Raw genomic sequence first — 57,671 nt, forward strand, 5'->3', positions numbered from 1 at the left:
TTAAAGTATTCGATCTGGTATTCTTTTATATTAACTATGGTTATGTCTGATGACAGCATACTTTTTAGAACACCACCAAATTTTTAATATCGCAAACCACTGCATTAACCGTATTTTGAGCTGTCGTAGGCACAATAACACTAAAAGCACAATATTTTCTCGACTCTAACATGTTAAGCCTGTTGGGGCTAAAATTTGTCAATTCTGCACCATCGCCTATTAAGGTCTGAGACTGGAGGCGAAACTGATTAATCTCTTGATTAATAGTCATTAATTGCTTTTAATCAACTTAAGTCTGATAAATAATTGCAAGTAAGATACCAATTATAGTCATTACTATCATAATCTCAATTAAGATAAAACCAGATTGCTCACTAGAATGAGCCCATGATAATGGTGGTTTTCTATGACTATAGTAGCAAACTGAAGGAGCTCTCATAAAAAGACTTTCTTAATTTAATAGTTCTATAGGTGCAGAGGTTGTGCCAAAAAAGTCCTTTATCATTTTATAATCTTACTTTGATTATCCTTCACCCATCCATTGTAATCTTGGCGAATATCCTCAAACTGTTGATAGTTATTTGCAAGCTCATTAACATGCAAACTGACAACCTCACAGCTTTTACTATGATCTAGCAGACAAGCTCCCTGGTACAAATGAAGCGCTTGTTTTGGTTGATTATTCAAGCCAAAATATAGAGCTTGTTTTAATAAAATATCATGTGATAAAAATTTCGTTAATACCCTATTGCCAAGATTGATACGCTCTTCTAACTCTAAATTGTCCTTAGGAAGCAAATGATAAATAAAAAATTCTTTATAAGCCGAAAAACCAAAGATCGAAGGTAATTCTATTAACATCTGCTGCTGAATTTTAGCAACTTCCTGCATTTCATTTACTGTTAATGTATCGCTATCTAAAGAATCATAGTATTTGAAATAAGTATTAACTCGGTGATATTCTTTATAAGACTGATAATAAAAAATACTTCCTACAATGCATAGAGCAGTGATCGCAACAAATAGCTTATTTAAATCAATATTTGTTTTTATAGTTTTACGATTGATAACTGCCAACAGAAATACAGCGATTATTAGATATCGCGTGTACCACAATGGGTATTCACTTAAAGAATAAAGCGCTACGATGACTAATGAAACGAAAATGAAGCTTGATTCTAAACTACGTAACTGCCAATAAGACCGAAAAACTATAAAAGCTACCATAGCCAGTAGTGCTAATCCTAGCAGTCCAAACTCAGCGGCAAACTGCATAATAATATTATGACTATGGATATTGAAAACAAACCACTCAACTTGTTCAATATGTTCTAAGCTATCCGCCAACAAATTGCCAAAACCTACACCCAGTAGCGGATGATGTAAAAATTGCACCCAAGCTTGCTGAATCAGCTCTATTCGAGCATAGTTATCGCCTGTTGCTAGTCTAGTCAAAGCATCTTTAGAACCATATAAGCTATGAATGGTTAATAAATAAGAACCTAGCGAAAACCCTACTATTGACACGCTTGCAGCGGTGAAAAATAGTTTAAAGCTATACCCTCTTTTAACGTTCAATACATATATTAAGAATGAAGCCAGTCCCAATATTAAGCCACCACGACTGCTCGTTAAGGCTAAGCCAATATTTAGAATAGCTAACGCCATGAATATCAATATACCGCGCTTATATTCAGCCTTAATAAGAAGATAATGACAAGCAACAATCCCTAAAGCATAAATAAATGCTAACTGATTGGGTTGACCGACATTACCAAAAAACCGGTTACCTTGCATGGTCATCACAAACCAAAGGTCATCAGACACATTGGCATACTGTAATAGCTGGAAAACAGTGTTAAGTAAGGCAACCGCAGTGAACCCAAAAGCTGAATAATAAATCAGCTTAGACTTATCATCCGTATTATTAACAATAACCGATAGGATAAAACATACCAAAATAGTTGCTAAAGGGAAAATTACACCATCTAAATAAGCATAATCAATAAAAAAAGGCTGAATCAAAACAAGCAGAAACAATAATAGCCAAAACAAGCTATCTATTCCGACTTTATGTATTCTAACTTTTGTGAGTAAGACAATAAGCCCTAAACATAACAGCCCTATAACCGTAATATTAGGAATAAAATCTATTTGACTGGGCAAGTAATGTTGCGTTGTTGCCGTCCCAAATGCATAGACATCAAAAACAATCAGTATCAGCCAAACTTCAAGATTCGAGGTTATATTTTTGAAAGTGAGCATAGTGATTATCTTTATTGAGGTATTTAACGGCATAAAAAAGGAGAGCTTATAAGCTCTCCTCTTCATACTCAAATATTATTTATATTTAAATATTAACGGCACTCTGAAGGTAAGAATTTATCATCTAGAGTGCTGCCTGTACAACTCCACTCTACGCTTCCAGCATTAGCTGATGGCGATAAAACAACTGTATTATTAGTAGTACCTTTCTGTATTTTATCATTCACAACTACGGTAATTTTACCAGTAGCTACTGTGACACTTGTAACAGAATTGCCGCTGATATCAGTGTCAGTAGGCAAACCTGCTGAAGCGTTATTTGCAGGCCATACATTGTTAGATGAATAGAATTCAGTAACGGCAGTTTTAGCACCACCAGCTAAGCTTAATGCTTCGCTAACACGTGCACGCTTAGTATAGTCTTGATAAGCAGGTAGTGCGATCGCAGCTAGAATACCGATGATAGCGATAACGATCATTAGTTCGATTAAGGTAAAACCTTTTTGAGCAGTGTTCATAATCATTCCTTATTAAGATAGTACGAAGACAGAACATCTGATATTCATCAAGATTTATCTGTCCATAATTTAACGAGAAGTCGTCTTATCATAAATGTTGCATATAATATGCCAAATAATAATTAATACTCGTTTTCTTAAAAATTATTCAATTTATATTAAAATTTGCTATTCAAAGCTGTTTATTAAGTTTAATACTATTACATTTGACAATTAATGTTACGCTTAAGCTACTGAAAATTGTCAATTAACCCATTATGGGTAGTAAAAGGTAAACATTATTGACAATTTTTGTCAGTCTATATTTACCTTTTACTACTTTTCGTTCCAATCTTTTCCAGTTCCACAAATACTACCTCGACACTTATTATTTTGAAAGTTGAGACTTAGCGTCCCATCATTAGCCATTTGACCATCCATTTTTGGCGTGGCAATAATGCGCCACTCTGATGTAAGCGGATCAGGGGTAAAACTGATGGTATAGATCGCGTTACCTTGTTTGGGATAATCACCGCCCAAGCCTGTAATGAGAGTATTATTATAAGTGCCTTGCACTAGCTTGCGACTTTGTATTTGTGATGCAATATTATGCATCTCACTCATCATGTCAGTACGTTTGGATTTGATGATGTATTGCTGATAGTTTGGATAGGCTATTGCCGCTAACACACCAATGATAGCAACCACAATCATGACCTCTACAAGCGTAAAGCCATTCTGACGTAGAAACTTATTTATCCCTACTGCATTGTATTTATTAAGGTTTACCGACATTACCAGTTCTCCTGTCCAGTGCCACAGTCAACCGCTGCAATATCGATGCTGTTTATATTTTGACACTGTAGACCAGTGCTGGTTAATACGATGTAATCGGCACCTTTCGTAACTCCTGAACTATTAGGTGTCGCTAGCATTTTCCATTGGCGACCAGTGATGCTATCTACATTCTCAGCTGACGTAGTCGCCACAAGAGATTTACTCGTGTCACCACCGTCAACGAGCTGAATTTTATAACGATAGCTGCTTGCATCACTACCATCTGGTACATAGATAGTCGTATTGTCATTTTCATCATAGCGGTAAGTCACTGTATTATTATTACCAATGACTCGGGGTTGAAAACCTTGGTAGCTTAGCGCTCTTGAACGCCAACGCTCAAGCTCCATCTGTGTCTGCAACATTTTTGCTTGCACATCACGCTCAGCATTTAAAATGACATATTGGCGGTAATTTGGAACAGCGACGGCAGCAAGTATGCTGATAATAAAAACAACAATCATCAGCTCTATAAGCGTAAAGCCTCGCACACCGCTATGCGCTGCCGTACTTACTGTCCTATTGATGCGCGACTTGGTCATACACGGTGTCCTATTATAAGTGCAAGTAGAGTCATTTATTCTTAATTACCCTAAAGGTAGTACCTAGCAAGCTTGTGTATACAACTATTGTTATACCACCGTACTAACGCTGTTATTTTCTTTCATACCATGCTCGCGGCTGTAAGGTATAGCGTTCATTGAATAAGAACTCAGCAGCCGTACCATCGCCATTGGCTTGTGTAGGACGATTCTGTTCTCCTGGATATAAATCCTTCATATTGCTTTCATTCTTACTACCATCCACACCATAGCCCGCACGATTAGCGGCTTTTATACGTTCAACAATGGTCGTTGTACCTATCAATACTTTTATGTCTGTATTGTCTTTGTCATATGCACCAAGAGTCAGCTCCTGAAGACCTTGGCCAGCAGGTATATAGCCACCCGTTCCTGATAATGAACCTGTACCTGTACCTGTACCTGTACCTGTACCTGATGGATCATTCATACAAATACCATAAGGTAGGCAATATAACTGACGCTCTGAACCACCCGATATCTTAGCCGCACAGCTAGCCACTGTACCGTATTGCTTATCAGGATTATAGACAGTGGTATATAACAAGTTGTTGATGACGGCACTATCACCCACACCTTTATTGTACCTAACATTATTATATCCATCGAACCTTGTTAAGGGATAATACCAACCCTGTTTACTTCCCTTAATCATATTTACCTTGGCAGCCTCTTTTTCCGCTTCAGAAGGGGTAGCACCAAGCGTAGTCGCTAAATTAACCAATTCACCTTCTGTTATATTTTGCACAGCAGGCGTAAATCCGTTTTTGTATAAATCAGCATGGGTAATATCGCTATCAATAATGCCATAGACACGGTTGGCATAAGCATTATTGTTACGTAAAGTAGATAAAGGAGCACTACGATTGCCTGAAATAACATTGACTAAAGCAAAGAGCTTGCCGTTGTTGGTAACCGTCTGCCCACTAATACCTTCATTGCGATAAAAACTAATAATAGGGCGTTCATAGAAACGATAAGCATATTTTTTGAATGCTTCAGTACTAGGCGCAGCATTCAGTACTCGCGTAATACGCTTATTAGAGAAACTAGTAACTTCAGTAAAGCCATACTTTTCGGGACGGGCATTTTCAAAGTCGGCACGGAATACTTGTCCACCTAAATCAGCGGCATACAAATGATCCATAAGACCATCGTTGTCTCTATCAAGCACAGTGATACCGCCGACCATACTATTGATCATCTTATCGGTTTTGGTATTTTTGGTACCGCCTGACTCACCACTAGTTGACCATAACAGCTCACCTGTTTGAGCATTGATCATATAAATGGCATTACCTTTCGCAGGAGCACTAGCTGTTGGTACATAGCTATCATCTTCATATTGCATATCATAACCACCACCAAATACTAATACATTGATAGGGTCAGCATCCTTACTCATACGAATTTTGGCTGCTGTTGGTTTATTCCAAACTTGACCTAAACGTTCGAAACCCACGGTGTTAGATTTAGTAGCTGTGCTTGAATTAAGGCCTGCTTTAGTAATGGTAAATAGCATTTTTGGTTCAGATTTTTTACTAATATTCATCCCATAAAAAGCGTCGCCACCCATTCTCAGACCACCATAGGCGAACATACCTTTCTTACCTGCTACTTCCTCTACTCTTACCTGTTTTCCAGGTAAATCAAAACTGTAATCTGTAGTCACTAACCATGGAGCATCAACACCAAAGTAAGGTTCACCCACCCTATCTCTGATAGAACCATCTACTAACGCTTCTGGTTGTGCAGTCAACATATATTTCGGGATGATAGCCACTTCTTCTTTGCCATCATCAGCGTCAACCAGATGTAAAGCGCCATCCATAGAACCAAATAAAACATAGTCATCGCGAGTATCAGTGATACGCCCATTATCATCTAAAGTAGCACTATAAGAGATCGCTTCAGGTTTAGAATGTACAACACCGCCCAACACTTTTGTTTCATTTACCGGACGAGTCAGTACTAAATTTTTTACCTCGGTCGCTGAGGTAGGCTGTCCATCATTGGTTAATACATTATTAAAACCTAAAAAACTCAGTAAGCGGCGTTGGTTCAGCTGACTATAGGCTACGGTATCTACTAACTTGTCAAACCCTTGGGGTTTACCGCTACTATCAACACTCAATTTGCGCAAAATCGTTGTTTTATTACTACTCGAAATAGAGTCCTCAACATAAAGGCTACGGACACTACCAAGATTTGAGCTTGGTGTACGCAATTGCGCATAAACACCACCAGCAGTAATATTATTGTTGGCTATATCGCCCTCTACTTTAAAATCAGAGGTTTGCCATAAATCTTGAGTTTTTTCATCGAGGTTACCAGCAACATCTTTGTAAAGCAGTTTGCTGTTATTACCAAATAACGTACCTTTATCTAGTTCATATTTCTTAAGATTGCCTCCCCAAGTACTTGCTGCTGAAGCAATATTGGGATCAAGCATCGGTAGATAGGCATATGGTAGTTGATTTGCAGCGCGATAAGGATCTTCTGGAATAGTAATAGTACCTGAAGGTGCAGTGCTGATTATCTGTACCAATCCTGAGGCAAAATCAACGATACTCGCAGCAATATCTGCTGACTCTTCGGTATAGTAAAAACCGCCGTCACCAAAGGTTTTAACCTCATCGTCACCTTTACGTTCACCGAGTTTACAGAGGTTTCGGATATTGTCATTAACATTACCACTGTCACAATCCGTCACTTCTTTAGGCTTACCATTAATAATGATACTACGGCTGCCTGTCAAACCATCAAACGCCTTACCGAATCCGACAGTAGCAGTCTTAATGGATAATCCTTTTGGGTTGTTAGCAGTATTACGCAGTAGCGCAGCGTAGTCTGCCATACAACCCCAAGCACCACTATTGCTACCACCAGATAAACCATTACAGCTACCCACCGATAAAGAAGATGAGTAGGACAATGTGTTATTCATGATTTGCTTTGATCTAGAGTCATTACTTCCATTAGGCTCGCCATCTGTCAATAGGTAGATACCATTACCACTACATTCTTTATCGCTTAATGGTGATATATAATTATCACTATTCTTTGTGCTGTCATCTGAATAATCAAAGCCACTCCACCAAGTATTATTTCTATTACCTTTCGTAGTAGTACCCATCATATAAGCACCAGACTCTGCTAGTGCATGCGAAGTCGGCGTACCTCCACCCGCCGTTAAGCCTCCGACTGTTCTAATCAGCTCCACTCGCTGAGCAGCTGTCAATTCACGGGTAGGTGTTAGAATGACGGCTCTTGTACCATCACCATTACGACTATAGTTACCCATACCAATGCTATAATCATCGGGTAGTGAACCTGCATCCTTCAAGCTATTATCTTGTACGTTGTAAACCCTATCAGCTACTAACTCTATAATAGCCATCTTAAGGCGTGTCATCCGATCAGTGGCTATTTTGCTACGATCACCTCTATCAGTACAGCCATATGGTTTATACGTGAGCTGTGCATAAGGTTTAGTAAAATCCAAAACAGTATTGCCATTCTCATCTCTTAGTAATCCATCAGCTTCATTAGCATCTTTTTTTCGCTCATAGATAACTAATCGGATTTCTTTATCATCTCTTTCGCTCTTGCTTCCCCAACAGCTACGATCATAACTACCCATACTACCTGAGGTATCAAGCATCATAAAAATGGATGCCGTACCTGGTTTAGCAGGTGCATAGATTTCCAAGTCACCGATGGGCTTTCTATTTACATTAGCTGCTTGAGTCATGGTACCTGTCAGTCCCATGACTACTGCTACCGCTAGAGCTTTGATAGGCCATGACTGTCGATTAGACCTTTTTCTATATACATGTTGCATGACCTATTCCTTATATGTGTCAATTCAGTTTTCTAACCATCTTTCAATGATCAGCTGCACAGATTTTTGTTTATAAAATAATTGCTAGTATCAAGTAGAGGGAAGCGTACAACGTAGGCCACTGCCTTTACCAAAATCAACACACTGCGTCCGTTCTGATTTATTTTCTACATTAGCTTGTTCATACAAAACTTTACTGGGCACACCAGCTTTTATCATGCAGCCACCAATAGTATTTTCTTTATTACTAACACTATCGATTTTACTGGTTTGCTCAAAACAATCTTTACCATTGACCTTTGGGTCAGCATAAGCAGGTAATATGGAAGTGCTGTTGATGTCAAACATAAATGCTTGGCTTGAGATTGTACCGCTGTCTTGACCAATCGTATAACTACCAAATGATTCGTTGCTAGCACTTGGTGGTGTCAATGATATATTCACCTGAGCCATACTGGCATTACGCTCACTAATATAATCAGCAGACTTAGCAGGGTTACAGTAGCCTTTATCAGCACCTAGTATATTGCCACTACCAGGTACCGTAATCGTTGTCTTATTGATATCAAAGAACAGATTACGAGGACGAAAACAAAAAATATACTCGTGGTTAGTGCTACTGGTATCTAAGATAAAATGCCCGAACGGGCCACTACGTGACAACATATCTTTATAAATACTGGCATTGCTGCTGCCATTGATGCTTTGTTCAATATTCTGATTGGCATTATCTGCTGATTGTAATAGTAAGGTATTAATTTGATCACTGGTAGCTAGTCGCAAGTCAGTCGTACTTTGCTTAACAGCGATGGCGCCAGCTAGTATGATCAACACTAAAAACAGTAATACTACGATCAATACTGCGCCGTGCTGACCAGATAAAGACACTTTTGGATAATGAGATTGCTGAGTATTTGGCATATTATTCTCTTCTTATGATGATGCACAACTATTTACTAGCCGAGACGCCCGTCAAAGCCATTACACGAGCATTGCGTAACAAAACGGTTGACTCATAACCACGACGATAGTATTTTTTACGTGTACTATCAGCCTTTAGTGTTTGCTCTTTACCAAGAAGGGTAAATGTTTCTTTATCAGCATCTGCTATTAAAGGCGTGTCACTACGGACAATAACACCTATTTTAACAGTAGTAATCGCCGGTTTATCTGTCAACTCTAAGTATGTTTTAGCGGGAAGGTAAGTTAATTCATCCACACCAGTCTGAGTGCCTAGTAGTACTTTGAACTGTTCGATCGCAGATACAACAATTTCTCCATTTCCAGTAAAGGCAGAAGTAATAACGCCATTATCCTTAACGCGTCCAGCATCACAAGCTAATGCAAGCTCTCCTGCTGTACTACCAGATAAACGTATGAAATAGCGTTCTACCACCCAATCTTTACTGTTGGCGTCAATTTTGCTCCCTTCACAATCATATAGTATATTTGAAGTAATATTTTTGTATTGGATGGTTAGTTGATCACTGCCAACACCGTCTATATTAGATAACCCTGTCCAATCTGTGCTGCCAGTACTAGCCGTAAAATATTGAGCGTCAGTAGCATTACTGCTACCTAAATTATTTTTCGTCAAAACCACACCACCATGATTAGTTTTATCACTAATACTAGTAATTGGGTTGCCTAAGTTAGTAATGCGAATATGCTCTTCTAGTGATTGCATGGCGAAAATAGCACTATCTTGCACTTCTGAGGCACTCTGTTGTACTGTGATCGTACGTGTATTGATCAAATATACCTGTATTACTGCAGCTGAAATAAGTAGGCCTAATACTAAAGAAATCATAAGCTCAATAAGCGTAAAGCCCGATACCGCTGAGGGATAACCGTTAGGCTGATGATGAATGGTGTTGTTTTGCTCAATCATTAGTAAGCCTCCGATATCAGACAGTGACTGCCAGTTTTATACACCCCATTACTTGTCGCACAAGCATACGTATCACTATCACTCATAACAGCTTTTGTATCGCTCCATGCAGTAATGATACACATCTGCTGCTGAATAGCGGCTGTAGATGTACCTGGGCATGTCGTGATAGCAAGTTTAATCTCTTCATCAGCCGCTATTTTTTTGACCATCAATGTATCTCTAGCGGCAAGTTGATCAATACTACAAGGCTGTTTTGGAATTTTTTTGGCACCGACTGTTTCAACCTCTGTGGAGAGACAGTTGGCACCCGAAGCTAAAATACTAATTGTTTTAGTATCTGTAACAACCGTTCCGTCAGCCTTGATTTTTTTGCTAGAGACAGTAACCGTATCAGTGGCTGGGCTGCTCATGACTGCTTGTATCGTTGGCACTGCACCCGACGCATCTGAAGCAGCACTAGTAAAAGCCGTGCCACTAACAGTGACGTAAGCCTCTGGATAAGCACGCATTACTTCAGCCAAGTTGCGAACCACCGTTAGAGACTTAGTTCGTACAAGACTTTCATCTGTTGCGCTAATGGCTCGTACTTGTAATGCACTAAAACCTAATACTGCAACAGACAATAGTAATACGGCAACTAACACCTCTATCAAACCAACACCGCGCTGATGAGTTAATCTATTTGTTAGCATGAGACTCCCGCCTTAATATTGATATTAGCAAGCTTACTGACATTAACCTGTCTAGGCACAATCGATGTATTTTTATCACACACAGTATAGGTAATTGCTGCATCAACACGCTTGCTAGGCTCAAAATCAATACTGGTTTTGGAAGATTTAATAATGCTTTTACTATCATAACGATAGCTTGCTATTTTTCCTGCATCTGCATCAGTAATGTTTATCATTTTAGGGTTGCTATTATTGTCATAGCTTAAAGTAATAGATTGACGGCGAATCAAACTTTCGTTTTTAGCTTCTTTTAACGCATTCGCAAGAGTGGCTGTTGTGGATTTGACACGCTGATTTGCAAGCTGGCTATTAATACTAGGTGTTGCAATACCTACAATAATAGCAAGCACAGCAATCGTGACCATTAATTCAATCAGGGTAAATCCTGAGCTGGTGGTTCGTAACTTGAGTGGTAGATTATATGTAGATGCGTTCACATCGTATTCCTATTTAAAACTGCAATTATCTATTTTTTGGCTGGATCTGATTAAACGTGGTTAGTAGTATTTTATTTTTGGTTTATTTCCACGATTTTTTTATATTCATTTCTTTAATTATATGCAATTTTCGTTCCATGAAATTTGACAAATGTTTTGCATAAAAATAATAATAGCGGTAGCAATAGTGCAAGCTATTTAGAAAATGTCATTTCTGTGAATGGCTTTATTGAGAAATAGCCATACTATTGCCGCTATTACTAACAAATAAATATATATTATTTTAATAATATAGCGCTAAAGAAACATATTAGCAATATATTAGATACTACTAGGCCGTGTCCTCATTTCAAGAATGCTGATAAAGATGAGACCAATTGCCGTCAAACGGGTAAAGTAGCGCAGATAATATCGAGATATCAACCAACCATCTGGCAAAATTTAGCTATTTTTAGCTCATTTAGCTGATGCTCGATTGAATGGAGGACACGCCCTAGCAAAGATAAACTATATTCACGATTGGCTACCATGTGCTAACGCATAGGCAGAAATCTGATAATTAGTGTCGCTATGAATATTTACGGTTGCGGGTTTTTCAGGTGAAATAAATGCTCGGGCTAATGCCTGTAAGCTCGCACCTGTGGTAGACACATCGTCAAACAACAGTAAACGCTTTACAGGAGGCGTTTCGATGAGAGCAAAAGCATTGTTTAAGTTACTAAGGCGTTCGGCACGTGTGAGTCCTTGCTGACTGACAGTATCATCAACACGTTTGACGCCGTGCCACAATGGTATACGCCAATGCTTAGACAGCTGGGCGGATAAAATACTGACAGGATCAAACCCACGTTTGATCAATCGTTGATTGGTCGTTGGCATAGCAACAATCACACTATTATTATTATGGCAGCCATGTGGACGTGGCAGCTGACGTATTGTATGTAACAATAACGGCAATTTGGTCATATCTTCATGATGTTTAAAAGCTCTGATAGCTTGTCGCATCGGATATTCGTAGTAAGTAGAAGCTTGAATAGGTAGGGATATACCAGCAGCAATATCCACATTGAAGGGTTTAGGTAGCCAATTCATACTATTGTGACAGTGAGCACAAAATAAACCACTACTTAAACGGTTAGTTGTTTGATGACGAAGAATAGTAAGCAATGAGTGTGTCTGTGAAGCGGTCTCTGCAGATACATCATTTAAACTGGATAGTGAATGATGCTTGAGTAGTTGGGATTGGGGCATGCTACGATAGATACGGCATAGCTGGCAACGTATGTCTATATACTCTGCCAGCCACAGTCCTGTTTGATACGGCGCTAAACCGCGCATCGACTATTACTTGTCATAAATCATAGTAAAAATCGCCTATATTAAGCCCTTTCCAAATCAAAGCCCTTTCCAATCATTAAGCACGATACCAAAACCGATCGAAGTACTTTCGTGATTGTAATCAACAATAGACTCACCATACCCTTGGAATAGCTGCACCATACCCTTGACATTCTCCGACAATGGATAGATATAATCGATTTGGGCAGCGCCTTTATTGGTACTTGGATTATAACGCAAGGTGCCACTAATGCTATTTTCATTAGGTAAGTCATACAAGAATTTGATGTCACCATAACCCATGTAGTCTTCGATATCTGGGTTATCATCATCGCTACTATTCTCATTATTCACTCGAGTCCATATACGCGGTATGACTGACAACCTACCCCACTCTGCACCCGCCATTAGATACGCACGGTTCCATGAACGTGATAGTGGATCATCCTGTCCATTCGATTGATGCACAGCACCAGCGCCCAGCATACGCAGACGGCCACCAAAAGGTAAGCTGGCAGTCACGGGTTGCGTCAAAAATATCTCAGGCTGATAATCAGTCGCACGGAATGGTCGTGAGTTGTCTTCGTTATAAACTTGCCAATGCGACTCTTGGGTATAGCCAAACCATAAATCAGCATTGGTATCGAATAAATCTTCTGCAACTTTTGTCTTTAGAGACAGCTGAAATTTTAGTTCGGTCTCACGTATATCATTAGAATCAAGAGGGTCTGTTATCTGCGTTGGTGTCCCTGGATTTAAATTGGGATCCAAGGTATAAAACAATGGCAACAGATAGGTCGGTCGGTAGGGTCTTACCGTCCAAGTACCACGCTCACTGTTTTTATCAAGATCATAAGACAAGCTGAGTGGTGAATATTTTTCGATATCTGTTTGAGTGACGCCTACACTTTCTAAAATCTGCGCCTCACTCTTCGTTTCAGTACTCACCTCTACACTGCTATCCGCTTTCAATTTGCTTTCTGCGAATTGCTGATTGGTCACCAAGATAGTATCTGCATCTTCGACCGTTGTACCACTCATCGTCGTTTCAGCTTCAGCTAATATTACTTTTGGATTACCTGAGATCGTACTTTGAAAGGTTTTTGCCAAATCGACTGGTTGTTTGGTCGAGGTGTAACTCGGCGTTTTTCCTTGTTCAGCGACTTTGTCAAAACAGGCCAGTCGCGCAGCACTGGACTGAACTTGGGTACATTCAGCAAAAAACTTGGCTTGCTGAGCAACAAACTCTTTGCTAATCACTTTGCGATTTGTGGCAGTGCCATTCGAGTCTATTGACGTCTCATCAACACCCAGCGACGTGTCATAATCTTCATATTCAAATGCAGTTTCTGGTACTGGCAATTCATTATAAGTCTGAGACTCATCAGCAGCTTGTACTTGTATCGCGGTACAGCTCAAAGCGATAGCAACTGCAATACGCAGATGCGTGTGCGTACCCTGATAAATTGCCTGTTGGTGACTATTGGCCTGACGACTCATTGCATTGGTACGTGGTAGTTGACGCTGAGTAGTGATGTGGGCAAACATAAGTGTCCTTTATCTAACTGGCATTGGCGCCAGCAGAGTATATGAGATAATTAATATAGCCATTAGCGGTATCGCTAAAATAAAATGAAAATATCAGTAAACCGCAGATACGGGAAACCATAAATATAAGATTTAGCGCCCCTTCTGCATTGTTACTTTATTGTAATGAAAATATAGGCACTATACTAGCTTTATCGATGGTTAAAACAAGCAGCCATTGGCATAATAATTAATAAAACAATTACTTAGATAATATATTATCGAATGAGTCTAGGGCGACTAAAAAAGCCAGCATACCGCACTCTGGTACACTGACTTTCCTTCTGCAATTGGGGCGTATCGAATATTGACGAAATATTTTTTTAAACGTTTAAGTATTAGGGTGTGTCCTCATTTCACAAGTGGAGATAAATTGCCGTCAAACAAGAAAAATAGTGTCGATAATAATATCGGGATATTAGGGTCTGTTGAACATTCAAATATTAGGGCTGCTGATTGCTAAAATTGCACCAAATTAGGCGCAAGCCGACGATAATGTCGAGACCTTAATTAGGATTGCAACAACGTTTGGGGTGATTTTAGCATCAGCCTTTCAGGGCAGTACTATTTTCTGCCAATATATGGCGAAATTGTTTAACCTAGAATGACTAGGCGTCAAAAATTTCACTGCATATTGTCTAAAAAATAGTGACTGCCAGCACCACATTTGAATGTTCAACAGACCCTAACCAACTATTTGACGATGTTTGGCAAGCTTTAGCCCAGTTAGATGACACTCGTTTGAATTGAGGACATGCCCTAGACATCAATTGCTTAGGGCTGTCAAGGTTTGCTCAAATTCTGAACGACCAATTTCACCAACTTGCTGATTCACTAACTGACCATTTTGGTAATACAGTAATGCTGGTGGGCCAAACAGTTTATAGCGTGACAGAACAGCCTTGGAGTCTGCTGTCGTTTCTGTGATATCCAGTCTCACCAATTGCCAATCTTGCATCTGTACGGGGCGATTGTGAAACAGGTTCTTGTCCATAATGCGGCACTCAATACACCACTCTGCTGTCAGATCGACAATGACATTCGGATTGGCTGCGACAATGGCATCTAGCTCTGCAAGCGTGATGATAATCTCATCGGTTGCGCCATTGTTATCTATCCCTTGACCAGCAGCCGACTGTACCATCATCGGCGCGGCACTCAATGAAGCCAATGGATGTAAGCTATCATCATTCCCTAATGCAGCCCCAACTATCAAACAAGCTGCCCAAATACCAGCGATGAGAGCCATTGCTTGAGTCAACATGCGACCTTTACCCAACCAGCTCCACGCCCATGTGGCCACAACCATAAACCATAACGCCCATACCATGAGCATGACAGGTGATATAAAGACGCGTTCAATCAATAATAATGCGACGGCGAACAGTAATAAAGCAAAGCCTTGCTTGACCCAATTCATCCATTCGCCTGCCTTTGGCATGATCTTGCCTTGGGTGGCACCAATGAGAATAAGTGGCGCCGATAAGCCAAAGCCGAGCATAAACAAAGCCGCAAAACCGAGCGATGGACTACCGATGGTAGAGACCGCCAATAATGCACCAAATAGTGGCGCGGACACACAAGGGGACACGACTAACGCTGATAAAAAGCCAGCGATTAAACTACCGCCCGTACTACCAAGCTTGCTGTCACCTGCTTGGCTTAAGCCTTGCATTTTTCGACTAAGCACTTGAGGTAGTCGCACACTGAACAAGCCCAGCATATATAGCGCAAGCAAGATAAAGACGATAGCAAAGCTAATGAGAATAATAGGGTTTTGCAGCCAACCAATAATACCTAATGACTCACCAAATACTGCGATGATTGCGCCCAAAATACCATAAGCAGTCGCCACACCAATCGCGTAACTGGTGGTCAAAATGACACCGCGTTTGACCGTTGGGTTTTGTTCACGTGCCACGATATTGGCCACAATAGGCAACATCGGTAGGACACATGGTGTCAAAGCCAAGCCTAAGCCTGCTAGAAATAATAAAACCAATGCCAGCCAAGGGTGAGAAGCCAAACCAAAAGGATCGCCATCGACAAAGCTATTGGTTGACGGATTGCCACTATTGGTCACCTCGCCCGCGACGTTGCTATCTGCCCCAGAAAGCGAATTTGTCGCAGCACTGCCCTCTAAAGAGTCATACTCGACAGCGCTATCATCAATTAAATCATAATCAATAGCACCATCATCTGTCAGTGCTTGCTCTGCATCTGGCAAAGTATTATCAAGAGCTGTTGAGCTTGCTTCCTCTGGTGTCGCCGTAGCACTATTCTCTGAATCGGTCGAGCTCGCACTACTCTCACTATCTGCTGATACCTGCGTCGATGCAGCTGCAATATCGACAGTCGTATTAATCTTTTCAGGTGGATAGCACAGTCCTGCTTTTGCACAGCCCTGCCAGCCAACGACGATAGCGGCACTATCTATATTCTTGCCACTATTATTCGTCAGTGTGGTGGTAGCGACCATATTTGCTTGGTCAAACACCAGTACTTTGCCAAATGTCGGATCATCTATCGAATATGGTGTCTGGCTAAAGGTAAAAGGTGCAGCCGTCACGCCAGCGGGTAGCGAGAGTTTGATTTGTTTTTTATAAACATAATGCTCAGGCGTGATATCAAAATTAATTGATAACCCTGTGCCAGATTTGGCAGGGGTACTGCTAGCACTGACCTGAAACGCTTGATCTACTGGCAAGAATTTTGACTTTGATGTGCTGTCACTGTTGCCAAAAAGATCACTCAACCCTGCGGCTTGTACCGTTGTTGATGTCGCTGACAAACCTGTAAGCAGCAAACCACTAGCGATAGCAAGTGCTAAGGGATACGACTTTCTTGGACGAGTACTACCAGTGAGCGATAGGGATTTTCGTAATGTCTTGATGGGCATGAATGACTACCTATTATTACCGATAACTGAATCGACCTACTCAATATTTATTTGCGTGTCGCAGCAATGTTTATCTTGGTTTTGACTTTTTCTGGTGGATAGCACAGTCCAGCTTTTGCACACCCTTGCCAACCAATAATAATAGGGGCGTTTTTGGCTCCTTTACCGTTGCTGGTAGTCAGTATCGTGGTTGCGATGACGCTCCTTTGCGTAAATACAGGAACCTGACCAAAGGTCGGATCATCGATTGATACTGGTGCCTGATTAAAGGTAAACGGTGTCGCTTTTATCCCTTTAGGAAAGCTTAAAGTGAGCTGATCTTTGTAGACGTAATGCCCTGGTGTGATATCAAAGTTGATAGATAGTCGTGTGCCTTTGGAAGTCGCTTTGGTACTACTGACGACCTGAAAAGCGTCATCAACTGGTAAGAATTTCGATTTTGACGAGCCATTATTGTTAAATAAGTCGTTTAGTCCTGCCGCTTGCGCACTGACCGATGTCATTGACAAGACAGTTGCTAATGAAGTACTTGCGACGGTTAAAACCAATTTATAAAGGTTTTTAGAAAAGTATTTATTAAACTGTTGGATCGACATAGATGATTACCTTTAATTGCAGTTTGCGATGACTGTGTTACCGAGCGCTTAGATATATTTATAGCACTGACTATCAAACTTGTATTGGACAGTAGGTAGTTTATCTACTGATAAAAAATATCAACCAATAAAAGATTATTGGTTGATATTTATAAGTTATTGGACATGCATCGATGAACGAATGTTTCATTCTACAAAGCGATATCAATATCAGAATTTGTTCTTTATACGTATGTTATTAAGCTTTATAGCTGAGCATAAAGATCAGTATCTTGACCTTCACCGCCTTGTTGACCATCTGCACCTAATGAAAATAAGTCATAAGGTCGCCCTTCACCGCCTGGTGCAACATATTGCATCTCATTTTCCCAACCATCAGTTGGGTAGCCACCTTTAATATAACCACCTTCAGGATAGTTTTTTGCATCCGCAGGTGGTGTTGTAAGCGCCTCTAAACCTTGAGCGGTGGTCGGATAGCGTGAATTATCAACTTTATACATATCCAGCGCGTTTGAGACTGTGGCAAGTGCGGTTTCAGTCGTTTTGATGCGAGCTTTATCGCTTTGCCCGACTACTTTTGGCACCACTAAACCAGCAAGAATGGCGAGGATCACGATGACAACCATAATCTCAATAAGGGTAAACCCTGCTTGGCCTGACTTTTTCGGCAAACCACGATACACAAATGAGGAGTCCTTCTTATGGTCGTTTATTATTGTTGAATGAGATTGGGTATCCTGAATAGCATTTTTTGGGATCGTATTTACTTGGAGTTTGTCAGTCATAGTCATCGCTTTGGTCATCACAGTTATGCAAATAGTAAAAGTGGCGTTTTAGTGGCACTCATTCATGGTGTATCAATGAGCTTTGAAACCATCATCACTATAAACCATGATTTTATTTTTATCCAGCATTGCGATTCGATCACCGTGTCAGTCAATTATAAATGATGGTAGACACCAAATTTATGGCTTTTGATCCGCGTTCACTATAGCGCGGAGCATGTATTTACCATAGCAAAAATGCTGCCCAGTCAACAATATACAACAGTAAGCAAACCTTAAGAAAGCTAACGCAAGATTTAGCAAGCAGGACAATATGAATAAGATAAGGACAATGTCGGGTGGCAGCGTAGAAAATAGCGGTAACTGGCTGTAGGTATTCAATGAACGATCAGCTCGAACCATGCCTTAGCCAGCTAAATCGTTCATATTGACGATTGGCAGCATGACCGCCATCACGATAACCATCACCACCATGCCCATCAGCACCAGCATCAATGGCTCAAGTAATGACAGCAAAGTACTGATAAAATTGGTTGCTTCCGCTTCCTGCATGTTGGCAGCACGGCTGAGCATGTTTTCAAGCTCGCCTGAGTTTTCACCACTTTTAATCATTTGCACCATCATCGGTGGAAAATAAGTAGACTTTTCTAGTTGGCTAGACAAACTAGAGCCTTCCGTGACCCTATCGGCAGCGGTGATAATGGTTTTTTGAATATGTAAATTGGTCGCTACTGCAGCACCAATATGTAGTGCCTCAATCAACGGCACTCCTGAGCGTACTAGTATCGCAAGGGTACTGGCAAAACGTGCAGCATTCAGCCCTTTGGATAATCGGGCTAGTATCGGTAGTCTAAGCACCACGCTATCAATCGCCAATTTACCTGCTTGCGTTTGGGCGAAACGATAGAATAACAGTGCCGTCCCTGCCAATACCAACAGCATCAACCACCACCACTGAGTAATGATATTCGATAGCGTGAGGACGATCTGGGTAATCAGAGGTAGCGCTTGCTCAGACTGCTCAAAGACTTTGACAATTTTGGGCACCACAAAGCTCATTAGCCCCATAATCACACCAATCGCCATCACCATAAGGACAATCGGATAGACCATTGCCCCTTGGATTTTCTTTTGGAGGGCAAATCGGTTTTCGGTATAGTCTGCTAGCTGATTGAGGATAAGGTCAAGATGACCAGATTTTTCGCCTGCCGCAATCGTAGCGATATATAACGGTGGAAAGCTAGCGGCTTGTTGTAGCGCACGCGCTAAGCTCAGTCCTTCTAAGACATGTGAGCGTACCGCAAGCATCAGCGATTTAATATGAGTCTTTGGCGATTGTTTGGCGACCGCTGCCAAGGTTTCTTCGAGTGGGATACCCGCTGCCAGTAATACAGATAACTGACGTGTCAACAATGCCAACTCGTATGCAGACGGTTTTTTGTAGCGGTTTTTGCTCTGACTCTGCCGGTCATTGACAGGATGGACTTCAACGGGTGTCCATTGCTTATCACGCAGCTGCTGGCGAACCTGCCGCGCAGAATCCCCTTCTAGCAAGCCTTTTTGGACACCACCGTGGTCATCAAGCGCTTTAAAATGATAAGCAGGCATAGCAGCAGATATCCTAAGAAACTCACAGATAGATAATTATAGTTTATGGCTTAACAAAAGGGTCAGCACTTAAAAAAGCGGTGTCGAGTCATTACTATCAGGCATCAAGCCTTGTAATAATAAGACATCCAAATGCTGCTGCTGTAGTTTTTTATCAAAATCATTAACTTCCGCAATCAGCATTCTCTCAATACGTTTATCACTGGCAAAAACGCTCAATCGCGCACAGATAACGGCCAGCTGATAGATGCGTTTTTTGCAATAACCATCTAAACCCTGTAATAGCCGGACCATATGCGGGGTTTCAAGGCTAGCATAATCATAGTCAGCGACTACTTGCTGCCCAAGTGCTGTGACGCCATAGCTTATCGACAGGTGCGCACAATAATAACAACTGAATAAATAGCCAACCACATGGCCGATGTAATAGCCTCGATCATAGGTAAAACTACTCACACCAAAGTGACCAAGTACGTAGCTGTTGAGACTGCCTTGATCACGAATTGGCTTGCCGTGTTTTAGCTTACCCACTGTAGCAAAGCATAGCGGGTTTCGCCCATCTTGAGTAGTAAGCTGCCAACCAGCTGGCTGCTGCGCTGGCATATGACGCACGATATCTGCAATAACATCATCAACCACATGCAGCTGATGCCAGAGTCTTTCAAGCGTATCAACATCCATCAGCCCGCGCTTATCGAGCTGCTGAGCGAGTAAGTATTGCTGATATTCTGCGAATTGCAGCTTGAGGGTTTGTACTAAATAAGTGGGACGCGTATTGGCCGACGCCATGTATAACAATCGAGTGCGTTCATGTTGAGTATGATAAAGCGCAACACGCTGTGCAGCAATACTTGATTCTTGCGCCGCAGTTTTTGCAGTGGCTGTAAGTGTATCAGACGACTCCGCTGCGATGGCTTCCGTGGCGGTTTCATTGGCATCTGACAAGGTAAACATCGTCAGTAATGCCGCTTTGTCAGGTGTCGCTACTATAGTATCTTTCGGCGCAGTTTTGCCGACATGCGAGTGATCTATAGCAGTGTTTTTATTAACATTACTTTCTTTTTTAGCAGTGGCAGTAGCGTCTTGTCGGCTATTGCTTCCCGCACTTAGCTTTGCGGTCGGTTCAGTCATAACATACCATCAGCAGCGAAAATAAACATCGTCTAGATCCTTTTATATATCTATCATACAAGGACGTATCACGCGCTAAAAAACAAACGCTTCTACCTCGACGACTCATCAACCCATAGTACCTGAACACAGACTCGTTGTCAGCTGTACTTAACTAAAATAGCGTGAGCAGAGAGTTTGACATCTTGCTCCTATAGATAATGGTTATTCACAAAGCAAAAAAAGCGCTAAGGATACATGGGTAACCTTAACGCTTTTCGTTTCATAAGAATAATGCAAACAATGAAAATCAAACAGGCATAAAAAAACGCCATCAAGGGCGAGTGCTATTACTTATATAAGTTTTACATTAAGAAAGGATATATGCAGAGGTCATACAGAAAAAATATGGGGCGACTGATGGGACTCGAACCCACGACAACCGAGATCACAACCCGGGGCTCTACCAACTGAGCTACAACCGCCATAACTATTGCCAAAGAATAGGCAAGATTTGCAGGCTAAATGGTGCGCCTGGCAGGATTCGAACCTGCGGCCACCTCCTTAGAAGGGAGATGCTCTATCCAGCTGAGCTACAGGCGCTCTTAGAGGACTTTTATATATTAAAACCAGTTTACAATATAATTTTTATTATATCAAAAACCAAACTATTATACATAAAAAAAAGCCTGTAAGGCTCTTAAAAATAGATGGTCGGAGTGATAGGATTCGAACCTACGACCCTCTGGTCCCAAACCAGATGCGCTACCAAACTGCGCCACACTCCGAAAATTTCTATTATCACGATAGTTTGTTGCTTAACTTGTTATCAGAAATACTGCTAACTCGTTAATGTTCCTCGCTATCGAGGTGCACATATTAAGCGGAAACGGTGGTAGTGTCAACACTTATTTTTGATTAATTTAAAAAATTTCTAAATTATTTCAAAAACACCTACTTTTCATCAAAACAGCTTAAACAAAAAGTCTTTCCTACGACGGCGCTAACCATCGATAGCGCCATTATACTCGATTCAAGGCCGAACACAAGCGCTCGTTTATCGTTCCAGTAAAGACATTAAATGGTATGAGCCATAACTGAGCAGAATTCATATTATTATCAATATCTTGACCATTCAGAGACCGTTGACTAAGTGCTATCGGTTGTCTCTCATCACCTTGTACAGGATAAACCAACCAGACTTGCTCTGCTTGGTAAGCCTGTGCATAGCTGGTCAATTGATAAGCGTCGCTTGCACTAATAGCAGCGGCATGCGGTAAATATTTCCATTTAATATCGATGACATGGCTGTAGCGACCTTTTGCTTTGGTTTCAATAACCACAGTATCTTTCTGATTTTGGCCACTATCATCAGCAGCAGTTTTATATATCAGCAAGTCAGGTCGTATAGATAAGCATGCTTGTCCTGCGGCATCGTTTAGCCAGACACGTTGGGTCTGATAAAAAGGACGGTAATTGTCGCTTAATTGCTGAAACATCGACGCGATACGCTGACTTGCCCATTGCTCAAAAGCTTGATTCATATCAATCAGCAAACACAGTCTCAGCTGAGAGGGCGTTTGGTTGGCTGGAGCAATGCCATTACCTGTCGCAGTGTCTGTCTGTTTTAATAACCAGTATGCCAAATCTACTAACTGCTGCGCGGCATGTAATTTTTGCTTTTGAAGCGGCTGAGCATCTAGCTGGCGTTTTGCTTGAGCATAGATGAGCTCTAGCTGCGGCAGCTCACGATGAGTCAGCATAGATAGCGGCTGCCATGGCTGAAATAGGTGCGAAAACGTCGATTTGGACAATAAAGGCGTCAAGTACACCAATGCACTTTTAATCAACCGATTGGCCAACATGTCATGACTCAACAAACTGCTTTCACAGACGAATTTATGCGGTTGCGTATTGTTCTGGCGTAGCTGCTCTTTAATGAGCAATCGCCCCTGTAAGGCTGTCTGGTTGTTGATTTGCGTCTGATAGTGTTTGGTTGGTTGATAATACATCAAGCGCTGTAAAAACTGTGTGATGAGCCAGTCTGATAGAGGCAGCACTTCTAGCGGTAAAGGCACTGACTTCGAGCTGAATTGACCGACGTTTTTTGTATTGGGCAGTTTATTTTTTTTAGGTGTATCAAGGCGCGCCAAATCCAATAGCATGCCTTGCACCCAGTAACGGGTTTGGACGATATCGTTATTCTGAGTAGATTTATTCAGCTTTGGCAATAGCTCAAGCGTCGTGCCACTAGGCAGTAGAATAATCCCGATATAATGGCCGACCTTAAGTTGCCACTGGCCTTGCTTACGCTTGATCGTAAATACGGCAAGCTCTTGTGCCAGCAGCCAATCGAAGTCAGACGCATGCAAAAAATCATGCACGGTCAGACGCTGATGCTCAAACACTGTGATGACATTTGCCATGGCGATATTACCGTCAGGTCTACGATTCTGAAGGCTATCTGCACTAATACACTGAGCGTTAGTGTAATGTCGATTATTGGTGATCACTAATCAGCCACCTTGCTAATATAAACGCTGGTAGAGCACGGCGTTATTAAACTCACCGCTATTGGCAATAAGATCTGCATTGATAGTATAACTGCCCATGTTCATGGATTGGCTGAGAAAAGAACCCTGCCCTGCAAACATTGAATGTTGAGCAGAGCCATTGTTTTGATTATCCATCGAATGAGGCAAGCCGTCATTTATCAGCGCTTGACTGTCCTGTATAAACTGCTTGTTTGTCGGCTGCTGGTCATCCCCAAAAATATACTGTAAGACAGCAACTTGGCCGCCCGCTGCCTGAGCCAACTGCGGGATGATTTGTTCGATGAGCGCTGTTTGCAATTGCTCTAATCGACTGACTGTGAACAAAAACGCATGGCCTAACTGCGCTTCTACTCCGAGCGTCTGTGCGATACGCCTGTTCAGGCCACTTAGCAATTTACTCAAGTCTATCGTAGCAGCTTCTGAACGGTCAGTCGCGCTGGTGTTATCATCGCTGCTGTCACTACTGGCATCAACAATAATTGACAATAAATCAGGCTGTGGCGGACAATCAATAAAGCGAAAACGTCGACGTAACGCCATATCAAGTGGCGCTAAAGAGTGATCTTGGGTATTCATAGTGGCATAGATATCAACGTTGGCGGGAACACTAAAAGCACGCCCAGAATACGCCAAATTTACTGTCATAGCATTCGGCTTGCCCGCACGTTTATCAGGCTCAATCAAACTAAGAAGCTCACCAAACACCCGTGAGACATTGGCACGGTTAATTTCATCAATCAGCATGGCATAACGCTGCTGAGGGTCACGGGCGGCACGTTGGCATAGCTTTAAAAACGCTCCATCTTGCACCGCGTAACTCATTTGAGTTTGATTAGAAGGGCTGTTATTTGCTTGTGCAGCACCACTCATGACAGGCCGTATACCTTCTACAAACTCTTCATAACCATAGGCTTGATGGAAGCTCACCATACTAAAACGCTGTTGACCAAGCATTTGATTGTGATGGTGTTGGTTGTCATGCTGCGCCTGCTGAAACTCTGCTAATTCCTGCGACAAGTCTTGTAGTAGCCCCATACTCTCAGGCAATAAATACCATGCCCCACTATTGTCTTTATCAAAATAAGCTTGGCTAGCGCGGTTTTTATAGCTGACTGTTTCTGATGTGATGGAACAATGCATTTGCAGTACAGACCAAGCCGTATTGCTTAAGTTTTTTTCTCGATCATTTTGCGTTGCTTTTTTGGTAAAAAACTCATGGTTAACTAGCTCTGGCACTTTGACCAAGTCTTGCTTTTTTGATTGAAAATCTAAAAATATCAAGCATACAACCTCACGCCAACTCAAACCTTGCAACAGCTGTCCTAATAAATCTTCATCGTCCATTTTGGGCAGATGATCGGTATATTGCTTCGCGATTTGTAGCAAGCGATAGGTTTTACCCGTACCAGCAACGCCTGTATAAATAAGATTGGTCGGTTCGTGAGTAGACATATCAGGCATAGCGTCATCCAGCATCAAAAAATTTATAAAATAAAACGTATAGGGTCTGTTGGTAATAGCAGTTCATACTTGTTAATGAAATCATGTAATGACATAGCCCAGCAACATAATTACGCTACTATTGTTTTGTAAGCGCAGCAGTTCATGCTAATAATACTAGGAAGGCGATGGTTAATGTACCATAGTGTTGATGGCAACTTTCATCATACACAACTTTTGTCGCTATCATAAAATCATGCCAAGAATGTCTTTCAACCCATATACATTAAGGAACTTTGTATGTCAGGATTATTAAAAAAACTACCCGCCAAGCTGACCAATAAGCTGCCAGCCAAAGTATCTGACAGTACAAGATCACCCGTTGAAAAGCCCAGTAGTACCCTAAAACCCATCAGCAATCAATTTACTAAATTACTATCAGTCACCAAGTATCTACCAGCGGGCGCACGCTCAAGTATTCTGTCCAAAGCCTTTGGCAAGGTCGTCCCATATGTCGGCACAACGGGCATCTATTATGAAACGGTAGAACCAAATCAAGTCGTCGTCAGTCTCAACAATAATAAAGCCGTCCAAAACCACATTGGTTCTATTCATGCGGTTGCCATCACCTTGCTGGCCGAAACGGCAACTGGTTTTATTTTGGGTTTGAACCTGCCTTCTGATCGCATTCTACTGATTAAGTCTTACTCGGTGAATTTCCATCGCCCCATCAAAAAAGGTCAAATTGCCGCTGTGGCAAGCCTGTCTGATGAGCAACGTTTAGATATCTTAAACACCCCAAAAGGTGAAATGATTATCCCTTGTGTCATCAATGATCGTGAATCTGACAGTGATCGCGACCCAATTGTGGTTGAAATGACATGGGCATGGATACCAAAAGCGGAGCTAGAAGCACGCCGCCAAGGTAAAGCGACTGAAAAAATGGCAGAAATTGAAACCGAAAATGAGACAGAAGCCGAAGCAACCGTCGCAGAAAGTGATGAGCCATCTACTCAAAATAATAGTGATGATAAGTAGGGCGCGTTGAACATTCGACCATGGCACTGACAGGGACTATTTGTGAAGATTCAACACGCCCCAGTTAATAAAAAATTGATAACAAACAAATCCAATGAGGAAACAGCATGTCCAAACTCAGTACCGGCCTGTCTACCTTTGCGCTCGTTGCTTTGTGCTCATTAGGTTTTGCTAATAGCGCTAATGCCAATACGACGACGGCTGTCAGTATTGCTAAATCTGGACCTGTTTTCTTGGGTGATGGCGGTACTTATCCTTTTTCAGAAGCCGTACGTGTGGGCAATATATTGTATATGTCAGGGCAAATTGGCTTTAAAGAGGGCAAATTAGTCAAAGGCGGCATCAAAGCGGAAACCAAGCAAGTGCTAGATAATATCCATAGCACGCTATTAAAGTACGGCTACCGACAGGCTGATATCGTCAAATGTATGGTCATGCTGACTGATATGGATGATTTCGATGATTTTAATACCGTCTACAAAGCAGAGCTGACGAAGCCTTACCCTGCACGATCCGCTTTTGGCGTATCAGAACTGGCCGCTGGAGCCAGCGTTGAGATTGAATGTATGGCTGCCAAATAATAGCGGCTGAAAGCTCTAAAGCTTCAAAATCAGAAAATAACTGGCAGCTCACGCCAGTTATTTTTTGTCTGTTATACCGATATTTTTTTCAAGTCTTTATACCAGTATCGTGTCGTCAGTTAAGGCGCTTTCCTTCGTCACTCGTAGCACCTCCTCTAATGTCGTCCGTCCTTCTATCACCTTACGCAAACCATCCGCGCGTATCGATGGTGTCTGTTGGCGTGCATATTCTTCTAGTTCATACTCTGCGGTATTGCTATGAATCATACGGCGCAACGTGTCATCGACTGGTACGACTTCATAGATGGCGGTACGGCCTTTAAAACCCGACTGATTACACTTATCACAGCCCACTGGCTTGGGCAGACGAATCGAATCATTTACTATAGGTTCAGCATTATTTTTTAACCCTGACCCAATCCCAATTTCGGTAAACAGCTTTGCTTGCTCAGTATCGGCAGCCTGCCAAGCATGACAATGTGAACACAAGGTACGCACCAAGCGCTGCGCTACCACGCCAATGAGCGACGACGATAACAGAAAAGGCTCAACACCCATATCCTGCAAGCGAGTGACCGCGCCAATGGCGGTGTTGGTATGCAGTGTTGATAATACCAAATGCCCTGTCAAAGATGCCTGTACAGCAATCTCGGCCGTCTCTAAATCACGAATTTCACCAACCATCACCACGTCAGGATCTTGGCGCAACATCGCTCGCAAGCTTTTAGCAAACGTCATATCTACCTTATTATTGACCTGCGTCTGCCCGATACCATCAAGCTGAAACTCAATCGGATCTTCAGCAGTCAAAATGTTGCGGGTTTGGTCATTCAAGTCGGTCAATGCAGAATATAGCGTGGTGGTTTTACCCGAGCCAGTCGGCCCTGTCACCAAAATAATGCCATGCGGACGATGGATTAAGCGCTTTAGCTCAGTATAGTCATTATCAGACAGCCCCAAATACGTCATATTAAGGCGACCAGCTTGCTTATCTAGTAGACGCATCACCACGCGCTCACCAAAGCTCGATGGTAAAGTAGATACGCGCACATCAACTTCTCGCCCTGCCAGTCTTAAGCTGATACGACCATCTTGCGGCACCCGCTTTTCGGCGATGTCTAATTTAGCCATTACCTTAATACGTGAGACTAATAATGGCGCCAGTTGGCGTTTTGGCGTGATGATTTCCTTTAGCTCACCATCAACTCGGAAACGGACAACCAAGCGCTTTTCAAAGGTTTCAATATGAATATCTGAGGCACTTAAGCGAATGGCTTCGGACAATAATGCGTTGATCAGGCGAATAATAGGCGCATCGTCTTGTTGATCCATCAAATCTTCAGTTTCAGGGACGCTATCTGCCAAACTATCCAGATCAGGGTGGTCTTCCAGTCCAGCAGCGATATGCTGTGACTCTCCTGTATTGCCCGCATAGGCGGCGTTCATTCGTCGTTCGAACTCATCCGAGCTGATACTTTCGTAAGTGGGTACACCGCGGCTGCCCTGCTGCTGTAAAAACCGTACCGCCTCATTAATCGCTGACAATGGTGTCGCTTTTGTTAGCACCAACGTCGGAGGCAATTCAGGATCAATGGCAGGTATGGCCAAAATCTGATGGCGTTTCGCAAAGCTGTATGGCAACTGCATCATAAAGACGACCTGATAAGTGAGGGAAAGATAATAAAATATGCATATCAAGACATAATAAATGCCTTATCCTTAACAGATCGAATCAAAAAAGACTGCCAGTAAGGTTGCATGAGTTTGTTATAATAGCATTTTGTTTTAGACGGGTATTATTTTATGTGACTGGCGCTTTGTACCTATCGCCCAGCACTTATAATGGCTGTATTCAATCAGCTTATCATGTGATTTTTTATTTTGCTGACAGTACGCTATTATTGTCTATTACCCCTTTTTATATGGCTTAGGCCGTGTCATTATATTTTGTCTGTCCCCTTCTCCCGCTCGATATTAGGATTTTCCGTTATGTCAGAGAACGTTAGCATTGCTACTAGCCCGACACCACTTTTACAAGATACCTTTACTGTAGGTAGTCGTACTTTTTCTTCTCGTCTGCTGGTCGGTACGGGAAAGTACAAAGACATGACGGAAACTGGAGAAGCCATTGCCGCTTCAGCAGCCGAGATCGTGACCGTCGCTATTCGTCGTGTGAATATTGGACAAAATAGTGATGAACCCAACTTATTAGATGTCATCTCTCCTGACAAATACACGATATTGCCCAACACTGCTGGCTGCTTTGATGCCGAGACAGCCATTCGCACTTGCAAGCTTGCTCGCGAGCTATTGGGTGGGCATAATTTGGTTAAGCTGGAAGTATTGGGCGACGAAAAAACTCTATATCCAAACGTCATGGAAACTTTAAAAGCAGCCAAAGTCTTGATCGATGATGGCTTTGAAGTGATGGTTTATACCTCAGATGACCCTATCGTCGCACAAGAATTAGAAAGCATGGGCTGTGTCGCTATTATGCCGCTCGGCAGCCTGATTGGTTCAGGACTTGGTTTACTCAATCGTCACACCCTCAGTCTCATTATCGAAAATGCCAAAGTACCAGTATTGGTTGATGCAGGCGTCGGCACTGCCTCTGATGCTGCACTTGCGATGGAGCTTGGTTGTGATGGCGTACTGATGAACTCAGCCATTGCCAATGCACAAAATCCTGTGATGATGGCGCATGCAATGAAACATGCTATGTGGGCAGGTCGTGCGGCATTTTTGGCAGGTCGTATGCCGATGCGCAAGATAGCCACGGCCAGCTCGCCACAAACAGGCTATTTCTTTCAATAAGCTGAAGCATTGATGACATGCCTTACAGCGTGTCATCAATCTGAACTCGAAACAGTACTCACGGTCATCATGTTCTACTGATATCAATTGTCCTGACTGGCTGTTCTCTAACGTGACAGAGGCTTCGAAACATTCATCCCAGTAGAACCACACTCTTTTTAAAATGGATCGATTATAGGCCAATGATAAAATAATAAAATTATTTCTGTGAACAGCTATTAGGGCGTGTCTTCAACTCACTCGATAGCCATATAAATGGGCTAAATCTTGCCAAAAATCGTCAAATAGCTGGCTAATATCCCGATATTACCTGCGCTATTTTTCTTGTTTGACGGCAATTGATCTCATATTTATCACCATTTTTAAAATGAAGACACGGCCTAATTATATTTTTCGTATGTCACTTATCGTCATAAAAGGATTTATTATGCGACTTCTCACAGCAGTCGACCAGTTGTTCCTATTTCTTGAGTCGCGTAAACAGCCCATGCATGTTGGCGGATTGTTTTTATTTGAATTACCAGAAAATGCTGATAGTAATTTTGTCTACCAATTAATAAAACAAATGCAAGAATCTGATGTGCCGCCAAGCTTTCCTTTTAATCAGGTGCTTGAGCACTTGGCTTTTTGGCAAAAAGACAAAGACTTTGATGTTGAGCATCATTTGCACCATGTCGCGCTACCCAGTCCTGGGCGTGTTCGTGAGCTATTGATGTATGTCTCAAGGGAGCATGGACGGTTGCTAGATCGTGCCATGCCGCTATGGGAATGCCACGTTATTGAGGGTATACAGCCAGAAATTGAAGGTGGACCTGAACGTTTTGCTTGGTATTTTAAGATCCATCATTCTTTGGTGGATGGTATCGCAGCTATGCGCTTGGTACAAAAATCACTATCACAATCGCCGACCGAATCAGTGACCCTACCCGTTTGGTCACTGATGGCCCGCCATCGCAACCAAATAAATGCCAACCTACCTGCCGAAAGGTCTATCAGACGCATCATAAAAGAACAGATATCTACCATCAAACCTGTATTTACAGAATTGCTAGATAATCTAAAAAACCATGGTGATGAAGGGTATGTTGGTACTTTTGATGCACCGATGAGTGTGTTGAACAAACGTATATCCGCTTCACGGCGCATAGCGGCTCAATCCTATGATATACAACGTTTTAATGATATCGCTGAAAGACTCAAAATCAGTAAAAATGATGTGGTACTGGCAGTGTGTGCTGGCGCTATTCGTCGTTATCTAATCTCGATGGATGCTTTACCAAGTAAACCTTTGATTGCCTTTGTGCCGATGTCGCTACGAACAGATGACAGTGTGGCAGGCAATCAACTATCATTTGTATTGGCTAATTTGGGCACGCATTTAGACAATCCACTACGCAGGATAGAGTTGATCCATCGCAGTATGAATAATGGCAAGCGTCGCTTTCGTCGCCTGAATCCGGCACAAGTCATCAACTACAGTGTTATTGCATACGCATGGCAAGGGATTAATCTAGCGACAGGACTGTTTCCTAGAAAACAGGCATTTAACCTGATTATCTCTAACGTTCCTGGCTCTGAAAAGCCTTTGTACTGGAATGGTGCACGTTTGCAGTCTTTGTACCCCGCTTCTATCGTCTTTAATGGTCAAGCTTTGAATATCACTTTGGCCAGCTATTTGGATAAGATTGAGTTCGGTATTACCGCCTGTAGCAAAGTATTACCACGTGTGCAAGACATGATCACGCTCATAGAAGAAGAGCTACAACTATTAGAAACGACCAGTAAAGAATTGGCATTTAAAGGCATCACCGTTGAAGACAAAGGTGGCTACAAGGGTAATGATAAAACAAAAAAGCTGGCTCCATAATGGAACCAGCTTTTTCTGTTCAACACTAAATCTGAATGCTAGATCTGAACAATAAGCGCGCTAAATGCTAGGGTGTGCCCTAATACCAAAAGCAGTAACGATTAAATCGCGTCACCCCAGATTGGTACAACAGTTTGCATCAACGGTTTTAGCAATTTAACATTACAAGCAAAAATAGAGCCTGAGGTCATAGAGTTGTGCGCGCCAGTATGATCGACCACGACGCCGCGTGCTTCAGTCACGATAAGCTCACCCGCTGCGATGTCCCAAGGCTTAATAGACATCTCAAAATAACCGTCAAAACGACCAGCAGCAACATAACACAAATCAAGCGCAGCTGAACCTAGACGACGTACCTGACCACCTGCCTCAGATATTTTTTGTAGGCTCTCAAAATGCTGTTTAGCGTAAGAGATGACTTCACCATTGCGCTTACGCTCAAGAGGATGGCCCGTCGTAAAGAAACCGCCGTCAATCGTTTTGCGTTCGCTGACATTGATACGGCGTTGGTTTAAACGTGCGCCTTTACCACGGCTCGCAGAGAACATCTCATCACGTACTGGATCATAAATCACACCGTGCTGGGTAACGCCTTTATGCTGTACAGCGATAGATACGCAGAACTGCGGCACACCATGAACGAAGTTTTTGGTGCCATCTAGCGGATCGATAATCCAGCACCAGTCAGCATCTTCGCCGCGGCCTTCTTGCATACCAAACTCTTCACCCAAAAATGAATGATTGGGATAGCTGGCTTTTAGCGTCTCAATCGTGAGCTCTTCGCTAAAGCGATCGATGCGCGTAACCAAACCATCAAGTCCTTTCGACTCGATATCCAACTCGATTTTGTGGCGGTTTTGATGCGCATATAAAATCTCTTTACCAACTTTTTCAGCAGTACGCGCTGCGATGACGACCATGGGTTCCATAAATAACCTATTTGCTTGATGAATGAATATAAAAAATGAGACTAACTTTGTGCCCACAACATGCCAAACAGCCGCCGCATCACACCACATCTATGCGATTTAAAAAACGTGTCTTTTATAAATGAAAACTTATAAACGACAATCGCATTATACTAAAATTGTTCGATAAAAACGAAAAAACCGTCACGCTGACCAAGCCAATATTTTGGTGATCACCTAAACTGCGCAAGTTGTAAAAAAGTCAGCACCTACGGCTAGCAGGCGTTTGCTCTGTTTAAAGAGCTTATATCTGTTTTAATTAGGGCATTAATTTTTTAAAATAATATTGTAACGCTACAAACAATGCTTACGATAAGAGGGTTTTGAGCTGTTTAATCACGCCTTCGACATCCAGACCACAGTCAGCCAACTGCTCTGCTTGTGAGCCATGTGCAATAAAGCGATCAGAGATGCCTATATTGCATATGGCTGGACGGTTTTGTTTAAAGGCAGCCGACTCATTAAGTAAGTATTCATTCACTGCGCTACCTGCACCGCCCATAATCATGTGCTCTTCCAAGGTCGCAATATGAGTCACCCCTTGCGCCAGTAACGTCTCAAGCATGGCTGTATCTAGCGGTTTTACCCAGCGCATATTGACCACATGTACTTGACACTCTAGCACTGCATCATCATTCGTTAGAATTTCTGCTGCTTGCTGAGCGTTCGCCACCATCGTACCAAAGGCCAATAATGCCAATTTATAAGGCGCATTATCTTTACCTAATACCGACTCAATAACAGCTTCGCCAATTTTATAATTTTGTGCTGGCTGCTCGATAGTTGCGCCTGTACCAGCGCCGCGCGGATAACGTACAGCCGTGCACCCTGAATACTCATAGCAGGTATTGAGCAAATGGTAGCATTCGTTTTCATCTTTTGGCGCTGCAATCACCATATTAGGGATACAACGTAAAAATCCAAAATCAAACACGCCAGCATGCGTGGCACCGTCTTCACCGACTAGGCCCGCTCGATCAATGGCAAACATCACGTCTAAATTCTGCAACGCAACATCATGAATCAGCTGATCATAGCCACGCTGCAAAAACGTTGAGTAAATCGCGACAATCGGTTTGATACCTTGGGTCGCCATCCCAGCCGCTAGCGTGACGGCGTGTTGCTCGGCAATCGCCACATCAAAAAAACGTTCTGGAAAATGACGAGCAAAGTCGATCATTCCAGAGCCTTCTTCCATGGCAGGTGTGACGGCTAACAGCTTATCGTCTGCGGCTGCTTTGTCACACAAAAACTGGCCAAACACTTGCGAGTACTTTAACGCTGGCTTATCTTTTGAAGCCTTTGCTATTGAAGTATTAGCTGCGTTGGTTTTTGCTTCGTTATCTTCGACAGGCAACTTACTAATTGCGTGATAACCCACTGGATCCAATTCTGCGGGTGCAAACCCTTTACCCTTAGTGGTATAAATATGCACCAATACGGGACCTGATACTTGCTTTGCCAATGACAATACGCGCAGTAGCTCAGGAATATTATGCCCATCAAATGGACCAAAATAGGTAAAACCAATCGCTTTGAATAAGTTGTCTTCTAGCTGCGGAACATCACGCATCTCTTTGTGACGTTTGCGGCGATCGAACGCTTGCATATCAGGACGGTGGCAGAGTACAGGCTCACCTGACTCAGAGATATCAACTTGATAACCTGATTCCCAAAGCATGGCCAAATGTCGTGAAAATCCACCAATAGAGCAAGATATCGACATATCATTATCGTTTAGAACGACTAACAAATCAGCATCTTGCTGTACTGCGTCATTCATGGCCTCAAATGCCATACCACCTGTCATCGCACCATCACCAATGATGCAAGCAACCGTCTGCGCGCGGCCTTGATAACGCAGCGCCAAACTCATGCCCAGACCCGCTGAAATGGAAGTCGATGAATGCCCAACACCAAACGTATCATAGACAGATTCTGCACGCTCAGGGAATGCGGTCAGACCATCTTTGGATCTGATAGTACCCAACTGTTCACGGCGACCTGTCAGTACTTTATGAGCGTAGGCTTGATGGCCCACGTCCCATACGATTTGGTCTTGCGGTGTGTCTAACAGATAATGCAGTACAATGGTCAGCTCAACCACGCCCAAATTGGCACCAAAATGCCCACCACTTTGACCGGCTGAATACAACAAAAAAAGGCGTAGCTCATCAGCCAACGTAATCAGTTGGGCAGTTGAGAAGGTACTAAGGTCTGTTGGCGTATCAATTGCATCAAGCAATGGTGTGTGAGGACGCACCCGTGGAATCATAGTATAGGTCTGCTGTAAGCTCGATAGCTGAGCAGCAGAGTCTAATGCTGATGTAGATAGGGACTGAGACTTTGGAGAATGAGGTGATTGCTGCATAAACCGTACGATACCTACCAATCTGCTGACAAGACGTGTCTTTAATATATAGCGATAACTATAACCAAACGACGTCAATAATATCTACATCATTATTGATGTAATCGACCATATAATTATTCATGCAACTTTTGTGTCTATATAGCTGCGCTACTTATGATAGTAGATACGCTGTCGTGATAGACCGCGCGTCAATACTAACGTTTTAATATTAAAACATTGATGCTTTAATACTATTAAATACTGGGGGATAACATTATGCCCTATTATTTTGCATCAATAGCGAATGTTAGTGACGACATAGTAATGTAAGGGTAAAGACTTGTCACTGTATCCGTCAAAATAGTATGGCATAATAGCATTTTTTTTTAATTGTCGCTTTAATCATCGTGCGTCGTCTGTGAATTTTGTGTGTTTTTATAATAAATACAATGAACACGCTGTCTTTATGAACAGGTTATACTGGCACCCTCATAGTCGTCTTATTCAAGCTATGAGGATACCAGTATTTTAAACAGCGATAACAAACTATTCACCGCCACGACTATAGGCTTTATAGGACAGTAATGTCATATCAATTTATCACTAGTGCCAAATTACCCACTCGTCACGGCGAGTTTGATATTCATATCTTTGAAAATAGCGAGGGTCAGGAGCATGTCATGCTGACCGCTGGCCTGACTGTGGTCGATCAAAAGACAGGCGCGGTGGCTAGTCAACCTTCAAATGACACGGTATTAAGCCAACAAGACGAGACAGTAGCGAAGCAAGTGCCATTGGTTCGTATTCATTCTGAATGTCTAACAGGCGATGCATTTAGCTCACTAAAATGTGACTGCGGACCGCAGCTCAATACTGCCATGCAAGCCATTCAAGAGTCAGGTTGCGGTGCAATTTTGTATTTGCGTCAAGAAGGTCGTGGTATTGGTCTGACCAATAAGATTCGTGCGTACGCCCTCCAAGATCAAGGCCATGATACGTTGGATGCAAACCTCATGCTAGGACTGCCTGCGGATGCACGTGTTTATGACATGTGTGGGCCGATGCTTGCCCATATCGGTGTCGATGCCGTGAGACTCATCACCAACAATCCAAACAAGGTCGCTTATCTGACTGAGCATGGGATTGATGTTGTTGAACGCGTGCCATTATTAGTAGGGGTAAATGATATGAATGCTGAATACCTCGCGACCAAGCGTGACCGTATGGGACACTTGTTTGATAAGGATATTAATATTGATAAAGATCTCCATCTCGACACAGACATCAACACAGCCATACACCTGAATAAATAAATAAATAATAAATAGATATCTTATGAGTATTGCAAATACGGATAACCAAACAGACTTGTCAACAGTAGCGTCAGTGACCATACCAACCAATAACGACATCATGCGAGTGCGTGCGTTTTTGGTTGATTTGCAGGCACGCATTTGTAAATCGCTAGAAGCGCAAGAGCGTGATGGTGGCGGCATGGCAACCTTCGTCCCTGATGATTGGGAACGTCCTGAAGGCGGTGGCGGTCGGTCGTGTGTATTGGCAGATGGCGACGTGATTGAGAAAGCAGGTGTCATGTTTAGCCATATTCATGTACATAATCTACCGGCCTCTGCGACTGCGCGTCACCCTAATATCGCTGGGCGCAAAGCTCAAGCCATGGGCGTGTCACTGGTCGTGCATCCCAAAAACCCTAACGTCCCTACGAGCCATGCCAATGTGCGTTTATTTGTAGCAGAAGCGGAAGGCGAAGCGCCTATCTGGTGGTTTGGTGGAGGTTTTGACTTGACACCATTCTATCCAGTGCTCGCTGATTGCGTACACTGGCATCAAGTTTGTCATGACCTGTGCGCGCCTTTTGGAGACAATATCTACGCTGATTTTAAACAGTGGTGCGATGAGTATTTCCATCTGCGCCATCGTGATGAGCAGCGCGGTATTGGCGGTCTATTTTATGATGATGTCAGTACCGAGAGTCGCGGCTGGGATTTTGAGACTTGCTTTGACTTTATGAAGGCAGTGGGCAACGGTTACCTTGACGGTATTATGCCGATTTTTGAGCAACGCAAAAACACCCCTTATACCGAAGCACAGCGCGAGTTTCAGCTCTATCGCCGTGGCCGCTATGTCGAATACAATCTGGTCTACGATCGCGGCACTCTATTTGGGCTACAAAGCAACGGACGTATCGAATCTATCCTAGTCAGTATGCCGCCACTTGCCAGCTGGCATTATCGTTTTGAGCCTACTGAAGGAATGCCTGAGTTTGAGCTAACGGATTATTATCTAAAACCACGTGATTGGTTAGCGCTATAAGTTTTGTAAATAACGCAATATTCATATCTTTGGAAAAGTTAAAAAGGTCAGCTACGATAGCTGGCCTTTTTTATACTAATTGCCCCGTCCTGAAATATTACGAGGATATAACAACTATATAATTACCATCGCGCAGATAACCGTTACAATAGAAGACGTTCTTTGGCAGCGACTGTGCTCAAAAGAATTTTTGATAGTGTATTGCATAACAACATTTTAATATAAGGTGAGCGTCTGTAAGCGCGCTTATTATTAGCCAAGTTTAAAGGAGTAAGTCATATGGCACAGGTTTATACCAACAAATCATTGAAATCCATCTTTGGCATCGCATTGATGACAGCCGCCCTAGGTTTAACGGCGTGTAGCACTTCAACTGAATCGAACCCTGACGTGGAAGCCCGTCAGAACAACATGAAAAACTGGGGTGACGCGATGGGCGTCATGGGTGATATGGCAAAGGCACCTGACACATTTGATGCGGCTGTATTCAAAGAACAAGCAGCATTCTTGGCAGAAGATGCCGCCAATCCTTGGGGTCATTTCGCAGACAAAGCAGCAGTGGGTAATGCCACTGAAGCGGTTTGGTCTAATGCGGATGGTTTCCGTGCCGAAGCCGATAATTTCCAAAAGGTGACCGCTGAATTGAACGCTGCAGCGCAGACCGCCACGAGTATGGATGATGTAAAACCTGCCTTTGGTCAAGTTGGTGCAAGCTGTAAATCATGCCATACCGATTTTAAAGCCAAAACTGACTAGGGCGTGTCCTCATTTTAAAAATGGTGATAAAAATGAGATAAATTGCTGTCAAACGAGGAAAATAGTGCAGATAATATCGAGATATTGACCAACTATTTGACGATATTTGGCAAAATTTAGCTGTTTCTAGCCCATTTAGAGGACACTCGTTTGAATTGAGGACACGCCCTAAGGCGTACCCTCAATCTGAATATGAAATTTTCAAAATGAGAACACACCTTAAGCTTCTATACTTATAGCAAGTAGACAAAAACCGCCACATCAAATGACATGGCGGTTTTTCATTTCTAAAAATGTGGTTGAAGGCTATTTTCTAAAAACGATTTCTAAAAGCAATTTTTTGAAATCAGCTTTCTAAAACTAACTTGTTAAAAGTGGCTCATGGAGCCCACTACTCTGCCACTGTCTTATTCGCATCAATAACTTGCTGTTCATTAATTTTTTTGACGATAGAAGTCACTGAAGGATCACTCAAGTCGATCGTGCGTATTGGGAACGGAATGTTCACACCTGCCGCATCCAATGAGTTTTTGATGCCCACAATCACTTGATGAATCGAGGCAACCTTGTTGGCTTGCGTACCATCTTCGATAAACCAACGTACCATTAAATCAATGGACGAACCACCAAAACCAGTGGCAATCACACTTGGCGTAGCCTTCTTTGACACGCTATCTATCTTATCTAAGGCCTTTATGATTTCAGCTTTGGCGGCTTCGATATCATCTTCATAGCCGATACCGACCGCCACTTGCAGACGGCGCTGCTTATAGGCGGTATTGACCGTCAATGCTGACGTGTATAAATCTGAATTTGGAATCACTACTTGCCGACCGTCATACGTTTTGATGGTAGTAGCACGGATTTTAATGTCTTCGACTGTTCCTTCATATTCACCAGACACTATCTGATCACCGATACGAAATGGCTCTGAAATCAGTAGCAAAATACCAGAGAGTAGATTTTGAAAGATATCTTTAAAAGCAAAACCGATAGCGACTGAACCAATACCAAGTGCGCCTATTAATTTAGCGGGTGTAAATCCTGGCACCGCGATGACCATCGCTATCATAAAGCCAATAAAGAAAATGAGCGCCCCGCCTACCCGCTGAAACACTTTGACCAAGTTCTGATGCCGACTGCGACTGCCCAATAGTTTATGGACGACTTTTTTGAAAACGATCGATAAAAACCAAAAAATTAGGACAACAATAATAGACGCCACAAAATATGGAATACGTTCAACAAAGCCAGTCAAAATATCATTTGCTGAATCAATAATGCTTTGATACGTTAATACATCCGTCGTTGTCGTTTCTGTAGCGGTCTCAGCACTCAGTGCAGTGTCTGCCTCAGAGGTTGGCATCTAGGTGTCACTCCTTTGGTTGGTCATATCGATCATTGTTTTTATTGATAAGTATTAGGGCATGTCCTCAATTCAAACAATAGTTATCTAACTGGGCTAAAAATGGCTAAATTTTGCCAAACATCGTCAAATAGCTGGTCAATATCTCGATATTATCGACGCTATTTTTCTCGTTTGACGGCAATTTATCTCATTTTTATCACCACTTGTGAAATGAGGACACACCCTAGCAACGAATACTTATCACACATTTAAAGCTTTCAAACGCTTGAAACTTAGCCCATCAAATCGGCTTGCACGATTTCAATCCAGTAGCCATCTACATCTTTGATAAAGGCAATGTTTTTCATGCTGCCATCTTCTGGACGTTTTTTGAATTCGACATCGTTTTTGTCAAACCAAGCAACGGCTTCGTCTAAATTTGGTACGCTAAAACAAATGTGACCAAAACCTTGTGGATCTTGGTTACCATCATGATAGCTAAAGTCAGCTTTCGTTTCGGTACCATAGTTATGCGTCAACTCTAAGATACCGCGTTGTCGAAAGGCAAAGATTTCCAAATCATCGCCAGTTGGCAAGTTTTCGCGCTCGCTCTCGGTCAACTTGGCCAAGAAATATAAGTCGAATCCCATGTCAGGGAATTTTTTGACGGCAAGCAACGTCATACCCAAGACACCCGTATAAAATGCCAACGATTTGGCAGGATCTTTGACCCGTAGCATGGTGTGATTAAAGGTGAACCCTGTCGTCTGTGATGAGATGGCCTGAACACCATCAGTGCTGACGCTACTAGCAGGCTGGGCTATGATGGAATCGCTATTGTTAGCGTTAGATGAAGTAGACATAATTATCCTAATATAGTTCAAAAAATAAATGCATGAATACGCGAATCACGATGGTCGTGATTCGTGTGGCTCTCTCATCATAATAAAAAATGGCAAAATAATTGATAAGGTTTTGTAAGAATGTGAACGAGGTATGTTCATTTCTAAACGTTGTTTAGCTAGCTAGCTGACTAACTGTCTAAAAAACGCACCTTTCCTGTCTCTAGGTCATATTCAGCACCGACTACAAGCAACTGACCACTATTGGTCAAGTCCTCTAATGCCCGCGAGCCATGTTTGAGCTGGCTGACTGACATACGTACGTTGGCACGGATAGAGCGATCGACCAATTCATCTGCATCGACGTCTTGACCATTGGCGGTTGCCAGTTCGTGCAAGTTGTAAACGCTTGGACGAATGCGATCAACAATAGATTGCAAGTTCGGTGAGTAGTTTTGCTCAGGATTAATCAATGTCTCAACGCAAGCAGTGACCGCACCGCAATGTGAGTGACCAAGCACCACTACCAGTTTAGTACCAAATTTTTCGGCGGCGAACTCAATCGAACCAATCTGTGACGGCGCAACCACGTTGCCTGCGACTCGAATGACAAATAAATCTCCCAAACCTTGATCAAATACAATCTCCACAGGCACACGAGCATCCGAACAGCCCAAAATAATGGCGAGAGGGTCTTGATCACGGACCAACTCTGGGCGGCGCTGCATACATTGATCTATATTAGTGAGGCTATCAACGTAGCGCTCGTTACCTTGTTTTAAAAGTTCGAGAGCTTCTTGACCTGTTTTTGGGCGTATATCAGTAGGCATGAGAGATCCTTTATCATCAATAATATTAGAGTTATAAACGGCTTTACATACGTGTCATCAAACATGGCGTGTTTAGAGCTATTTATGTTTGTCAGCCATAGTATGATTGTATAGGAATAAAAACCAAAAAACGGTAAAAAAATTTGTCTAAATATCGCTAAGTGAATGTAGTTATACCTAAAAACATAAAGGCATATGTCACGACCGACGCCGTACAACTCGCGTAATTTATAACGAACTTGCACTAATTTATATCAAGGGTTTGTTATAATACGCAACATTCAGACCGCGCTTACGCTCATGCCAATCCCTTTGAATACAGCGAGCTACCTTGAGTACTGTATCGATATATTGGACGCTTAGGAACAAATATTATGACAGACCCATCTCCAAACACGCATAACACCTCTGCGTCACCTCATGATGGTCAGGTACTGCTGCAACTGACTGGTCTAAAAAAAACCTATGATCAAACCGAAGTGCTCAAAAACATCAACCTCGATATCAAACATGGTGAATTTTTGACGCTGCTTGGCCCGTCCGGCTGTGGTAAGACAACATTGCTGCGCTTGATTGCAGGTTTTGAGCAACCAAACGCTGGAGCAATATATTTAGATGGCATGCAGATGGCAGGCTTGCCCGCTGATAAACGCCCAGTCAACACAGTATTTCAGCAGTATGCATTGTTCCCTCACATGACGGTTGCCCAAAACGTGGCTTATGGGCTAAAGCTAAAAAAAGTCCCCAAAGATGAGATTCAAACACGTGTACGTGAGATGCTCGCCATGGTACAGCTAGAGCACTTGGCCAACCGCAAACCGCAAGATTTGTCTGGTGGTCAGCAGCAGCGAGTTGCGATTGCGCGTGCTGTGATTAACCGACCTAAGCTCCTATTACTCGATGAGCCATTATCCGCGCTCGATCACAAACTACGTTTGCAAATGCAGTCTGAGCTCAAGCGCCTGCAACGTGAGCTTGGCATTACCTTTGTCTTTGTCACTCATGACCAAGAAGAAGCGCTGTCGATGTCAGACCGTATTGCCGTGATGAAAGACGGCACGTTCCAGCAGATCGGTACGCCTATCGAGATTTATGAAACCCCTGCCAATTTATTCACGGCCAGATTTATCGGTGAGACCAATTTATTTAGAGCCGAAGTCAAAGGTGTCTATCCAGACCAGCCAGATCGTAATGGCAAAGTGACCAATGGCCGCATCGAAGTTGAAGTTTGTGAAGCCCAAGTACAAGATGGGCCGACCACATTACGCAATTTACGCCGCCCCAATTTTGCCAATGACGTGCAGGTAGGCGATATTGTTAATTTATTGCTGCGCCCTGAAGACTTACGAATTTATGACCCAAAAGATAGTGAGCATACTGGGCTATTGGGCCGCGTCATCGAGAGTAATTATAAAGGCAGCACGTTGGATTCAATTATTGAATTGGCCAATGGTCATATCATCAAGGCATCTGAGTTTTTTGACGAGGACGACCCAAGCTTTGACTACAAATTAAATGAAGCGGTTAAAGTCTCATGGGTAGATGGTTGGGAATGGGTCTTGCCAGAAGATCCTGCAACCGTATCAGATGTGACCATACAAAAGGATGGTAGCTGATGGCACGCAACCACTTAGGCAGCAAAAGTCCATTTCGCACCGCCACGCTTTGGCTCATCTGGGGTTGGCTACTGATATTTGCGTTATTACCAAATATCTTGGTCATCGCGGTCAGCTTTTTGACCCGCGATAGCAGCGCCTTTATTAGCTTACCTGTCAGCATCGACAGCTATGTACGTATGATTGATCCGTTATATTTTGAGGTGTTTGTCCATTCGCTGTGGATGGCTGGTATCACAACGGTTATCTGCTTGCTGCTTGGCTATCCTTTTGCATGGCTGGTTTCCAAGGCAAAAGTGCGTTGGCAGCCGCTGCTCATGATGTTACTGATACTGCCCTTTTGGACCAATTCTCTGGTGCGGACTTATGCATTAAAACTGCTCTTTGCTAACAATGGCTTGATCAATAAATCATTGCTTGCCATCGGCGTGATTGATACGCCAATCGATATGTTATACACGCAAGGTGCGGTGATTGCAGGTCTCACCTATCTATTGTTTCCGTTTATGGTACTGCCACTATATGCAGTATTTACTGACTTACGCAATGATATGCTATTGGCTTCGCAGGATTTGGGTGCATCCAAAACACAAACCTTTTGGCATGTGGTATTACCTTTAACGACACCAGGGATTATCTCTGGTGTACTGCTCGTGCTATTGCCTGCGATGGGCATGTTTTATGTGGCAGATATCTTGGGTGGTTCACGCAACTTACTGGTCGGTAACATCATCAAAAACCAGTTTTTGGATGCACGTGACTGGCCCTTTGGCGCGGCAGCTAGCGTGTTATTGACATTGGCAATGGCGGTATTATTGCTCGCCTACCGCGCCAGTAGCCGCCGCATTGGCAAAACCGATTTTAGTGAGGTGGCCTAATGTCTCATTCTCGTACGCTTAAGATTGGCAGTATCGCCGCCAAAGGCTATCTCAGCCTCATTTATACCCTGTTGTATTTGCCTATCCTTGTTTTGGTGGTGATGTCCTTTAATAAGTCAAAAATTGGCTATAACTGGGGCGGCTTTAGCCTAAAGTGGTATGAGTCGCTATTTAATAACCAAGCGATGCTAGATGCCTTTTGGCACTCGATTGTCTTAGGGTTGGTGGCAGCCACCGTCTCAACGTTGATAGGCACGCTTACAGCGCTGGCGTTACACCGTTATAATTTTCGTGGTAAAGGCTTATTAAATGGATTGCTATTTGTCCTGATGATGTCGCCTGAAATTGTATTGGCTATTTCATTGCTAACACTGTTTTTATTGATTGGTTTGCAATTGGGCTTTGTCTCACTGCTGTTGGCGCACATTACTTTTTGCTTACCCTTCGTCGTTATTACGGTCTTTGCGCGATTGAGTAGTTTAGATGAGCGCTTGATGGAAGCGGCACGTGATTTGGGTGCCAACGAATCCACCATGGTGCGCACGGTACTAATTCCAGTTATATTGCCCGCTGTCATGGCAGGTTGGTTGCTCGCCTTTACCTTATCGCTAGACGATGTGGTGGTTTCAACCTTTGTCACGGGGCCCAGCTATGAGATTTTACCGCTGCGTATTTATTCTATGGTGCGAGTAGGCCTCAAACCAGAGGTTAACGCTATTGGCACATTATTGCTGGTGGCTTCTTTGATATTGGTCATCATCTCACAGCTACTGTTACGCAAGCGCTAGCTGTGGAGGGCTCATTAGGGCGTGTTTGATATTCGACCATGGCACTGACAGAGACTATTTGTGAATATCAAACATGCTTTAATCATACGCTATGAATGAAAATCAGCAACATATGTACTATAATGAATTTTTCTCACCTTAGCGGTTTGGTTATATTATGCTTGAGCTCCGTCATCTTAATACATTAACCGCGCTACGAGCGCATGGTTCACTTGCAGCAGCGGCAGATGAGCTACACGTTACTGCTTCTGCCGTTTCGCATCAGTTAAAGGAGCTTGAGAATTATTACGATATCAGCTTGGTCAATCGTCGGACTCGCCCGCTTAGCTTTACGCCAGCAGGCAAAGCAGTATTGGCATTGGCCGACAGTATCTTGCCGCAAGTTACCCGTACCAAATCCAACCTTAAACGCTTAGCGCATGGTCAAGCAGGCAGGTTACGCCTAGCGTCTGAGTGCCATAGTTGCTTTGATTGGCTCATGCCGATACTGAACCACTATCGCCGTGAATGGTCGGATGTCGAGCTAGATTTTGCCACAGGGTTTGAACCTGAGCCGCATCATTTATTGATGGAAGGTGATATTGATCTGCTTATTACTACCAGTGATTTGCCGCTTGACGGTATCAGCTATCAGCCATTGTTTGAATATGAGAGCCGTTTGGTGCTCTCACCAACGCATGATTTGGCAACCCAAAATTTTATTGAACCAAATGATTTGACCAACGAGACTCTGATTGCTTATCCAGTAGAGGCCAAACGTCTCGATATTATTGCCAATTTTATGACACCCGCACAGATGAGCTTTAAAAGCGTTCGTACGACAGAGCTGACAGCGATGCTAATCCAGCTGGTCGCTAGTGAGCGCGGTGTGGCAGCATTACCTGATTGGGTCGTGGCTGAATATGAGAAAAAAGGCTGGGTCGTTTCGCGGAAGTTAGGTGCAGGTGTGCATTGTCAGCTTTATGCAGCAACGCGCATATCAAGCCAAGACACAGCGTACATGCAAGGGTTTGCGAATTTACTAGAAGGGATAGTGAAGCCGTTGTAGTTTCATTACTAATTACTTTCTTATAGTTATAAAATATTAGCCACTTTTTCATATCGTAACGAATGTTATGGTAAATAATGGTTCCCTTGTGAGGACTTGAATATTCGGCTGTAAGCTACGAATACAAGCGGTTTTGCTCACTGAAATAGTCCCAGTGTACTTCGTTGTGTACATGCAGTGAGCTTTTAAATCATTATTCTTGTTTACTATAAGAGCTTTTATGCGGAGTATTGTGTAAAGATGTTTGCTTATAAACAAACACCAGTTTTCTCTGCTGCATAAGTAGCTTCATCCTTTGTGTATTCTTGAACTTCACAAAGTTGGTTTATTAGACCCTTATATGAGTAAGCATAATATTCAAGATGGTCTTTAGCTGATCTTACCGCTTGTTCTACCTAATCTATATCCAAACTATCTACTGCCGTTTTGGCCTCATCTTTTGTATACTCTTGAATCTCATAAAGCTGCTCTATCAAACCCTTACGTGAATAGCTTGAATATCTAAGGTCATCCTTAGCTGATTTTACCGCTTGTTCTACCCAATCTATATCCAAACTATCTACTGCCGTTTTGGCCTCATCTTTCGTATACTCTTGAATCTCATAAAGCTGCTCTATCAAACCCTTACGTGAATAGCTTGAATATCTAAGGTCTTCCTTAGCCGACCTAGAAGCGTTGGTTTCTGCCTTAGTCATATCAAACTTAGATGTACCGCTCGAAGGTTGTGGTTTAGCTTTTGGCCTAGTCATATCAAGCTTAGATGCACCACTCGAAGGTTGTGGTTTAGCTTTTGGCCTAGTCATGTCAAGCTTAGACGGGCTGTTTAAAACTTTAGACTCAGAAGATCTTTGGTCATTCATAGTAGGTAGTGGGGGTGGTGTTTCAGGTACTGGCAGCGCCTGTTTAAGTGATGTACGTTCAGGTGCACTATGATTTAAAATCTTCGAGCCTTTTGAACGATTACACTTCCAGCATAATGTCTGTAAATTATCCTTAGATGTAACCCCCCCTTTAGAAAGAGGAATAATATGATCAATTTCTAACAATAAATTAGGTTCATCTTTTGTTGAAAGACCACAAGCTTGACAAGTATAACCATCTCTAGTTTTTATTTCTTCTCTTAGCTTGGTAGTCATCAATGCCCTCTGCCCAGCAACACTATCTCTAAAACTTACTAAGTCAGCTAGATATACTATAAATTCTTCAAGTTTAGTGATATTAAATTCTATAGAAGTACTAAACCTACTATTGCCACCAGCAGAGACATATTGAAAAGTATAAACAGGAAAATATAATTTAGCTAAGCTGACTCGCTTTAAACCTAGCTCTTCATTAATTCTATCTTGATGATGACGCTGCAAAAAGGAGGGAATAGAGTTACGTATTTCAAATAAGATAGCGTCCCTTTCATTAGCTAAGAGATACTTACCTTGCTCTGCAGCAGCAAAGTTATTCAAAGCTTGTTCAAACTTATCTAAAGAGTCTTTATTTGGACTAACATTAAAATACTTACAGAAGTACTTAAAAGGTTGATCATCAGCACTCTTTGCAACAGACGAGGAACAGCGATAAGTTCTGCTATCTTTCATTGCACCAGCCCATTTAGGTCTATTCATATTGTAACGACTACTATCGGTTAAGTCTGCTTCGCCATAGTTTGTAGAGGCTACATCAGAATAACTATACTTCAAATCTTCAATATGATCGTTTAGATCATTACACTCAGCAACATGCTGCTGAACAGTATTCTTAATCGCAGTAAAGCTATCACTTTTAAAATAAGCATTTAACAATAGAGGGTAAATATAATGATATAAAAATGCTACTAAAAGACCAAATAGGCAGAAATACGTAAGCAACTCAAAAGCAGACAAGTTTAACAAAGCATCCAAAGTATTCCCCTAACATGCATACACAAAACACGATATGATAACCTAGCCAAATAGCAACCCTTATAAAAAGCTGTTGCCTAATCTAAGCTTACCCAGTAAAAGTTTAAATTTTATACGATTCTTTATAATTATTGTAGTGGTTTGATGAACAGTAAACAGATTAACCAAACTAGACCACTAAACGATTAATATCTACCAACGGCTACAAAACCAACTTAAAGAAATAAAACCCCAGCGCGGTTGCTAGCAATGTGAGTCCCACATGTAAACCGATAAGCGCCAATCCTGCCAGCAAACGGCCATCATTGACGAAGGTAAAAACCTCCGCGCTAAAAGTGCTAAATGTCGTCAGTCCGCCCAAAAATCCAGTAATGACAAACAGTCTCACGTTGTCAGATAAGCCAGTACCCATCCGCCCGAACCATACTAGCGCGAGCCCTATCAGCAGTCCACCCAAGACATTCGCACCCAATGTACCTAGCGGTATCCAATGATGGAGCGGATTAAAGCGTGCAAGCCATCCTCGCAAACACGCGCCAAATGCGGCGCCCAAACCAATCGCAATCCACTGCATAGCTCATCCTTACTTTAGATAATTTTCATGAGCATCAACATGGACATGAGGCCCCATCAATACCTTTATACCGCAGGCAATTCGGTCATCGGCCAACGTGGCACACAGCTAACAGCCAAATCATCTGACTGCCCTGCTTGCAAGCGCTCATAGCCAGCATAAGCAATCATTGCCCCATTATCAGTACACAATGCAGGCGGTGCATAGTGCACCGTTGCATTTATTTTGGCCAGCTCCGCTTCTAACGTTTCACGCAGATGAGTGTTGGCACTGACGCCGCCTGCAATCACTAGGCGACTCATATCTGCTTGCTTGAGTGCTTTGACACATTTTTTTACCAGCGTATCGACCACCGCATGTTGAAAACTGGCGGCGATATCAGCGCGTACTTGTGGATTACTCTCGGCACTATTTCCTGAACCCCCTGAGTGTGGAGTGTCTTTGATAAGATTATGCACGGCTGTTTTCATACCGCTAAAGGAGAAGTCCAAACCACGATGTAGCATCGGTCTTGGCAAGCTATACGCGTTTTGATTGCCTGTCTCAGCCAGTTTAGCGATATTGGGACCACCAGGATATGGCAAGCCCAGCATCTTAGCGGCTTTATCAAAGCACTCACCAGCCGCATCGTCTATCGACTCACCCAATATCTCATATTGCCCAACCCCACGTGCAGCAATGAGTAAGGTATGTCCACCAGAAACGAGCAATGACACAAAAGGAAATACGGGAGGGTTTGCACCCATCAGCGGTGCCAACAGATGTCCTTCCATATGATGAATGCCAATCGCTGGGATCTCTAAGCCATACGCCAAGCTGCGCCCAAATAATGCGCCTGTCATCAATGCACCAATGAGTCCCGGCCCTTTAGTATAAGCAATCGCGTCAATCTCGCTTTTTTTCATATCACACTGATCTAACAGCTCGTTGAGCAAAGGCACGAGCTTTCGAATATGGTCGCGACTGGCAAGCTCAGGCACGACGCCGCCATAAAGTGCGTGCAGCTCAATCTGAGAGTACAGTACTTGCCCGACCAAGCCTTGGTTGTCGCTATTTATTTGCTCACTATCAAAAATCGCCAGCCCCGTCTCATCACAAGAGGTCTCTAAGCCCAATACTTTCATACTTTTGCCTTAATACTTTCGTTTTCGTGCTATTTTTGTCGCACTTTTATCTTACATCATTTTGAGAAATTGGATAACGAATACAACCAACCAAACACTATCTCAAATTCGCTTGATACAGCTGTATATTCTGAGACTGGCATGACAAAAAACGTGCATAAAAAAACCGTCATTGTCAGTCACAATGACGGCCAGTTTAGCAAATTTCAATAGCTAACATATTCCAATATACCGTATTAGCTTACCGACGCTAGCATATAATCAACAGCCGCTTTGACCTGTGCTTCGGTGACGCCGTTTACCGCTTGCGCTGGCATTTTATTAAAGCCTTTCACAGAGTGCATATACAGCGTCTCTTTATCTTTGGTCAGGCGAGCTGCCCAAGCTGCCGTATCACCATATTTTGGTGCATTGAGCAAACCAGCAGCATGACAGACCTGACAGTTTGATTCATATAGTTTAGCACCTGCATCCGCCGCCAACACTTCAGGTTCAGCAGCAATGTCAGAATCAACAGCAACCTCAGGCACTACTTCCTCTTCGACTACCCTATCGGTAGACTCTGTTTCTGTTTCTGTTTTTGGTTCTGACTCAATAACAGGCTCAGGCGTCGTGACCTCAGGTTCTGCTACAGTTATTTCTTCCACAGCGGTAGCAGGTTCGTTGGCTGCCGTAGGCGCTTCAGTGGTTGTGTTATCACCACTACAAGCACTCAATGCCAGTATTGCACTCATACTGATCACAGACAATCTCAGCTTGTTCATATACGGTCGTATATCAATCATGGTTTTACCCTTACTTAGTCAGTCTGTAATCATTTAATAGTGCAATATAATAAGCTTAAAATACTTATGTATGCTACTGATGACTGTTTAATAGTCCACTCAGCACTAGCTTATTCGGCAGTGGTTGCCGCTGCGTCTTCAGTCGCCATATCCGCGCTATCAGTAGCTGTTACTTCTACCGCAGCCTCTGTACCAGCTGCATCAGCCGCTGGCATCGGTGCTGTTTCTGGAAACTTCATATCTTCAGCGGGTGGCGCATTTTTTATAGCAAGCTCAGCAGCTTCGTCAACGCGATCGATTGCTAATACTTCATGCTCTTCACCACCGCCACAAGCGCTCACGCTCACACCTAAAGCGACGATAAGTGCCGTGCTCAACGCTGTATTCAATACTGTTTTTTTCATTCCAACATCCTCAATAAAATACACACAAAACGGTTCATAGGCTTACTATAATATGTAAATTATCATAGCATAAACTCCACCTAAACCGTTATAGACGGTAAGGACTTTTTATTGATAAAGCGTTTTATATGTATTGAATATAGCGCAGAATCGCTACATTCGAATAGTTACTTAATTCAATGACATCTAGGCAATAAATCATTAAAATCATTGACTTTGTTGGTATTTTTTATTAAAATACCTGCCCTTGTGCTACTGTACAAGAATTGTCCTAGTTTGAGCTGATGCCGGTAATCTTGAGATATTACGGCTAAATACTAATACACAGCCAAACTAATGCCCTTATATCTCATCCTAATCGAGGAGTCTTCATGCCTGCAGTTAAGGTTAAAGAAAACGAACCAGTTGATATCGCTATCCGTCGTTTTAAACGTGCTTGTGAAAAAGCTGGTGTATTATCAGACGTACGTAAGCGCGAGTTTTATGAAAAACCAACGCAAGTACGCAAGCGTAAAAAAGCTGCTGCCGTAAAGCGTTATAAAAAGAAATTACAACGCGAAACTATTCGTACTACTCGTATGTACTAATCAATACTCTGATTAGTTAAGTACAAGTACTACACTAACGCCACTGTTATCCATCGATATCAGTGGCGTTTTTTATGCTACAATTTTTGTTATTACTGCTGACACAATGTTTTATTACAGCCCCAATCAGCAGGTTTTGCTCTAGAAATCTAACAAACAACATCTAACGAATAGCATTTAACAGATAAATAAGGATAATAACAATGAGCCAACTTAAACAGACTTTATTAGACAGCATCAAAGTATCCATGAAAGCTCGTGAGCTTGAGCGCGTTAAAGTATTGCGTAACGTACAAGCAGTCATCAAGCAAATTGAGATTGACCGCCGGATAGAGCTAGATGATGCACAAGTATTAGACGTACTACAAAAGCAGTTGAAACAGCGCCAAGAATCACTCACTATTTTTACAGAAAACAATCGTGATGACTTGGCGACCAAAGAACAGTTTGAGATTAATATTATTAATGAGTTTATGCCACAGCAAATGAATGATGACGAAATTGCTGCTTTAGTCAACGCTGAAATCGCAGAACAAGGCGCCACCTCTATGCGTGATATGGGCAGCGTGATGGGTGTCCTAAAGAACAAAACGGCTGGTCGTGCGGATCCTGCCTTGATTTCTAAAATGGTTAAAGACGCGCTACAAGGCTAGCACCTACTATTGGTTGGCAGGTCTTTTTGCCCAAACAACCGCTTATTTTATAAAAGAACCGCCTAAGGCTCAAAGTCTTTGGCGGTTTTTATGGCTTTGATTTCTGCATTGATATTGGCCAATAATGGGCGCGCACTATTGGCTTGCGCTGTGGTTTGCAAGCTTTCGGTCAATTGCTTGGCTTGTGTTAAGGACGTCAGCGCACTCTCATAGCGCCCATTCCACAACTGATCATAACTGCGATAGCGTAATGCATTGATGGTGGCAATATTGGCCAGCTGCGGTGAAGTCGTGGTTTTTGCCAGCTTTTCATTGGCCAGTTGCAGACTTTGCCAAGCATAACGATCGCTTGGCTGCTGCTCTGTCAGTGGCTTTAACAACGCTTGAGCTTTTATCGGCTGATTGCTATTGGTCAGTGCTTCGGCCAAATAAAGACGCAAATCACGGCGCTCAGGATAGATGCGCTGCTGGCTTTCTAGAATTTGTGCAGCTTCTGACCACTTACCTTGCTCCGTTAGCATATAGCTGTGGGTGATTGACAATAAAGGCTCTAACAGTTGACGCTGTGTGATTGGCAGTGCATTTATCTCAGCCAGTAGCTTGTTAGCATCTGTAAAACGTTGCTGTTCACTATACCAGTACATCAATGCGAGTTTGGCACCCAGACTGTTTTTAGCAGCTGTTGTCAGCGTCACTTCAGACGCATGTTTACCAGTAATTTGTACGCGCCAATACAGCAAATCAAACAGCGATTGGTGGCGCTGCTGCTTATTAAGTGACAATGGTGGGTAATACTGTGCGCGACTTTGTGCTTCACTTAAGCGCTCATTGCTCAGGGGATGCGAACGTACGAAGCTTGGCAAAAACCGATTTTCAATCTGGTTCAGCTGGCTTCGTTGATTCATCGTGGCAAAAAACCGTGGCATCGCCCTAGGATCATAGCCTGCTTGGGTCATAATCTGCATGCCTACTCGGTCGGCCTCACGTTCATTATTACGGCTGAACGCCATGCTGCTATTCATCGTCGCAGTTTGACTTCCCATCATCACAGCCGCCGCTGCGTCACCATCGACAGCGGAGGCAGCAATTGCCGCTAGCATACCGCCTATCTGCATCAGCAAGGCTTTTTTACGTTCGTCAGCACCGCTTTCATAGTGCCGTTGACTGATATGCGCGACTTCGTGCGCAACGACGCTTGCCAGCTCATCCATACTACTCGCAGCCAATATTGTCCCAGTATTTAGCCCGATGACACCGCCTGGTGCCGCAAAAGCATTGATACTAGGATTATCAATAATAACCAAACCAAGTGGTGCTTGCTGACGCGCTTGGGCATTGAGACGCCACGTCATGTCTTTGACCGTTTCTTGCACCCAAGGATCATGCTCCATTCTGACACGGCCATTGATATTTTGTAGCGACCACTCTCCAAGCATTTTATTTTGATACTGCTCAGCGAAGCTCAATCCTTGCCCGCGCAAATTCGGTAAATCCAATGTTTGTGAATCTGGCGTTTGCCACCCATTATCAGCTAGTGGCGACGCTTGACTATTACTCCCATGAGCACTGGTAGCCATCACCACTATCAATAGTGTCGTTGATAATCCTAACTTTATGCTATTTGACAAAGATAATTCCTTAGAATAATGGCTATTTTTTTGCCTAAAAGAATCAGATAAAGTACCTACCGATAGCTTAGCCATCGAAGGAATAATAGCTTCATCAAATTGCGACGGTTTATTATCGTGGTACAAGTGCGTATCCTATAAGATGATTGACGACGTCTTTTCGACTATACGAGCTTGTTTGCATAAGGTCAATTCTACGATGAACTTAACTACCAATAACGCAGCCATGCGTCACGATTGCGCAACATGACTGTGTAATTATTTATTAGGTAGTTCTTAGTGGAGCAATTCTTAATCATCTAAGTATTGGTTATATTAAGTATTGGCTATATGTAGTTGATCCAATTTGAAAGTAGTACAAAGCAACCGAGTGCAGATTTATATGTAATATTTCAAGCGAGGTTAACGCTGTCACTTTTTTATAGTGGGTCAACGATGGTTCTAATGAACCGAACACGGCGTTGACTATATTCAACTGCAACTATACATTGTCTATTTGGTATAATGATGCACTATGATAGTAGGCTTAGATTAGAGCGTGTTGAACATTGTGTGATATGTATTTGGTGGTTCATAGTCGTATCTAAGATCAAAGCCTATTGCTAATAATACACACTAAAATACTGACATCCATAAGGGTTAAGTTATGTCCGCTGATAGTAAACCAGTCATCGAACGCGCATCGCATGTTATCCGTTTATCAGCGAATCTAACTGACGTACAGCAGCAAGATATTAATAACTTACTAGAGCTGCTACCGACTGAAAGTCATAATTCAGATGATGTAGCTACAGCGCAACCTGAACTGAACATAAAAAGCTTCGTTGATGGACGCGGTCTTGCTTGCCCGATGCCATTGTTAAAAACTAAGGTCGCATTACGTGACGTAACAGTTGGCGAATCACTGTACGTGGTTGCAACCGACCCTAACTCACAAGCTGATATCACAGCGTTTTGCAGGCAAAGCCAGCAATCACAGGCGACTGACTATTTAGATCTAGTCGTCAATGAAGTTACTGACCACTCGTCAGTCGATGGCACATCATTACAGCGTTTCGCTACAATATATCACTTCATCATTACCAAAACTGATAGCAACTAAGCGCTGCTATCCTTTACAATCAAATCATAAAGATTTTTATCTGACTATTTGCTTAACTATTTAACCAAGGTCAAGAATATGGCTAATACTTCTACTGATGCTGAAAAAACGAGTAAAAAAGACGATGCAGCACCTGTAAAAAACGAAGCACGTGATGCAGCATTGAAAGCTGCGGCACAGCGACCACCTTATGATGCGGATGCCCTAGGTGATACCAGTACTCGTGACTTAGTACCAGCTATGCCAACCCATTTATCAGCGCCAGGGGTCAATCTGGGTGCGTATATCAATACCGTCCATCAAATCCCAATCCTAACGCCAATACAAGAGCAAGAGTTGGCGCATCGCTATTATGACGAAGGCGATGTTGAGGCAGCACGGTTGCTCGTGATGTCGCATCTGCGTTTTGTGATTCACATTGCACGTAGCTACTCGGGCTATGGACTGCCACAAGCCGATTTAATTCAAGAAGGTAATTTAGGACTCATGAAGGCTGTAAAACGCTTTGATCCCAACAAAGGTGTGCGCTTGGTATCCTTTGCCGTGCATTGGATTAAAGCTGAGATTCACGAGTTTGTGATTCGTAACTGGCGCATTGTGAAGGTCGCAACCACCAAAGCCCATCGTAAGTTGTTCTTTAATTTACGTAGCCTCAAAAAAACCAATAACCAGCTGACACTAGAAGAAGCGGATGCTATCGCTAATGACTTGAATGTCACGCGCAAGCAAGTGTTAGAGATGGAATCACGTTTGACCTCTTATGACGCCTCATTTGAAGCGCAGTCGAGCGACGATGATGATGGTCGCTATGCCCCGCAGCTGTTTTTAGAAGATGGTATCGATCCAGCTGAGCAGTTAGAAGAAGCGGATTGGGAAGAAAACAATTCATCAGCGTTAATCGCCGCGATGGGCACTTTAGATGATCGCTCACGTGACATCGTTGAGCAACGTTGGCTTTCTGAGCAAAAATCAACCTTGCATGAGCTAGCAGCGGTCTACTCTATCTCAGCTGAGCGCGTCCGTCAGATCGAAAAGAATGCCATGGACAAAATCCGTGATGCGATGACCATTGATAGTGTGATTTTGCCAGATGATATTCAGTAGCCTTAAGATGATACGAGTTGTTCAATGTTAAATTGGCTCGGTATTGCAGCGATTAATATGGCTATTGCCGTTGCCTTGGGCGCGTTTGGTGCACATGGTCTAGAAGGTCGTGTCAGCACTCAACAGCTTGAATGGTGGCAGACTGCAACGCTATATTTATTTGTACATGCGCTTGGATTGTTGCTTGTTGGTTTACTGATTCGTCTGAAATACATGACTCAGACGACAGCTTGGCTGCTTCAAATTGGCATTATCATTTTCGCGGGTAGTCTGTACGCCATGACGCTTGGCGCCCCACGCTGGTTTGGTGCGATTACACCTATTGGCGGCATCCTCATGATTGCAGGTTGGTTATGGCTTGCGGTTTCTATGTTTCGATTGAAAGACTCGGCTCTTTAGATTCGCGGTTCCTTCGTAGTTCAATGGCTATTAAAGATTGTTAGCTTATGGTGTGAGTAGCGACATGAGTATTCGTAAATAAAACAAAAAATACGTATCGAACAGCGGGTACAAAGGAATTTTAAACTATTAGGGAGTATTTAATATGAGCACCATTACTGTCAATGGTAAAAGCTTACAAACCACCCATCAGACTGTGCAACTGGTCATCAATGAGCTTGGTCTTAGTCAAGGTCGCTATGCTGTAGAAGTCGACGGTGAGCTGATGCCAAAAAGCGAACTGACTCATTTACGGATCGTAGAAGGTATGAATATCGAAGTGGTACAGGCTGTCGGTGGAGGTTGAGTATACTAGGGCGTGTAGTCAATTCAAACGAGTGTACTCTAAATGGGCTAAAAACAGCTAAATTTTGCCAAACATCGTCAAATAATTGGTCAATATCTCGATATTATCTGCACTATTTTCCTCGTTTGACGGCAATTTATCTCATTTTTATCACCATTTTTAAAATGAGGACACGCCCTAACAGCTCATATAGTCAATCCACTATAAAAGAGCGGCAGCGTTACCCTCACTTGAAGTATTCTATATACATCTACACTCGGTTGCCTTGTACCACTTTCAAATTGGATCAACTATAGCAAGCAAGCTTTTGGCCACTTTAGATTTTTAGCACTAAAAAAGACCTCAACGCATGGTACGTTTGAGGTCTTTTTTTACGTTAATTACAAACTATGCAGCAGCTACTTATAAATTTTTATTCTCTTAGTCTACTTTCACTAGCTTGTAACGTCAATCTTCACCATTTAACACTTCAATTATGCGGCTGGTACCGCTTCTTCAGGGCTGAGATCCTGATAGCGACTATCACGCCCTGCACCCTGAGTCTTTTTGCGCTCTTGACGGGTTTTGTACTTGCGTACTTGTCTATCTAGCTTGTCTGCCATCTCATTAATGGCTTTATACATATCATCTTCATACGCCTGGACAAACATTTCTTGACCTGAGACACGCATAATTGCTTCAGCTTTATGGCTCTTTTTACCGCCGTCACCAGCACCGCTGTTGTCTAACGATAAAATCACTTGAATACTTTGTATCTGATCGAAGTGACGCTCTACTTTTTCAAGCTTCTCGCGTACTGCTGTGTCCATGGCTTCGGTAACGCTGATATGATGACCACTGATAGAAACATTCATATTATTGTCCTTTTATTTATAACTCACAATCAACAGATGAGGTAGCATTCTTGCTTTTATCATCCTGCCTTACCAATAACTACTCCAATGCCTCTAGTATTGTGTCGACGTATCCTTTTATCGTCTCCTTTATTAGTTGTAAATAAATACTATAAATTGGCGCTTGGTTTTTGTTGTTGGTATGACTCTAATTTGTCATGAAAATCGAATAGTAGCAAGACGTTAAATTGTAATTAAGTGTAACAAAAACTGTTGTTTCTATCAGGTTTCTATATAATCAAAAAATTTTATTTTTTATATCTGTATTGCACTATACAGACAGGTAGCCATTAAGCTTATAGAAAGATGAACTTAGATAATTAATATTTCTGTTTGCGCTGAGTAGACGAGCCGATATTCATGGCTTCACGATATTTAGCCACCGTTCGTCTGGCAATATCGATACCATCGGCTAATAGCTCGTTTTTGATACGGCTATCTGATAGGGGTTTTTTGGGATCTTCATCAGCAATAAGTTTTTTAATCATGGCGCTGATGGCGGTTGATGAAATATCTCCATCAGCACTACTCACATGCGATGAAAAGAAATGCTTTAGAGAAAACAGTCCTTGTGGCGTCAAAATGGTTTTGCTGGTGGTGAGGCGCGACACTGTAGACTCATGCAAGTCTACTTCTTCGGCGATTGCTTTTAAGATCAGCGGTTGCATGGCGGTCGCACCATGCTGCAAGAATTCTTGTTGGTAGCGCACAATACTGGTCGCTACTTTGAGTAGATTTTGATTACGCTCTTCGATACTACGAATGAACAATCGAGCATCGGTGAGGTTTTCGCGCAGATATTGATTGTCAGGGCTGTCATCGCCGCGCTTGACTAAATTGGCATATTCTTGGTTTACGCGTAGTTTTGGTAGTGTGTCTGGATTGAGACGCACATACCAACCGTCCTCTTCTATCTCAGAATCACTTGTCGTCTTATGATGTCTGACAGGTGTGACCAACACATCTGGAATATCATAGCTTTCAGGCATCTGAGCATAATCGGGTTGACTGGCCTGAAATAACAATCCTGGCGAGGCGTTTAAGGTACGTAATAAGGTAAGCGCAGGTGTGATATATTCTGGTGCAAGTCCCGTCCGTTCTGTGAGCGCTTT

At 42.7% G+C, this 57,671-nt stretch carries 50 protein-coding genes, 3 tRNA genes and 1 pseudogene (1 of these 54 running past the window's edge); 17 read left to right on the plus strand and 37 right to left on the minus strand.

Translation table 11 applies throughout. From position 1 onward, the window contains the following. Positions 1 to 289: 289 nt before the first annotated feature. The 22 genes from QL982_RS14520 to QL982_RS01500 all read right to left on the minus strand — a co-directional run bounded on the left by QL982_RS14520 (position 290) and on the right by QL982_RS01500 (position 25,028). A complete protein-coding gene (locus tag QL982_RS14520) occupies positions 290 to 439 on the minus strand; it encodes a type II secretion system protein (RefSeq protein ID WP_356644629.1) in 150 nt (49 codons plus the stop codon). A 62-nt stretch (positions 440 to 501) separates the two neighbouring features. After that, a complete protein-coding gene (locus QL982_RS01400; protein WP_290190127.1) occupies positions 502 to 2,265 on the minus strand; it encodes an O-antigen ligase family protein in 1,764 nt (587 codons plus the stop codon). 92 nt (positions 2,266 to 2,357) lie between these two features. Continuing rightward, the gene (locus QL982_RS01405; protein ID WP_290190128.1) at positions 2,358 to 2,783 is read right to left on the minus strand and encodes a pilin; all 426 of its coding nucleotides are present in this window, start codon (positions 2,781 to 2,783) and stop codon (positions 2,358 to 2,360) included. A 315-nt stretch (positions 2,784 to 3,098) separates the two neighbouring features. Further along, complete coding sequence (locus QL982_RS01410) at positions 3,099 to 3,557, minus strand: type IV pilin protein (RefSeq protein ID WP_290165177.1); 459 nt, start codon at positions 3,555 to 3,557, stop codon at positions 3,099 to 3,101. After that, positions 3,557 to 4,141: a prepilin-type N-terminal cleavage/methylation domain-containing protein gene (locus QL982_RS01415; RefSeq protein WP_290165179.1), complete on the minus strand. Its 585-nt coding sequence runs from the start codon at positions 4,139 to 4,141 to the stop codon at positions 3,557 to 3,559. The genes QL982_RS01410 and QL982_RS01415 overlap by 1 nt, the downstream gene beginning before the upstream one ends. 112 nt (positions 4,142 to 4,253) lie before the next feature. After that, positions 4,254 to 8,024, minus strand: a complete 3,771-nt coding sequence (locus QL982_RS01420; protein ID WP_290190129.1) for a PilC/PilY family type IV pilus protein — start codon at positions 8,022 to 8,024, stop codon at positions 4,254 to 4,256. A gap of 90 nt (positions 8,025 to 8,114) precedes the next feature. Continuing rightward, complete coding sequence (locus tag QL982_RS01425; RefSeq protein WP_290165182.1) at positions 8,115 to 8,945, minus strand: pilus assembly protein PilX; 831 nt, start codon at positions 8,943 to 8,945, stop codon at positions 8,115 to 8,117. 28 nt (positions 8,946 to 8,973) lie between these two features. Continuing rightward, positions 8,974 to 9,915, minus strand: coding sequence for a PilW family protein (locus tag QL982_RS01430; RefSeq protein WP_290165184.1), 942 nt, complete (start codon positions 9,913 to 9,915; stop codon positions 8,974 to 8,976). After that, positions 9,915 to 10,610 carry a type IV pilus modification protein PilV gene (gene pilV, locus QL982_RS01435; RefSeq protein ID WP_290165186.1) on the minus strand — a complete coding sequence of 232 codons (696 nt, stop codon included), beginning with the start codon at positions 10,608 to 10,610 and terminating at the stop codon, positions 9,915 to 9,917. The genes QL982_RS01430 and pilV overlap by 1 nt, the downstream gene beginning before the upstream one ends. Continuing rightward, entirely contained in the window at positions 10,604 to 11,089 is a 486-nt protein-coding gene (locus tag QL982_RS01440) for a prepilin-type N-terminal cleavage/methylation domain-containing protein (protein WP_290165189.1), read from the minus strand. Before QL982_RS01440 ends, pilV begins: the two co-directional genes overlap by 7 nt. A 513-nt stretch (positions 11,090 to 11,602) precedes the next feature. Next, on the minus strand, positions 11,603 to 12,427 hold the full coding sequence (locus QL982_RS01445; RefSeq protein ID WP_290165985.1) for a ComF family protein: 825 nt from the start codon (positions 12,425 to 12,427) through the stop codon (positions 11,603 to 11,605). Positions 12,428 to 12,484: 57 nt separating this feature from the next. Beyond that, positions 12,485 to 13,975 carry a phospholipase A gene (locus QL982_RS01450; protein ID WP_290165987.1) on the minus strand — a complete coding sequence of 497 codons (1,491 nt, stop codon included), beginning with the start codon at positions 13,973 to 13,975 and terminating at the stop codon, positions 12,485 to 12,487. Between the two features lie 805 nt (positions 13,976 to 14,780). After that, complete coding sequence (locus tag QL982_RS01455; protein ID WP_290163620.1) at positions 14,781 to 16,913, minus strand: protein-disulfide reductase DsbD domain-containing protein; 2,133 nt, start codon at positions 16,911 to 16,913, stop codon at positions 14,781 to 14,783. A gap of 47 nt (positions 16,914 to 16,960) precedes the next feature. Continuing rightward, entirely contained in the window at positions 16,961 to 17,509 is a 549-nt protein-coding gene (locus tag QL982_RS01460) for a protein-disulfide reductase DsbD domain-containing protein (protein WP_290163617.1), read from the minus strand. Between the two features lie 245 nt (positions 17,510 to 17,754). Continuing rightward, positions 17,755 to 18,180: a type II secretion system major pseudopilin GspG gene (gene gspG, locus QL982_RS01465; protein WP_290163627.1), complete on the minus strand. Its 426-nt coding sequence runs from the start codon at positions 18,178 to 18,180 to the stop codon at positions 17,755 to 17,757. Between the two features lie 519 nt (positions 18,181 to 18,699). After that, entirely contained in the window at positions 18,700 to 19,902 is a 1,203-nt protein-coding gene (gspF, locus tag QL982_RS01470; protein ID WP_290163614.1) for a type II secretion system inner membrane protein GspF, read from the minus strand. A 69-nt stretch (positions 19,903 to 19,971) separates the two neighbouring features. Then, positions 19,972 to 21,033 (minus strand): hypothetical protein, encoded by a 1,062-nt coding sequence (locus QL982_RS01475; RefSeq protein WP_290163612.1) that lies wholly within the window; start codon positions 21,031 to 21,033, stop codon positions 19,972 to 19,974. 388 nt (positions 21,034 to 21,421) lie between these two features. Continuing rightward, positions 21,422 to 21,497, minus strand: a tRNA-His gene (locus QL982_RS01480). A gap of 41 nt (positions 21,498 to 21,538) precedes the next feature. Continuing rightward, positions 21,539 to 21,615 (minus strand) — tRNA-Arg (locus tag QL982_RS01485). A gap of 108 nt (positions 21,616 to 21,723) precedes the next feature. Next, positions 21,724 to 21,800 (minus strand) — tRNA-Pro (locus tag QL982_RS01490). A 234-nt stretch (positions 21,801 to 22,034) separates the two neighbouring features. After that, the gene (locus QL982_RS01495) at positions 22,035 to 23,438 is read right to left on the minus strand and encodes a hypothetical protein (RefSeq protein ID WP_290163609.1); all 1,404 of its coding nucleotides are present in this window, start codon (positions 23,436 to 23,438) and stop codon (positions 22,035 to 22,037) included. 102 nt (positions 23,439 to 23,540) lie between these two features. Beyond that, complete coding sequence (locus tag QL982_RS01500) at positions 23,541 to 25,028, minus strand: AAA family ATPase (protein ID WP_290163607.1); 1,488 nt, start codon at positions 25,026 to 25,028, stop codon at positions 23,541 to 23,543. Between the two features lie 279 nt (positions 25,029 to 25,307). Between QL982_RS01500 and QL982_RS01505 the strand changes: the two genes are divergently transcribed. Then, complete coding sequence (locus QL982_RS01505; protein WP_290163605.1) at positions 25,308 to 26,045, plus strand: DUF4442 domain-containing protein; 738 nt, start codon at positions 25,308 to 25,310, stop codon at positions 26,043 to 26,045. Positions 26,046 to 26,152: 107 nt separating this feature from the next. Beyond that, positions 26,153 to 26,626 (plus strand): Rid family hydrolase, encoded by a 474-nt coding sequence (locus QL982_RS01510; protein ID WP_290163603.1) that lies wholly within the window; start codon positions 26,153 to 26,155, stop codon positions 26,624 to 26,626. 96 nt (positions 26,627 to 26,722) lie between these two features. On the opposite strand, the gene gspE is transcribed toward QL982_RS01510, so the two are convergent. Continuing rightward, positions 26,723 to 28,276 carry a type II secretion system ATPase GspE gene (gene gspE / locus QL982_RS01515; protein ID WP_290163601.1) on the minus strand — a complete coding sequence of 518 codons (1,554 nt, stop codon included), beginning with the start codon at positions 28,274 to 28,276 and terminating at the stop codon, positions 26,723 to 26,725. Positions 28,277 to 28,615: 339 nt separating this feature from the next. Between gspE and QL982_RS01520 the strand changes: the two genes are divergently transcribed. Both QL982_RS01520 and QL982_RS01525 read left to right on the plus strand, forming a co-directional pair. Continuing rightward, positions 28,616 to 29,440 carry a thiazole synthase gene (locus QL982_RS01520; RefSeq protein ID WP_290163599.1) on the plus strand — a complete coding sequence of 275 codons (825 nt, stop codon included), beginning with the start codon at positions 28,616 to 28,618 and terminating at the stop codon, positions 29,438 to 29,440. Positions 29,441 to 29,867: 427 nt separating this feature from the next. Then, entirely contained in the window at positions 29,868 to 31,307 is a 1,440-nt protein-coding gene (locus QL982_RS01525) for a wax ester/triacylglycerol synthase family O-acyltransferase (RefSeq protein WP_290163596.1), read from the plus strand. A gap of 101 nt (positions 31,308 to 31,408) precedes the next feature. Here QL982_RS01525 and QL982_RS01530 read toward each other — a convergent pair whose 3' ends face one another. Together QL982_RS01530 and dxs are read right to left on the minus strand one after the other, a co-directional pair. Continuing rightward, positions 31,409 to 32,236 carry an inositol monophosphatase family protein gene (locus tag QL982_RS01530; protein ID WP_290163594.1) on the minus strand — a complete coding sequence of 276 codons (828 nt, stop codon included), beginning with the start codon at positions 32,234 to 32,236 and terminating at the stop codon, positions 31,409 to 31,411. Between the two features lie 346 nt (positions 32,237 to 32,582). Further along, positions 32,583 to 34,646, minus strand: a complete 2,064-nt coding sequence (dxs, locus tag QL982_RS01535) for a 1-deoxy-D-xylulose-5-phosphate synthase (RefSeq protein WP_290163592.1) — start codon at positions 34,644 to 34,646, stop codon at positions 32,583 to 32,585. Between the two features lie 566 nt (positions 34,647 to 35,212). Between dxs and ribA the strand changes: the two genes are divergently transcribed. The 3 genes from ribA (at position 35,213) to QL982_RS01550 (ending at position 37,718) form a co-directional block, all read left to right on the plus strand. Next, entirely contained in the window at positions 35,213 to 35,941 is a 729-nt protein-coding gene (ribA, locus tag QL982_RS01540; RefSeq protein ID WP_290163590.1) for a GTP cyclohydrolase II, read from the plus strand. Between the two features lie 73 nt (positions 35,942 to 36,014). After that, positions 36,015 to 36,962 (plus strand): oxygen-dependent coproporphyrinogen oxidase, encoded by a 948-nt coding sequence (gene hemF, locus QL982_RS01545; protein ID WP_290163625.1) that lies wholly within the window; start codon positions 36,015 to 36,017, stop codon positions 36,960 to 36,962. A gap of 279 nt (positions 36,963 to 37,241) precedes the next feature. Next, complete coding sequence (locus QL982_RS01550; RefSeq protein ID WP_290163589.1) at positions 37,242 to 37,718, plus strand: cytochrome c; 477 nt, start codon at positions 37,242 to 37,244, stop codon at positions 37,716 to 37,718. 391 nt (positions 37,719 to 38,109) lie between these two features. Here the strand turns inward: QL982_RS01550 and QL982_RS01555 are convergent, their stop codons facing one another. From QL982_RS01555 to QL982_RS01565, 3 genes are all read right to left on the minus strand, one after another. After that, positions 38,110 to 39,084, minus strand: coding sequence for a mechanosensitive ion channel domain-containing protein (locus QL982_RS01555; RefSeq protein ID WP_290163586.1), 975 nt, complete (start codon positions 39,082 to 39,084; stop codon positions 38,110 to 38,112). A gap of 275 nt (positions 39,085 to 39,359) precedes the next feature. Further along, complete coding sequence (gene gloA / locus QL982_RS01560) at positions 39,360 to 39,929, minus strand: lactoylglutathione lyase (RefSeq protein ID WP_290163583.1); 570 nt, start codon at positions 39,927 to 39,929, stop codon at positions 39,360 to 39,362. 170 nt (positions 39,930 to 40,099) lie between these two features. Then, on the minus strand, positions 40,100 to 40,738 hold the full coding sequence (locus QL982_RS01565; RefSeq protein WP_290163580.1) for a carbonic anhydrase: 639 nt from the start codon (positions 40,736 to 40,738) through the stop codon (positions 40,100 to 40,102). A 374-nt stretch (positions 40,739 to 41,112) separates the two neighbouring features. On the opposite strand from QL982_RS01565, the gene potA reads away from it, so the two are divergent. The 4 genes from potA to QL982_RS01585 all read left to right on the plus strand — a co-directional run bounded on the left by potA (position 41,113) and on the right by QL982_RS01585 (position 45,068). Then, entirely contained in the window at positions 41,113 to 42,354 is a 1,242-nt protein-coding gene (gene potA / locus QL982_RS01570) for a spermidine/putrescine ABC transporter ATP-binding protein PotA (protein ID WP_290163577.1), read from the plus strand. Next, positions 42,354 to 43,232 (plus strand): spermidine/putrescine ABC transporter permease PotB, encoded by an 879-nt coding sequence (potB, locus tag QL982_RS01575; protein ID WP_290163575.1) that lies wholly within the window; start codon positions 42,354 to 42,356, stop codon positions 43,230 to 43,232. The genes potA and potB overlap by 1 nt, the downstream gene beginning before the upstream one ends. Beyond that, positions 43,232 to 44,020 (plus strand): spermidine/putrescine ABC transporter permease PotC, encoded by a 789-nt coding sequence (gene potC / locus QL982_RS01580; protein WP_290163572.1) that lies wholly within the window; start codon positions 43,232 to 43,234, stop codon positions 44,018 to 44,020. Before potB ends, potC begins: the two co-directional genes overlap by 1 nt. Before the next feature lie 157 nt (positions 44,021 to 44,177). Beyond that, positions 44,178 to 45,068, plus strand: a complete 891-nt coding sequence (locus tag QL982_RS01585; RefSeq protein ID WP_290163570.1) for a LysR family transcriptional regulator — start codon at positions 44,178 to 44,180, stop codon at positions 45,066 to 45,068. Between the two features lie 248 nt (positions 45,069 to 45,316). On the opposite strand, the pseudogene QL982_RS14525 reads toward QL982_RS01585, so the two are convergent. From QL982_RS14525 to QL982_RS01610, 6 genes and pseudogenes are all read right to left on the minus strand, one after another. Further along, positions 45,317 to 45,448 (minus strand): annotated as a pseudogene (locus QL982_RS14525) (hypothetical protein); the annotation flags it as partial. Positions 45,449 to 45,463: 15 nt separating this feature from the next. Then, positions 45,464 to 46,960 (minus strand): HNH endonuclease, encoded by a 1,497-nt coding sequence (locus QL982_RS01590; protein WP_290190130.1) that lies wholly within the window; start codon positions 46,958 to 46,960, stop codon positions 45,464 to 45,466. 202 nt (positions 46,961 to 47,162) lie between these two features. After that, positions 47,163 to 47,534, minus strand: a complete 372-nt coding sequence (locus QL982_RS01595) for a CrcB family protein (RefSeq protein WP_025651934.1) — start codon at positions 47,532 to 47,534, stop codon at positions 47,163 to 47,165. Between the two features lie 65 nt (positions 47,535 to 47,599). Next, the gene (gene tsaD / locus QL982_RS01600; RefSeq protein WP_290165133.1) at positions 47,600 to 48,658 is read right to left on the minus strand and encodes a tRNA (adenosine(37)-N6)-threonylcarbamoyltransferase complex transferase subunit TsaD; all 1,059 of its coding nucleotides are present in this window, start codon (positions 48,656 to 48,658) and stop codon (positions 47,600 to 47,602) included. Positions 48,659 to 48,894: 236 nt separating this feature from the next. After that, the gene (locus QL982_RS01605) at positions 48,895 to 49,422 is read right to left on the minus strand and encodes a c-type cytochrome (protein ID WP_290165135.1); all 528 of its coding nucleotides are present in this window, start codon (positions 49,420 to 49,422) and stop codon (positions 48,895 to 48,897) included. 131 nt (positions 49,423 to 49,553) lie between these two features. Then, the gene (locus tag QL982_RS01610; RefSeq protein WP_290165137.1) at positions 49,554 to 49,847 is read right to left on the minus strand and encodes a hypothetical protein; all 294 of its coding nucleotides are present in this window, start codon (positions 49,845 to 49,847) and stop codon (positions 49,554 to 49,556) included. Between the two features lie 371 nt (positions 49,848 to 50,218). Here QL982_RS01610 and rpsU point away from each other — a divergent pair, with 371 nt between their 5' ends. Together rpsU and QL982_RS01620 are read left to right on the plus strand one after the other, a co-directional pair. After that, on the plus strand, positions 50,219 to 50,434 hold the full coding sequence (gene rpsU, locus QL982_RS01615) for a 30S ribosomal protein S21 (RefSeq protein ID WP_010195908.1): 216 nt from the start codon (positions 50,219 to 50,221) through the stop codon (positions 50,432 to 50,434). A 203-nt stretch (positions 50,435 to 50,637) separates the two neighbouring features. Beyond that, a complete protein-coding gene (locus QL982_RS01620) occupies positions 50,638 to 51,087 on the plus strand; it encodes a GatB/YqeY domain-containing protein (RefSeq protein WP_290165139.1) in 450 nt (149 codons plus the stop codon). A 62-nt stretch (positions 51,088 to 51,149) separates the two neighbouring features. Here QL982_RS01620 and QL982_RS01625 read toward each other — a convergent pair whose 3' ends face one another. Continuing rightward, positions 51,150 to 52,715: a M48 family metalloprotease gene (locus QL982_RS01625; protein ID WP_290165141.1), complete on the minus strand. Its 1,566-nt coding sequence runs from the start codon at positions 52,713 to 52,715 to the stop codon at positions 51,150 to 51,152. Positions 52,716 to 53,361: 646 nt separating this feature from the next. Here QL982_RS01625 and QL982_RS01630 point away from each other — a divergent pair. From QL982_RS01630 to thiS, 4 genes are all read left to right on the plus strand, one after another. Further along, on the plus strand, positions 53,362 to 53,817 hold the full coding sequence (locus tag QL982_RS01630; protein ID WP_290165143.1) for a sulfurtransferase TusA family protein: 456 nt from the start codon (positions 53,362 to 53,364) through the stop codon (positions 53,815 to 53,817). A gap of 240 nt (positions 53,818 to 54,057) precedes the next feature. Further along, the gene (gene rpoH / locus QL982_RS01635; RefSeq protein WP_290165150.1) at positions 54,058 to 54,921 is read left to right on the plus strand and encodes an RNA polymerase sigma factor RpoH; all 864 of its coding nucleotides are present in this window, start codon (positions 54,058 to 54,060) and stop codon (positions 54,919 to 54,921) included. A 24-nt stretch (positions 54,922 to 54,945) separates the two neighbouring features. Continuing rightward, positions 54,946 to 55,320: a DUF423 domain-containing protein gene (locus tag QL982_RS01640; protein ID WP_290165145.1), complete on the plus strand. Its 375-nt coding sequence runs from the start codon at positions 54,946 to 54,948 to the stop codon at positions 55,318 to 55,320. Positions 55,321 to 55,465: 145 nt separating this feature from the next. Next, a complete protein-coding gene (thiS, locus tag QL982_RS01645; RefSeq protein ID WP_290165147.1) occupies positions 55,466 to 55,666 on the plus strand; it encodes a sulfur carrier protein ThiS in 201 nt (66 codons plus the stop codon). A 473-nt stretch (positions 55,667 to 56,139) separates the two neighbouring features. Here thiS and raiA read toward each other — a convergent pair whose 3' ends face one another. Together raiA and rpoN are read right to left on the minus strand one after the other, a co-directional pair. After that, positions 56,140 to 56,520 (minus strand): ribosome-associated translation inhibitor RaiA, encoded by a 381-nt coding sequence (raiA, locus tag QL982_RS01650; protein WP_290165148.1) that lies wholly within the window; start codon positions 56,518 to 56,520, stop codon positions 56,140 to 56,142. Between the two features lie 359 nt (positions 56,521 to 56,879). Continuing rightward, on the minus strand, positions 56,880 to 57,671 hold the final stretch of the coding sequence (gene rpoN, locus QL982_RS01655; protein ID WP_290163631.1) for an RNA polymerase factor sigma-54. It continues 861 nt past the right edge of the window; 792 of the gene's 1,653 nt are visible here — the last part of the coding sequence; the start codon falls outside the window, past its right edge — the gene reads right to left on this strand; it ends in the stop codon at positions 56,880 to 56,882.

This window comes from Psychrobacter sp. 5A.1, from assembly GCF_030407455.1.
Lineage (GTDB): Bacteria > Pseudomonadota > Gammaproteobacteria > Pseudomonadales > Moraxellaceae > Psychrobacter.

Bases quoted from the DNA above. Each gene is read 5' to 3' on its own strand.
- gloA (WP_290163583.1), bottom strand. From the start codon at position 39,929: ATGTCTACTTCATCTAACGCTAACAATAGCGATTCCATCATAGCCCAG.
- QL982_RS01525 (WP_290163596.1), top strand. From the start codon at position 29,868: ATGCGACTTCTCACAGCAGTCGACCAGTTGTTCCTATTTCTTGAGTCG.
- QL982_RS01555 (WP_290163586.1), bottom strand. From the start codon at position 39,084: ATGCCAACCTCTGAGGCAGACACTGCACTGAGTGCTGAGACCGCTACA.
- raiA (WP_290165148.1), bottom strand. From the start codon at position 56,520: ATGAATGTTTCTATCAGTGGTCATCATATCAGCGTTACCGAAGCCATG.
- QL982_RS01520 (WP_290163599.1), top strand. From the start codon at position 28,616: ATGTCAGAGAACGTTAGCATTGCTACTAGCCCGACACCACTTTTACAA.
- QL982_RS01410 (WP_290165177.1), bottom strand. From the start codon at position 3,557: ATGTCGGTAAACCTTAATAAATACAATGCAGTAGGGATAAATAAGTTT.
- potB (WP_290163575.1), top strand. From the start codon at position 42,354: ATGGCACGCAACCACTTAGGCAGCAAAAGTCCATTTCGCACCGCCACG.
- QL982_RS01415 (WP_290165179.1), bottom strand. From the start codon at position 4,141: ATGACCAAGTCGCGCATCAATAGGACAGTAAGTACGGCAGCGCATAGC.
- rpoH (WP_290165150.1), top strand. From the start codon at position 54,058: ATGCCAACCCATTTATCAGCGCCAGGGGTCAATCTGGGTGCGTATATC.
- QL982_RS01565 (WP_290163580.1), bottom strand. From the start codon at position 40,738: ATGCCTACTGATATACGCCCAAAAACAGGTCAAGAAGCTCTCGAACTT.
- QL982_RS01585 (WP_290163570.1), top strand. From the start codon at position 44,178: ATGCTTGAGCTCCGTCATCTTAATACATTAACCGCGCTACGAGCGCAT.
- QL982_RS01505 (WP_290163605.1), top strand. From the start codon at position 25,308: ATGTCAGGATTATTAAAAAAACTACCCGCCAAGCTGACCAATAAGCTG.
- QL982_RS01425 (WP_290165182.1), bottom strand. From the start codon at position 8,945: ATGCCAAATACTCAGCAATCTCATTATCCAAAAGTGTCTTTATCTGGT.
- QL982_RS01450 (WP_290165987.1), bottom strand. From the start codon at position 13,975: ATGTTTGCCCACATCACTACTCAGCGTCAACTACCACGTACCAATGCA.
- QL982_RS01430 (WP_290165184.1), bottom strand. From the start codon at position 9,915: ATGATTGAGCAAAACAACACCATTCATCATCAGCCTAACGGTTATCCC.
- QL982_RS01420 (WP_290190129.1), bottom strand. From the start codon at position 8,024: ATGCAACATGTATATAGAAAAAGGTCTAATCGACAGTCATGGCCTATC.
- ribA (WP_290163590.1), top strand. From the start codon at position 35,213: ATGTCATATCAATTTATCACTAGTGCCAAATTACCCACTCGTCACGGC.
- QL982_RS01530 (WP_290163594.1), bottom strand. From the start codon at position 32,236: ATGGAACCCATGGTCGTCATCGCAGCGCGTACTGCTGAAAAAGTTGGT.
- QL982_RS01550 (WP_290163589.1), top strand. From the start codon at position 37,242: ATGGCACAGGTTTATACCAACAAATCATTGAAATCCATCTTTGGCATC.
- gspF (WP_290163614.1), bottom strand. From the start codon at position 19,902: ATGCCTGCTTATCATTTTAAAGCGCTTGATGACCACGGTGGTGTCCAA.
- QL982_RS01460 (WP_290163617.1), bottom strand. From the start codon at position 17,509: ATGTCGATCCAACAGTTTAATAAATACTTTTCTAAAAACCTTTATAAA.
- gspE (WP_290163601.1), bottom strand. From the start codon at position 28,276: ATGATGCAGTTGCCATACAGCTTTGCGAAACGCCATCAGATTTTGGCC.
- dxs (WP_290163592.1), bottom strand. From the start codon at position 34,646: ATGCAGCAATCACCTCATTCTCCAAAGTCTCAGTCCCTATCTACATCA.
- tsaD (WP_290165133.1), bottom strand. From the start codon at position 48,658: ATGAAAGTATTGGGCTTAGAGACCTCTTGTGATGAGACGGGGCTGGCG.
- QL982_RS14520 (WP_356644629.1), bottom strand. From the start codon at position 439: ATGAGAGCTCCTTCAGTTTGCTACTATAGTCATAGAAAACCACCATTA.
- rpsU (WP_010195908.1), top strand. From the start codon at position 50,219: ATGCCTGCAGTTAAGGTTAAAGAAAACGAACCAGTTGATATCGCTATC.
- QL982_RS01595 (WP_025651934.1), bottom strand. From the start codon at position 47,534: ATGCAGTGGATTGCGATTGGTTTGGGCGCCGCATTTGGCGCGTGTTTG.
- pilV (WP_290165186.1), bottom strand. From the start codon at position 10,610: ATGCTAACAAATAGATTAACTCATCAGCGCGGTGTTGGTTTGATAGAG.
- QL982_RS01445 (WP_290165985.1), bottom strand. From the start codon at position 12,427: ATGCGCGGTTTAGCGCCGTATCAAACAGGACTGTGGCTGGCAGAGTAT.
- QL982_RS01640 (WP_290165145.1), top strand. From the start codon at position 54,946: ATGTTAAATTGGCTCGGTATTGCAGCGATTAATATGGCTATTGCCGTT.
- QL982_RS01400 (WP_290190127.1), bottom strand. From the start codon at position 2,265: ATGCTCACTTTCAAAAATATAACCTCGAATCTTGAAGTTTGGCTGATA.
- QL982_RS01475 (WP_290163612.1), bottom strand. From the start codon at position 21,033: ATGACTGAACCGACCGCAAAGCTAAGTGCGGGAAGCAATAGCCGACAA.
- QL982_RS01455 (WP_290163620.1), bottom strand. From the start codon at position 16,913: ATGCCCATCAAGACATTACGAAAATCCCTATCGCTCACTGGTAGTACT.
- thiS (WP_290165147.1), top strand. From the start codon at position 55,466: ATGAGCACCATTACTGTCAATGGTAAAAGCTTACAAACCACCCATCAG.
- QL982_RS01620 (WP_290165139.1), top strand. From the start codon at position 50,638: ATGAGCCAACTTAAACAGACTTTATTAGACAGCATCAAAGTATCCATG.
- QL982_RS01405 (WP_290190128.1), bottom strand. From the start codon at position 2,783: ATGAACACTGCTCAAAAAGGTTTTACCTTAATCGAACTAATGATCGTT.
- potA (WP_290163577.1), top strand. From the start codon at position 41,113: ATGACAGACCCATCTCCAAACACGCATAACACCTCTGCGTCACCTCAT.
- QL982_RS01500 (WP_290163607.1), bottom strand. From the start codon at position 25,028: ATGCCTGATATGTCTACTCACGAACCGACCAATCTTATTTATACAGGC.
- QL982_RS01495 (WP_290163609.1), bottom strand. From the start codon at position 23,438: ATGGCAAATGTCATCACAGTGTTTGAGCATCAGCGTCTGACCGTGCAT.
- potC (WP_290163572.1), top strand. From the start codon at position 43,232: ATGTCTCATTCTCGTACGCTTAAGATTGGCAGTATCGCCGCCAAAGGC.
- QL982_RS01610 (WP_290165137.1), bottom strand. From the start codon at position 49,847: ATGAAAAAAACAGTATTGAATACAGCGTTGAGCACGGCACTTATCGTC.
- QL982_RS01605 (WP_290165135.1), bottom strand. From the start codon at position 49,422: ATGAACAAGCTGAGATTGTCTGTGATCAGTATGAGTGCAATACTGGCA.
- QL982_RS01630 (WP_290165143.1), top strand. From the start codon at position 53,362: ATGTCCGCTGATAGTAAACCAGTCATCGAACGCGCATCGCATGTTATC.
- QL982_RS01510 (WP_290163603.1), top strand. From the start codon at position 26,153: ATGTCCAAACTCAGTACCGGCCTGTCTACCTTTGCGCTCGTTGCTTTG.